Origin of the sequence: Streptomyces sp. ICN903, from assembly GCF_022015835.1 — a bacterium.
Taxonomy (GTDB): domain Bacteria; phylum Actinomycetota; class Actinomycetes; order Streptomycetales; family Streptomycetaceae; genus Streptomyces; species Streptomyces fenghuangensis.
In genome coordinates, this window is record NZ_JAKMAY010000002.1 from 1 (window position 1) to 57,671 (window position 57,671).

The 57,671-nt window shown below is 71.9% G+C and carries 47 protein-coding genes and 2 tRNA genes (1 of these 49 running past the window's edge); 31 read left to right on the top strand and 18 right to left on the bottom strand.

The annotated features are described in order from the left end of the window. Window positions 1-241 precede the first annotated feature (241 nt). Both L7D48_RS00280 and L7D48_RS00285 read right to left on the bottom strand, forming a co-directional pair. Window positions 242-988, bottom strand: coding sequence for a Clp protease N-terminal domain-containing protein (locus tag L7D48_RS00280; RefSeq protein WP_237875851.1), 747 nt, complete (start codon window positions 986-988; stop codon window positions 242-244). A 31-nt stretch (window positions 989-1,019) separates the two neighbouring features. After that, complete coding sequence (locus L7D48_RS00285; protein WP_237875853.1) at window positions 1,020-1,610, bottom strand: DUF1203 domain-containing protein; 591 nt, start codon at window positions 1,608-1,610, stop codon at window positions 1,020-1,022. Window positions 1,611-1,731: 121 nt separating this feature from the next. On the opposite strand from L7D48_RS00285, the gene pepN (L7D48_RS00290) reads away from it, so the two are divergent. Beyond that, window positions 1,732-4,311, top strand: a complete 2,580-nt coding sequence (gene pepN, locus L7D48_RS00290; protein ID WP_237875855.1) for an aminopeptidase N — start codon at window positions 1,732-1,734, stop codon at window positions 4,309-4,311. Between the two features lie 108 nt (window positions 4,312-4,419). Here pepN (L7D48_RS00290) and L7D48_RS00295 read toward each other — a convergent pair whose 3' ends face one another. Then, complete coding sequence (locus L7D48_RS00295; RefSeq protein WP_237875856.1) at window positions 4,420-5,493, bottom strand: TerC family protein; 1,074 nt, start codon at window positions 5,491-5,493, stop codon at window positions 4,420-4,422. A gap of 241 nt (window positions 5,494-5,734) precedes the next feature. Here L7D48_RS00295 and L7D48_RS00300 point away from each other — a divergent pair, with 241 nt between their 5' ends. Beyond that, window positions 5,735-6,103, top strand: a complete 369-nt coding sequence (locus L7D48_RS00300) for a helix-turn-helix domain-containing protein (protein WP_237875858.1) — start codon at window positions 5,735-5,737, stop codon at window positions 6,101-6,103. Between the two features lie 10 nt (window positions 6,104-6,113). Here L7D48_RS00300 and L7D48_RS00305 read toward each other — a convergent pair whose 3' ends face one another. Both L7D48_RS00305 and pepN (L7D48_RS00310) read right to left on the bottom strand, forming a co-directional pair. Continuing rightward, window positions 6,114-7,196 (bottom strand): hypothetical protein, encoded by a 1,083-nt coding sequence (locus L7D48_RS00305; RefSeq protein WP_237875860.1) that lies wholly within the window; start codon window positions 7,194-7,196, stop codon window positions 6,114-6,116. Between the two features lie 102 nt (window positions 7,197-7,298). Continuing rightward, window positions 7,299-9,911 (bottom strand): aminopeptidase N, encoded by a 2,613-nt coding sequence (pepN, locus tag L7D48_RS00310; RefSeq protein WP_237875863.1) that lies wholly within the window; start codon window positions 9,909-9,911, stop codon window positions 7,299-7,301. A gap of 227 nt (window positions 9,912-10,138) precedes the next feature. Between pepN (L7D48_RS00310) and L7D48_RS00315 the strand changes: the two genes are divergently transcribed. Next, window positions 10,139-10,786 (top strand): DsbA family protein, encoded by a 648-nt coding sequence (locus tag L7D48_RS00315; protein WP_237875865.1) that lies wholly within the window; start codon window positions 10,139-10,141, stop codon window positions 10,784-10,786. A gap of 252 nt (window positions 10,787-11,038) precedes the next feature. Here the strand turns inward: L7D48_RS00315 and L7D48_RS00320 are convergent, their stop codons facing one another. After that, window positions 11,039-12,370, bottom strand: coding sequence for an amino acid permease (locus L7D48_RS00320; RefSeq protein ID WP_374490501.1), 1,332 nt, complete (start codon window positions 12,368-12,370; stop codon window positions 11,039-11,041). 407 nt (window positions 12,371-12,777) lie between these two features. On the opposite strand from L7D48_RS00320, the gene L7D48_RS00325 reads away from it, so the two are divergent. The 3 genes from L7D48_RS00325 to L7D48_RS00335 are packed head-to-tail and all read left to right on the top strand — an operon-like array spanning window position 12,778 to window position 14,747. Continuing rightward, window positions 12,778-13,386, top strand: coding sequence for a biotin transporter BioY (locus L7D48_RS00325; protein WP_237875867.1), 609 nt, complete (start codon window positions 12,778-12,780; stop codon window positions 13,384-13,386). Window positions 13,387-13,412: 26 nt separating this feature from the next. Beyond that, window positions 13,413-13,901: a ribose-5-phosphate isomerase gene (locus L7D48_RS00330; RefSeq protein WP_093654430.1), complete on the top strand. Its 489-nt coding sequence runs from the start codon at window positions 13,413-13,415 to the stop codon at window positions 13,899-13,901. Window positions 13,902-13,910: 9 nt separating this feature from the next. Further along, window positions 13,911-14,747 carry an Fpg/Nei family DNA glycosylase gene (locus tag L7D48_RS00335; RefSeq protein WP_237875869.1) on the top strand — a complete coding sequence of 279 codons (837 nt, stop codon included), beginning with the start codon at window positions 13,911-13,913 and terminating at the stop codon, window positions 14,745-14,747. A 75-nt stretch (window positions 14,748-14,822) separates the two neighbouring features. Here the strand turns inward: L7D48_RS00335 and L7D48_RS00340 are convergent, their stop codons facing one another. Then, window positions 14,823-16,052, bottom strand: coding sequence for a GNAT family N-acetyltransferase (locus L7D48_RS00340; RefSeq protein ID WP_237875872.1), 1,230 nt, complete (start codon window positions 16,050-16,052; stop codon window positions 14,823-14,825). 114 nt (window positions 16,053-16,166) lie between these two features. Here L7D48_RS00340 and L7D48_RS00345 point away from each other — a divergent pair, with 114 nt between their 5' ends. Beyond that, entirely contained in the window at window positions 16,167-17,321 is a 1,155-nt protein-coding gene (locus L7D48_RS00345; RefSeq protein WP_237875874.1) for a PP2C family protein-serine/threonine phosphatase, read from the top strand. Continuing rightward, the gene (locus L7D48_RS00350) at window positions 17,314-18,072 is read left to right on the top strand and encodes an endonuclease V (RefSeq protein ID WP_237875875.1); all 759 of its coding nucleotides are present in this window, start codon (window positions 17,314-17,316) and stop codon (window positions 18,070-18,072) included. Before L7D48_RS00345 ends, L7D48_RS00350 begins: the two co-directional genes overlap by 8 nt. 15 nt (window positions 18,073-18,087) lie before the next feature. On the opposite strand, the gene L7D48_RS00355 is transcribed toward L7D48_RS00350, so the two are convergent. Continuing rightward, a complete protein-coding gene (locus L7D48_RS00355; RefSeq protein ID WP_237875877.1) occupies window positions 18,088-19,320 on the bottom strand; it encodes an acyltransferase family protein in 1,233 nt (410 codons plus the stop codon). A gap of 501 nt (window positions 19,321-19,821) precedes the next feature. Here L7D48_RS00355 and L7D48_RS00360 point away from each other — a divergent pair. After that, window positions 19,822-20,016 carry a hypothetical protein gene (locus L7D48_RS00360; RefSeq protein ID WP_237875879.1) on the top strand — a complete coding sequence of 65 codons (195 nt, stop codon included), beginning with the start codon at window positions 19,822-19,824 and terminating at the stop codon, window positions 20,014-20,016. A gap of 81 nt (window positions 20,017-20,097) precedes the next feature. Here L7D48_RS00360 and L7D48_RS00365 read toward each other — a convergent pair. Then, window positions 20,098-20,168 (bottom strand) — tRNA-Gly (locus L7D48_RS00365). 113 nt (window positions 20,169-20,281) lie between these two features. On the opposite strand from L7D48_RS00365, the gene L7D48_RS00370 reads away from it, so the two are divergent. The 5 genes from L7D48_RS00370 (at window position 20,282) to clpX (ending at window position 24,961) form a co-directional block, all read left to right on the top strand. Continuing rightward, window positions 20,282-20,358, top strand: a tRNA-Pro gene (locus tag L7D48_RS00370). Between the two features lie 98 nt (window positions 20,359-20,456). After that, window positions 20,457-21,878, top strand: coding sequence for a trigger factor (tig, locus tag L7D48_RS00375; protein WP_237875881.1), 1,422 nt, complete (start codon window positions 20,457-20,459; stop codon window positions 21,876-21,878). A gap of 253 nt (window positions 21,879-22,131) precedes the next feature. Continuing rightward, window positions 22,132-22,734, top strand: coding sequence for an ATP-dependent Clp protease proteolytic subunit (locus L7D48_RS00380; RefSeq protein WP_177213868.1), 603 nt, complete (start codon window positions 22,132-22,134; stop codon window positions 22,732-22,734). A gap of 64 nt (window positions 22,735-22,798) precedes the next feature. After that, window positions 22,799-23,485 (top strand): ATP-dependent Clp protease proteolytic subunit, encoded by a 687-nt coding sequence (locus tag L7D48_RS00385; protein WP_093654454.1) that lies wholly within the window; start codon window positions 22,799-22,801, stop codon window positions 23,483-23,485. A 180-nt stretch (window positions 23,486-23,665) separates the two neighbouring features. Further along, window positions 23,666-24,961, top strand: a complete 1,296-nt coding sequence (gene clpX / locus L7D48_RS00390; protein ID WP_206348773.1) for an ATP-dependent Clp protease ATP-binding subunit ClpX — start codon at window positions 23,666-23,668, stop codon at window positions 24,959-24,961. Between the two features lie 85 nt (window positions 24,962-25,046). Here the strand turns inward: clpX and L7D48_RS00395 are convergent, their stop codons facing one another. Continuing rightward, complete coding sequence (locus L7D48_RS00395; RefSeq protein ID WP_237875884.1) at window positions 25,047-26,000, bottom strand: hypothetical protein; 954 nt, start codon at window positions 25,998-26,000, stop codon at window positions 25,047-25,049. A gap of 132 nt (window positions 26,001-26,132) precedes the next feature. Between L7D48_RS00395 and L7D48_RS00400 the strand changes: the two genes are divergently transcribed. The 10 genes from L7D48_RS00400 (at window position 26,133) to L7D48_RS00445 (ending at window position 39,942) form a co-directional block, all read left to right on the top strand. Then, entirely contained in the window at window positions 26,133-28,781 is a 2,649-nt protein-coding gene (locus L7D48_RS00400) for a valine--tRNA ligase (RefSeq protein ID WP_237875886.1), read from the top strand. Window positions 28,782-28,882: 101 nt separating this feature from the next. Continuing rightward, the gene (locus L7D48_RS00405) at window positions 28,883-30,442 is read left to right on the top strand and encodes a folylpolyglutamate synthase/dihydrofolate synthase family protein (protein ID WP_374490507.1); all 1,560 of its coding nucleotides are present in this window, start codon (window positions 28,883-28,885) and stop codon (window positions 30,440-30,442) included. Window positions 30,443-30,448: 6 nt separating this feature from the next. Then, a complete protein-coding gene (locus L7D48_RS00410) occupies window positions 30,449-30,790 on the top strand; it encodes a DUF4233 domain-containing protein (RefSeq protein WP_237875888.1) in 342 nt (113 codons plus the stop codon). 107 nt (window positions 30,791-30,897) lie between these two features. Further along, the gene (gene ndk / locus L7D48_RS00415) at window positions 30,898-31,311 is read left to right on the top strand and encodes a nucleoside-diphosphate kinase (protein ID WP_237875890.1); all 414 of its coding nucleotides are present in this window, start codon (window positions 30,898-30,900) and stop codon (window positions 31,309-31,311) included. Window positions 31,312-31,595: 284 nt separating this feature from the next. Beyond that, entirely contained in the window at window positions 31,596-32,615 is a 1,020-nt protein-coding gene (locus L7D48_RS00420) for a rod shape-determining protein (protein ID WP_206348846.1), read from the top strand. 129 nt (window positions 32,616-32,744) lie between these two features. Beyond that, on the top strand, window positions 32,745-33,752 hold the full coding sequence (gene mreC, locus L7D48_RS00425; protein WP_237875891.1) for a rod shape-determining protein MreC: 1,008 nt from the start codon (window positions 32,745-32,747) through the stop codon (window positions 33,750-33,752). A gap of 9 nt (window positions 33,753-33,761) precedes the next feature. After that, window positions 33,762-34,463 (top strand): rod shape-determining protein MreD, encoded by a 702-nt coding sequence (gene mreD, locus L7D48_RS00430; RefSeq protein WP_237875893.1) that lies wholly within the window; start codon window positions 33,762-33,764, stop codon window positions 34,461-34,463. A 70-nt stretch (window positions 34,464-34,533) separates the two neighbouring features. After that, on the top strand, window positions 34,534-36,648 hold the full coding sequence (mrdA, locus tag L7D48_RS00435; RefSeq protein ID WP_237875895.1) for a penicillin-binding protein 2: 2,115 nt from the start codon (window positions 34,534-34,536) through the stop codon (window positions 36,646-36,648). Then, window positions 36,645-37,838, top strand: coding sequence for a rod shape-determining protein RodA (gene rodA / locus L7D48_RS00440; protein ID WP_237875897.1), 1,194 nt, complete (start codon window positions 36,645-36,647; stop codon window positions 37,836-37,838). Before mrdA ends, rodA begins: the two co-directional genes overlap by 4 nt. A gap of 175 nt (window positions 37,839-38,013) precedes the next feature. After that, the gene (locus L7D48_RS00445) at window positions 38,014-39,942 is read left to right on the top strand and encodes a TIGR03960 family B12-binding radical SAM protein (RefSeq protein ID WP_237875899.1); all 1,929 of its coding nucleotides are present in this window, start codon (window positions 38,014-38,016) and stop codon (window positions 39,940-39,942) included. A gap of 325 nt (window positions 39,943-40,267) precedes the next feature. Here L7D48_RS00445 and L7D48_RS29045 read toward each other — a convergent pair whose 3' ends face one another. From L7D48_RS29045 to tgmA, 5 genes are all read right to left on the bottom strand, one after another. Continuing rightward, window positions 40,268-40,393, bottom strand: a complete 126-nt coding sequence (locus L7D48_RS29045; RefSeq protein ID WP_256462259.1) for a hypothetical protein — start codon at window positions 40,391-40,393, stop codon at window positions 40,268-40,270. After that, complete coding sequence (locus L7D48_RS00450; RefSeq protein WP_256462260.1) at window positions 40,390-40,686, bottom strand: DUF6087 family protein; 297 nt, start codon at window positions 40,684-40,686, stop codon at window positions 40,390-40,392. The genes L7D48_RS29045 and L7D48_RS00450 overlap by 4 nt, the downstream gene beginning before the upstream one ends. A gap of 94 nt (window positions 40,687-40,780) precedes the next feature. Then, window positions 40,781-41,905 (bottom strand): ATP-grasp peptide maturase system methyltransferase, encoded by a 1,125-nt coding sequence (gene tgmC, locus L7D48_RS00455; protein WP_237875901.1) that lies wholly within the window; start codon window positions 41,903-41,905, stop codon window positions 40,781-40,783. Then, window positions 41,902-42,852 carry an ATP-grasp ribosomal peptide maturase gene (gene tgmB, locus L7D48_RS00460; RefSeq protein WP_237875903.1) on the bottom strand — a complete coding sequence of 317 codons (951 nt, stop codon included), beginning with the start codon at window positions 42,850-42,852 and terminating at the stop codon, window positions 41,902-41,904. The genes tgmC and tgmB overlap by 4 nt, the downstream gene beginning before the upstream one ends. Beyond that, the gene (gene tgmA / locus L7D48_RS00465) at window positions 42,849-43,160 is read right to left on the bottom strand and encodes a putative ATP-grasp-modified RiPP (RefSeq protein ID WP_206348758.1); all 312 of its coding nucleotides are present in this window, start codon (window positions 43,158-43,160) and stop codon (window positions 42,849-42,851) included. The genes tgmB and tgmA overlap by 4 nt, the downstream gene beginning before the upstream one ends. 757 nt (window positions 43,161-43,917) lie before the next feature. Between tgmA and L7D48_RS00470 the strand changes: the two genes are divergently transcribed. From L7D48_RS00470 to obgE, 7 genes are all read left to right on the top strand, one after another. Then, window positions 43,918-45,090: a helix-turn-helix domain-containing protein gene (locus L7D48_RS00470; protein ID WP_101254282.1), complete on the top strand. Its 1,173-nt coding sequence runs from the start codon at window positions 43,918-43,920 to the stop codon at window positions 45,088-45,090. A gap of 85 nt (window positions 45,091-45,175) precedes the next feature. Further along, window positions 45,176-45,772: a GNAT family N-acetyltransferase gene (locus tag L7D48_RS00475; RefSeq protein ID WP_237875905.1), complete on the top strand. Its 597-nt coding sequence runs from the start codon at window positions 45,176-45,178 to the stop codon at window positions 45,770-45,772. Between the two features lie 152 nt (window positions 45,773-45,924). Beyond that, window positions 45,925-46,671: a TIGR03936 family radical SAM-associated protein gene (locus L7D48_RS00480; RefSeq protein ID WP_237875907.1), complete on the top strand. Its 747-nt coding sequence runs from the start codon at window positions 45,925-45,927 to the stop codon at window positions 46,669-46,671. Window positions 46,672-46,911: 240 nt separating this feature from the next. After that, the gene (locus tag L7D48_RS00485) at window positions 46,912-51,111 is read left to right on the top strand and encodes an Rne/Rng family ribonuclease (RefSeq protein WP_237875909.1); all 4,200 of its coding nucleotides are present in this window, start codon (window positions 46,912-46,914) and stop codon (window positions 51,109-51,111) included. 255 nt (window positions 51,112-51,366) lie between these two features. Beyond that, complete coding sequence (gene rplU, locus L7D48_RS00490) at window positions 51,367-51,690, top strand: 50S ribosomal protein L21 (protein ID WP_093654483.1); 324 nt, start codon at window positions 51,367-51,369, stop codon at window positions 51,688-51,690. A 14-nt stretch (window positions 51,691-51,704) separates the two neighbouring features. Then, window positions 51,705-51,962 carry a 50S ribosomal protein L27 gene (gene rpmA / locus L7D48_RS00495; RefSeq protein ID WP_206348754.1) on the top strand — a complete coding sequence of 86 codons (258 nt, stop codon included), beginning with the start codon at window positions 51,705-51,707 and terminating at the stop codon, window positions 51,960-51,962. Window positions 51,963-52,191: 229 nt separating this feature from the next. Then, window positions 52,192-53,637, top strand: coding sequence for a GTPase ObgE (obgE, locus tag L7D48_RS00500; protein WP_237875911.1), 1,446 nt, complete (start codon window positions 52,192-52,194; stop codon window positions 53,635-53,637). A 101-nt stretch (window positions 53,638-53,738) separates the two neighbouring features. Here obgE and L7D48_RS00505 read toward each other — a convergent pair whose 3' ends face one another. The 3 genes from L7D48_RS00505 to L7D48_RS00515 all read right to left on the bottom strand — a co-directional run. Then, the gene (locus L7D48_RS00505) at window positions 53,739-55,802 is read right to left on the bottom strand and encodes a hypothetical protein (RefSeq protein ID WP_237875913.1); all 2,064 of its coding nucleotides are present in this window, start codon (window positions 55,800-55,802) and stop codon (window positions 53,739-53,741) included. Window positions 55,803-56,166: 364 nt separating this feature from the next. Beyond that, window positions 56,167-57,324, bottom strand: coding sequence for a CDP-alcohol phosphatidyltransferase family protein (locus L7D48_RS00510; protein ID WP_237875915.1), 1,158 nt, complete (start codon window positions 57,322-57,324; stop codon window positions 56,167-56,169). A gap of 242 nt (window positions 57,325-57,566) precedes the next feature. Beyond that, window positions 57,567-57,671, bottom strand: part of the annotated coding region (locus L7D48_RS00515) for an acyltransferase family protein (protein ID WP_237875917.1) (this coding region is incomplete at its 5' end). 1,011 nt of the annotated region lie beyond the right edge of the window; 105 of its 1,116 annotated nt are in view.

A 57,671-nucleotide genomic window follows, 5' to 3' on the forward strand; every position in this document is an offset into this window, starting at 1 on the left:
GCTGCGGGACATGGGCGTCTCTCCCCGGATGCGAACGCGGCGCCTTGGGGCGGGGCGTTCCCCCACCCACCGGGGATCGTCGGCAGCCGCGGTGACCCGCGTTCCAACGGCGTGCGAACGTACGGCGCCGAACAGGGCTCATCGATCACCCGGGGCCGCGTCCGTCATGTCCCGCCGGCCGCGCGTTCACCGGGGAGACCGGGAGTTCACCTCCCGGCCTCCCCGCCCCACGCCCTCCGGCTCACTCCTCGGGCTGCGAGCCGCCCCGCGCGGCCGCGAACGCGGCCAGTGCCTCGGCGACGTACGCCTCGGCGGCCGCCTTGGTGACGCCCAGGCCGCTCAGCGGGCCGTCGCCGTCCTCCAACTCCAGCAGTGCCAGCAGGACGTGCTCGGTGCCGACGTGGTTGTGGCCCAGCCGCAGCGCCTCGCGGAAGGTGAGCTCCAGCGCCTTCTTCGCCCCCGCGTCGAACGGAACGAGTTCGGGCGCGTCGCCGGCCGCGGGCGGGAGCGCCGCGGTGAGGGCCTCCCGGACCGCCTCCGCCGTCACGCCCTGTGCGGTGACGGCCTTCGCGGCGAGCCCGTCCGGCTCGCTCAGCAGGCCCAGGCCCAGGTGCTCGGGCCGGATCTCGGCGTGGCCCGCGGTCCGGGCCTCGTTCTGCGCCGCCACCACGGCGTTCCGGGCGCGGGGGGTGAACCGGCCGAACCCCTGGGAGGGGTCGAGATCCGGCGCGGAGCCCTTGGGGACGAAGCGCTTCTGGGCGGCCTGCTTGGTGATGCCCATGCTCCGGCCGATGTCGGTCCAGGAGGCGCCCGAGCGCCGGGCCTGGTCCACGAAGTGGCCGATCAGGTGGTCGGCCACCTCGCCGAGGTGCTCCGCGGCGAGGACCGCGGTGGAAAGCTGCCGCAGGACGTCGGACTCGGTCTGCTTGATGCCCTCGATCAGGTCGTCGAGGCGGACGGTGCCCGTGACGGGTGTCGGATTCTCCATGCGTCAACCGTAAGTTGACGACATCAGGCCGTCAACCCGAGGTTGACGATTCTCGGCCAAGTCCCTCCACGGGCCCGCGCACCTCGAACTGGAAACAGCCGTACTCCACCGCCCGGACGTGGACCAGCGCCGTCCCCGGATCGGCGAACGCCTCGTCCAGAGCGGCGTCGAGGACGGCGGTGACGCCCGTCCCCGGGTCCCCGGGCAGCTCGGCCAGCAGCCCTCCGGCGATACGCCCGCGGGCGTCGTAGCGGCGCAGCACCCGCCGTACCCCCGGCCGCGCGAACGGGTAGCCGAACGCTTCCCGGGGGCCGGGCCCGCCGCACTCCGCGGCGTGGACGAACACCGGGCCCTGCTCGTCGTACGCGCCCGGGTCCGTTCCCGTGCGGGCCGCCCACCGCCGCAGCGGCGCGTACGTCACCAGGGCGATCCGCTCGCCGGGCCGGGAGAGCCGCAGGCAGCAGCGCAGCGGGGCGCCTCCCTCGCCGTCGGCGAACGGCAGCGCCGGGCGTCCGGCGTCGTCCTCGGCGCGCAGTCGCTCCAGTACGGACGGGGGTATGGGCAGAGGGGTGTGGCGGGGTGGCCGGACAGGGGTGCCGTGGGAAGTGCCGTGGGTCGTCATGCCCCCACTGTCGCTCCGTATCGCCGCAGGTACCGGCGGGAAAAGGTCATCACGTTCCCCGGAGCGGGCGTGCGAGGATGGCCGGAGCCCGAAATCCGGACGCACGAAGGAGATGACGCAGGTGCCTGGTACGAACCTCACGCGCGAAGAGGCGCGGGAGCGGGCCCGTCTGCTCGAGGTGGACTCGTACGAGATCGAGCTCGACCTCTCCGGCGCGCAGGAGGGGGGAACCTTCCGCTCGGCCACCACGGTGAGGTTCGACGCGCGCGAGGCCCGGGAGAGCTTCATCGACCTGGTGGCCCCGGCCGTGCACGAGATCGTCCTCAACGGCGAGTCCCTCGACCCCGCCGAGGCCTTCGCCGACTCGCGCATCGCTCTGCCCGGCCTGGTCGCCGGACGCAACGAGCTGCGCGTCGTCGCCGACTGCGCCTACACCAACACCGGCGAGGGCCTGCACCGCTTCGTCGACCCCGTCGACGACCAGGCGTACCTCTACACGCAGTTCGAGGTGCCCGACGCCCGCCGCGTCTTCGCCTGCTTCGAGCAGCCCGACCTGAAGGCGTCCTTCGCCTTCACCGTCACCGCTCCCGAGGGCTGGACGGTGATCTCCAACTCGCCCACCCCGGAGCCCGGGGGGCAGGGCCGGAACGTCTGGCGCTTCGAGCCGACCCCGCGCATCTCCTCCTACATCACCGCGCTGATCGCCGGCCCGTACCACTCGGTGCACAGCAGCTGGGAGGACGGCAGGGGCCGCAGCGTCCCGCTGGGCGTCTACTGCCGCCCCTCACTGGCCGAGCACCTGGACGCGGACGCGATCTTCGAGGTCACCCGCCAGGGCTTCGACTGGTTCGAGGAGAAGTTCGACCACCCCTACCCCTTCGCCAAGTACGACCAGCTCTTCGTCCCCGAGTTCAACGCGGGCGCGATGGAGAACGCGGGCGCCGTCACCATCCGCGACCAGTACGTCTTCCGCTCCAAGGTGACGGACGCCGCCTACGAGGTGCGTGCCGAGACGATCCTGCACGAGCTGGCCCACATGTGGTTCGGCGACCTGGTCACCATGGAGTGGTGGAACGACCTGTGGCTGAACGAGTCGTTCGCCACCTACACCTCCATCGCCTGCCAGGCCGCCGCCCCCGGCAGCCGCTGGCCGCACGCGTGGACGACCTTCGCCAACTCGATGAAGACCTGGGCCTACCGCCAGGACCAGCTCCCCTCCACGCACCCGATCATGGCCGAGATCCGCGACCTGGACGACGTCCTGGTCAACTTCGACGGCATCACCTACGCCAAGGGCGCCTCCGTCCTCAAGCAGCTGGTGGCCTACGTCGGCCAGGACGCCTTCTTCCGCGGCGTGCAGACGTACTTCAAGCGGCACGCCTGGGGCAACACCCGCCTGACCGACCTGCTCACCGCCCTGGAGGAGACCTCCGGCCGGGATCTGAAGACCTGGTCGAAGGCGTGGCTGGAGACGGCCGGCATCAACGTCCTGCGCCCGGAGATCGAGGTGGACGAAGACGGCGTCATCACCTCCTTCGCCGTGCGCCAGGAGGCCCCGGCCCTGCCGGCGGGCGCCAAGGGCGAGCCGCTGCTGCGCCCGCACCGCATCGCCGTCGGCTCCTACGAGCTGGAGGACGGGAAGCTGGTGCGCACCGGCCGGATCGAGCTGGACGTGGACGGCGAGCGCACCGAGGTGCCCGAACTGGCCGGCACCCGCCGTCCGGCGGTGGTCCTGCTCAACGACGACGACCTGTCCTACGCCAAGGTCCGGCTCGACGAGGCGTCCCTGGCCACCGTCACCGGCCACCTGGGCGACTTCACCGAGTCGCTGCCGCGCGCCCTGTGCTGGGCCTCGGCCTGGGACATGACCCGCGACGGCGAGATGGCCGCCCGCGACTACCTGGAGCTGGTGCTCTCCGGCATCGGCAAGGAGTCCGACATCGGTGTCGTCCAGTCCCTCCAGCGGCAGGTCAAGCTGGCCCTGGACCTGTACGCCGCGCCGAGCTGGCGCGAGACCGGGCTGCTGCGCTGGTCCGAGGCGGCGCTGGAGCGGCTGCGCACGGCCGAGCCCGGCAGCGACCACCAGCTCGCCTGGGCACGGGCGCTGGCCGCCACCGCCCGCACCGACGAGCAGCTCGGTCTGGTCGCCGGACTGCTGGACGGCAGCGAGGAGATCGAGGGCCTGACGGTGGACACCGAGCTGCGCTGGGCCCTGCTCCACCGCCTCGCGGCCACCGGGCGCGCGGACGAGGCCGCCATCGAGGCCGAGCTGGAGCGCGACCGCACCTCGGCCGGCGAGCGGCACGCGGCGGCGGCGCGGGCGGCCCGGCCGACGCGGGAGGCCAAGGCCCAGGCGTGGGCCTCGGTCGTGGAGTCCGACAAGCTGCCCAACGCCATGCAGGAGTCGGTCATCGGCGGCTTCGTCCAGACCGACCAGCGCGAGCTGCTCGCCCCGTACACCGCGAAGTACTTCGACGCGCTCAAGGACGTGTGGGAGTCGCGCAGCCACGAGATGGCCCAGCAGATCGCGGTCGGCCTCTACCCGGCCCTCCAGGTCTCCGAGGAGACGCTGCGGGCCACGGACGCCTGGCTGGAGTCGGCCGAGCCCAGCGCGGCCCTGCGCCGCCTGGTGACGGAGTCGCGCGCGGGGATCGAGCGGGCGCTGAAGGCGCAGGCGGCGGACGCGGCGGCGGCCGTCTGACGCTCCGGAGGCCCCGTCGAAGGGGGCGGTGCCCGCGCCTTGGTGCGCGGGCACCGCCCCCTTCTCGGTGTTCTCGTCTCGGTGTTCCCGAGGGATTTCCCGGGTCTCTCAGCCGGACGGGGTGCCGCGCGGCGCGGCGGTCCCACCGGAGGCGTCCTCGATCCTCTCCCCTGACTCCCCGGTCACCTCGGACCGGTCGGCCTCCCCGGCCCTGCCGGCCCTGTCGTCATCGCCGTCGCCGCCTTCCCCGTCCCCGGAGCGGGTGGCCGCCAGGGACCAGCCGATCGAGACGGCGATGGTGGCCGCGATGACCCCGAGGGTGACGGGGATGGGGAGCTTGCCGACGGGGGTCTCGGACAGGATCAGCTTGACACCGGCGAAGACGAGCAGGAACGCCAGCCCGTAGTGGAGGTAGGTGAAGCGACGCAGCAGCCCGGACAGGCAGAAGTACAGGCTGCGCAGGCCCAGGACGGCGAAGGCGTTGGCCGTCCACACCAGGAAGGTGTCGGTGGTGATGGCCAGGACGGCGGCGACCGAGTCGATGGCGAAGATCAGGTCGGTGGCCTCGATCGCGACGAGCGCGACGAACAGCAGGGTGGCCACCCGGCGCCCGTCGATCCGCACGAAGAAGCGGTCGCCGTGGTACCGGGAGTCGGTCGGGACGACCTTCCTCACCAGCCGCACGAGCGGGTTGCGGTCGGGGTGGACCTCCTCGTCGTGCGAGAAGGCCATCTTCCAGCCGGTCCAGATCAGGAACGCGCCGAAGAGGTAGGCGGTCCAGAAGAAGACCTGGAGCAGCTCGGCCCCGACGAAGATGAACACCAGCCGGGCGGCGAGCGCGCCGATCACGCCCCAGAAGAGGATCTTGTGCTGGTAGGCGTCGGGCACGGCGAAGAACGAGAAGACCAGGGCGAAGACGAAGACGTTGTCGATCGAGAGGGCCTTCTCGATCAGGTAGCCCGCGTAGTAGGTGCCGGCGGTGTCGCCGCCCTGCCAGGCCCACAGCACGAGGCCGAAGCCCAGGCCGGCGGCGATCCACACCGCGCTCCAGACGGCCGCCTCGCGGAAGCCGATCACGTGGTTGTCGCGGTGGGCGAGCAGATCGACGGCGAGCATCGCGGCGATGCCCAGGGTCAAGGCGGCCCACACCCACAGGGGGACGGTCAGTGACGGGTCGTTCAACGGGATCGGGTTCCTTCTGTCCTCGGCGGGTTCGGCGGGTTCGGCGCGGTGCCGGCGGCGATCGGCCGGGGCGGGAGGTGCGGGGCGGTCATGGCGGATCCGCCTTCCCGCGCGGAAACGGTCATATCCCCAAGAGTCACCCCAAAGAGGGAGTGCGTCAACCATTACGCGAAAAGTTTTTCGCTAATCACGGAGCGCCCTTCAGGAGTGACACGCGAAGCGCGGATCGTACGATGGAGGCATGACCGCCTCCCTCTCCCGCGGCGACCGGTGGACCTTCCTCACCAACCACGCCCGCGTGCTCCTGCACATCGCCCGCGACCCCGAGGTCCGGCTGCGGGACGTCGCGGCGTCCATCGGCATCACCGAACGCGCGACCCAGGCGATCGTCGCCGACCTGGAGGCCGCCGGATACCTCAGCCGCACCCGGGTCGGCAGGCGCAACCGCTACACCGTCGACCCCACCGTCTCCCTGCGCCACCCCTCGGAGGCGGACCACCCCGTCGGGGACCTGCTCGACACCTTCCTCCACCGCGAGGCGCCCCCGGCCTCCACCACCTCCCGGGCGGCGGCACCCGGGGAGGAGGACCGGGAGGCCTCCGGCGCCTGAGGGTTGGGGTTCACCGCGGCAGGACCTCCACGTATGGAAGCGGCCCGCGCTCCGGCGCGGTCATCAGGGCGGTGCGGACCACGGCGGCCTGCCGCGCGGGGCGGTCGCGGAGCGCGGCCGCGGTGAGGTGGACGACCGTGACGCCCTGACCCCGCAGCCGCTCGCGTTTGCGGGCGTACGCCGGAGGGCGGGCGCCGCCCCGCGAGCCCGTGCCGCCCCGCGCGTCCGTGGCGTCGCGGACGTCGATCTCGACGGCCACGGCCCGCTCCGGCCAGTAGGCGTCCACCCCGCCGAGGTGGGGGCCGCCGGGCAGCCGGAGGTCGACGTTCCAGCAGGGCTCGGGCAGGCCGTGGGCGCGGACCAGGCCGTACAGCAGGCTCTCGGCCACCGACCGGCTCTCGGCCAGCAGCACGTCCACGGCTTCCGCCAGCTGCGGGCGCCCCAGCAGCCGGGCCCGGGCCAGCTCGCCGAGCACGGCCCGCGCCTCGCAGTGGCCGCCGCGCACCGCCTCGGTCAGCATCCGGCACACCGCCACCGCGTCACCGGTACGGGCGGCGGTGTCGGCCAGCGCCCGGGCCACCGGGGCCACGGGCAGGCCGGTGATCTCCTCGGGCACGGGGAGGCGGCGGGTGCGCACCACGCGGGCGCAGCCGGCCGGACGCAGCCGCCGGGTGTGCGGCACCAGCACGTCGATGTGCTCCAGGGCGGACAGCGGGGGCGTGGAGGAGAAGCCGTGCAGGGCGAGCGCGGCCGGCCCGGTGATCACCGCCCGTGCCTCGCGGAAGGCGGTACGGCCGGCCCCTCGGTCTCCGGCGCGGTCGCCGGGCCCGGCCGGGACCCGCCCCGGCACGCGGTCCGGCCCCGCCGCGTACAGCAGCACCGCGTGCAGCCGCTCCTCGCCGGTCGGCGGCCCGGGGTGCAGCAGGTAGACGCCCGGCAGCGGCATCCGCCAGGGGCCGCCCGGCCGGCAGCGCTCGCCGGCGGCGGCGGCCGACACGCCGTTCTCGCGCAGCGTGCGGGCCGTCACCACCCGGCGGCGTACGTGCGACAGACGGCGGACGGGGCGGGGGGAAACGGGGGTCTCATGGCTCATGTCCCCGCGATTCCCACCCGCGTTCCGCCCGCCAACCTCTGTTACGCACCCGTCGACGAACGCGGACAAGCCCGTCCTAAAGTACGGGCGTTCGAGCGCCGATCAGCTCCCCGCCGCATGGGCGGCCGCGTCGCGGCGCTGCGCCCGCAGGGCCCGCGCCGTGTCGTCGCGGGCCTCCAGCACCAGGCGCCGCAGCGCGGGAGCGGCCCCCTCGTGCGCGGCCAGCCAGGCGTCCGTCCGCTCCAGCACGGCCGGGCCGTCCTGGAGCGCGGGGAACAGGCCGCGCACGACCGACATGCCGATCTCGATGGAGCGTTCGGCCCACACCCGCTCGATCACCTCGAAGTACCGGGGCGCGTACGGCGCCAGCAGCTCCCGCTGCCCCGGCTGGTCGAAGCCCGAGATGGTCGCCTCCACCAGCGCGTTGGACAGGCGGTCGGAGTCCACCACGTCCGTCCACGCCCGCGCCTTGACCTCGGCCGACGGCCGCGCGGCCAGGCAGCGCACCTGGTGCCGCTTGCCGGAGGCGGTGTCGTCGCGGACCAGCTCGGCCGCCAGCCGCGCCTCGTCGGCCAGGCCCTGGGAGGCCAGCGTCTCCAGGAAGGCCCAGCGCAGCTCCTGGTCGACCTCCAGCCCGTCGATCCGGCCCGTGCCCTCCAGCAGCCTGTCCAGCACCTGGAGGTCGTGCTCGTCGTGCGCGACGGCGGCGAAGAACCGTGCCCACGCGAGCTGGTGGTCGCCGCCCGGCTCGGCCTGCCGCAGATGCCGCAGCGCGCCCTGGGCGAGCAGCCGCGCGCCCTCCTCGCGCCACTCGGGCGCGACGTAGTGCACCAGGGCGGTGCGCGCCCAGGCGTGCAGCATCTGCACCACGCCGATGTCGGACTCCCGGCCGCCGAAGCGCAGCACCAGGTCGAGGAAGTCGCGGGCGGGCATCAGCGCGTCGCGCGTGAGGTTCCACAGGGCCGACCAGCACAGCGCGCGGGCCAGGTTGTCGGTGACCGAGCCCAGGTGGGAGCGGAGGGTGTCCAGGGACGCCTCGTCGAAGCGGACCTTGCAGTACGTCAGGTCGTCGTCGTTGACGAGGATCAGTTCGGGGCGCTCGGCGCCCGCCAGCTCCTCCACGACCGTCCGCACGCCGGTGACGTCCACCTCCGCGCGGGCGTAGCGCTCCAGCGCGCCCCCCGCCGTCCGCCGCCGGTACAGGCCGACCGCCACCCGGTGCGGGCGCAGCACCGGGTACTCGTCGGCCGCCTCCTGGACGACCGCCAGCTCGGTGATCCGGCCCGCGGAGTCGTGGACGACCTGCGGGGTGAGGGAGTTGACCCCGGCGGTCTGCAGCCAGGCGCGCGCCCACTCGCCCATGTCGCGTCCGGAGGTCTCCTCCAGCACCGACAGCAGGTGCTCCAGCCGCGTGTTGCCCCATTCGTGGCGCTTGAAGTACCGCCGCGCGCCCTCCAGGAAGGCGTCGCGCCCCACGTACGCCACGAGCTGCTTGAGGACGGAGGCGCCCTTGGCGTAGGTGATGCCGTCGAAGTTGAGCTTGGCGTCCTCCAGATCACGGATGTCGGCGGTGATCGGGTGGGTGGAGGGCAGCTGGTCGGCGCGGTACGCCCAGGACTTGCGGCGGTTGGCGAAGGTGATCCAGCCGTCGGTGAAGCGGGTGGCCTCCACCATCGAGAAGGAGCCCATGAAGTCGGCGAAGGACTCCTTGAGCCACAGGTCGTCCCACCACTCCATGGTGACCAGGTCGCCGAACCACATGTGCGCCATCTCGTGCAGGATGACGTTGGCCCGCCCCTCGTAGGAGGCGTCGGTCACCTTGCCCCGGAAGACGAACTCCTCGCGGAAGGTCACACAGCCCGGGTTCTCCATCGCGCCGAGGTTGTACTCGGGCACGAACGCCTGGTCGTACTTGCCGAACGGGTACGGGTAGTCGAAGTGGTCGTGGAAGAAGTCCAGGCCCTGCTTGGTGACGGTGAAGATCTCGTCGGCGTCGAAGTGGCGGGCCAGCCCCCTGCGGCACAGCGCGCCCAGGGGGATCACCAGCTCCCCGCCGCCGGGCAACTCGCGCCGGTAGATGTCGGTGACGTGGTGGTAGGGGCCGGCCACGACGGTGGTGATGTACGTCGAGATCGGCTTGGTCGTCTCGAAGCGCCAGACGGCCGCGCCGTCCCCGACCGGCTCCGGCTCGCCGTTGCGCGCGCCGTTGCTCAGCACCGTCCACCGCTCGGGGGCGGTGACGGTGAAGGTGAAGGGCGCCTTGAGGTCGGGCTGCTCGAAGTTCGCGAACACCCGGCGGGCGTCGGCCGGTTCGTACTGGGTGTAGAGGTAGGTCTCCCCGTCCTCGGGGTCGAGGAAGTGGTGCATCCCCTCGCCGGTGCGGCTGTACGCGCACCAGGCGTCCACGGTCAGGGTGTTGTCGGCCTCCAGGGAGTCCAGCGCGACGCGCGTGCCGTCGAAGACCTCGTCCGCGTTCAGCTCGCGGCCGTTGAGCGTCACCGAGGCGACCGCCGGGGCCAGCAGGTCGGCGAAGGTCGAGGCGCCGGGCTCGGCGCAGCGGAAGCGGATGGTGGTGGTGGAGCGGAAGGTGCGCGGGCCGTCCCCGGGGTGGGGCCCGACCGCCGAGCGCAGGTCGAGCGCGATGTCGTACCCGTCCACGGTCAGCAGCCGGGCGCGCTCCCGGGCCTCGTCACGGGTCAGATTCTCACCGGGCACGGCGTGACTCCCTCGTCTCGCGTCTCGACAACGAAGGGCCAGGATTTCATGCGGCCCCCGGCCTGTGCGCAGCCGGTCGACCGGCCGGTCGGACGGCCGCGCGGGAATCAGCGCGCGGGCCCCGGGCGTTCCCGTCAAGCACCCCGGCGGCCGTCCGCACGACGGCCGCCGTCCGTGCGCGCCGGCGGGGAGGGAACCCGCACCATTCGTACGACGAGGAGATCCGCATGCCCGAGACGTCCGAGACCGCGAGCAGGACCCCGGCCGACTTCTGGTTCGACCCCATCTGCCCGTGGGCCTGGCTGACCTCCCGCTGGATGCTGGAGGTGGAGAAGGTCCGCCCGGTCGAGGTGCGCTGGCACGTGATGAGCCTGTCGGTGCTCAACGAGAACCGGCTGGACGAGCTGCCGCGGCGGTACGTCGATCTGATGCGGGCCGGCTGGGGCCCGGTGCGCGTGCTCATCGCCGCCGAGCAGAAGCACGGCCCCGAGGTGCTCGGCCCGCTCTACACCGCCCTGGGCACCCGCTTCCACAACCGGGGCCTGCCCAACGAGCGCGCCACGATCGTGGACGCGCTGAAGGAGGCCGGTCTTCCCGGGGAACTGGCGGACGCGGCCGACACGGAGGTCTACGACGAGCGGCTGCGCGCCTCGCACGAGGAGGGCATCAGCCTGGTCGGCCAGGAGGTCGGCACCCCGGTGATCGCCGTACCGGGCGCGGACGGGAAGCAGACCGCCTTCTTCGGCCCGGTCGTCACTCCGGCTCCCAAGGGCGAGGCCGCGGCCCGGCTGTGGGACGGCACGCTGATGGTCGCCTCCACCCCCGGCTTCTTCGAGCTGAAGCGGACCCGCACGGAGGACCCGAAGTTCGACTGAGCCCTCGTTCCGCCTCGTTCCCGCGCCCTGCTCCCGTCCACGGAGGGAAGCCTCCCGCACCGCCCGCCGCCCGTGATGCGCGAAGGCTGAGAAGACGACCGCGTGGGCGGCGGGCGGTGCGGGAGCGGCGGGACCCGGCGCGACGGGGAGGCCGTGCGGTGCGCGGGATCCGCCGCCCATTGTTGTTGCACATTATGTGCAACAACAATGGGCGGGCAACAGCGCGCGCCGGGGCGCGCGGACGCGCGGCGGCTAACGTCCGCGCGCCGGCTGGGCGCTCGCCCTCGCGGCGGCCCGCCGCTGCCGCACCAGCCCGGCCGCGGACAGGGCCAGGGTGAGCCCGGCGGTGAAGGCGAGCTGGGTGCGGGTGTCGCCCTCGCGCAGCATCAGCAGCAGCACCGCGGCCACCCCCGCCAGTGACAGCCAGGTCAGCGCGGGGAACAGCCACATGCGCACCACCAGCCGCTCCGGTGCCTGACGCTCCAGCCTGCGGCGGGTGATGAGCTGGGAGACGGCGATGAAGCCCCACACCACCAGCACGGCGGCGCCCACCATGTTCAGCAGCCAGGCGAAGACGGTGTCGGGCCACCAGAAGCTCAGCAGCACGGCGAAGAACCCGAAGGCGGCCGAGGCCACCACCGTCCGGCGCGGCACCCCGCCGCCGACCCGCCCCAGGAAGGCCGGGCCCTCGCCCCGGGCGACCAGCGAGTACGCCATCCGCGAGGCGCCGTAGATGTTGGCGTTCATGGCCGACAGCAGGGCGACCAGCACCACCACGTTCATGACCTCGGCGGCGGCCGGGACGCCGATGTGGTCCAGCACGGCGGCGTACGGGCCGGAGAGCACCGAATCGTCGTCCCAGGGGATCAGCGTGACGATCACCGCGATCGAGCCGACGTAGAAGACGGCGATGCGCCACATCGCCGTGCGCACGGCCCTGGCCACACCCCGCACCGGGTCCTTCGACTCGGCCGCGGCGATGGTCACCGTCTCCAGCCCGCCGTAGGCGAAGACCGAGGCCAGCAGGCCGACGACCAGGCCCTCCGCGCCGTTGGGCAGGAAGCCGCCCTGCCCGGTGAGGTTGTCCAGACCGGGGGAGGGGGTGGAGGGCAGCAGGCCCAGGACGGCCACGAGGCCCAGGAGGATGAACAGGACGATCGCGGCGACCTTCAGCGCGGCGAACCAGAACTCGTACTCGCCGAAGTTCCGCACGGCCAGCAGGTTGCTGCCGGTGAACGCCGCCATGAAGACGGCGACCCACAGCCACTGCGGGGTGCCCGGCAGCCAGCCCGTCATGATCGTCGCCGCGCCCAGCGCCTCCACGGCGACGGCCACGCACAGCAGCACCCAGAAGATCCAGCCGGCGGTGAAGCCCGCCCACGGGCCGATCGCGCGCTCGGCGTGCACGGAGAAGGAGCCGGAGGCGGGGTGGGCGGCGGACATCTCGCCGAGCATCCGCATCACCAGCATCACCAGCAGTCCGGAGGCGGCGTAGGCCAGGACGATGGACGGGCCCGCGGCGGCGATGCCCGCACCGGAGCCGACGAAGAGGCCGGCGCCGATCACGCCGCCGAGGGCGATCATCGACAGATGGCGCTGCTTGAGGCCGTGGGAGAGGGCGGAGTGCTCGGTGCCGTCCGCCTTCGGGTGGGGGGGAGGCGGTGGTCTTCACATCGGGCGTGCCGGACATGGGGAAGGTGCCGTCCAGGGGGTCGGGGGAAGCGGAACAGTTGGCTCCGCCTCGGTCAGTGTGGGTGTCAGACCCGGTCGGCGGCAACGTCCCCCGCCTCCCTGTCCGTTATCCGGACACCTTGGTCACTCCGTGTGCGGACCGCGGCGCACGCCGGCGGGCGCGCCGCTCCAGGCGCCCTCCAGCCGCCTCCCACAAGCTGGACCTGCCCTTCTTTGTCGCCAATCTCACGGGGGGCGCCGGGGCTAACGTCGGTTAACGTCGGGGCGTCCCCCGAAGTCCTCACGAGACCGGAGCCGTGATGAGCACCTCTGCCACCACCACAGCCACCGTCCGCCCGGGCGCCGTCCTCGCCGACGTCCTGCCCGCCTCCACCGCCGCCCGCGCCCGCCTGCGCGACGCGGCCCTGGTCCTCGGCGGCGCCGCGCTCACCGGGGTGGCCGCGCAGCTCGCGGTCCCCGTGCCGGGCTCACCCGTCCCCGTCACCGGCCAGACCTTCGCCGCCCTGCTGCTCGGCGCCGGCCTGGGACCCCGCCGAGCCCTGGCCTCCATGGGCCTGTACGCCGCCGCGGGCGTGGCCGGAATGCCGTGGTTCGCCGAGGGCGCCTCCGGCGCCGCGATGCCCTCCTTCGGCTACGTCATCGGCATGCTGCTGGCAGCCGTCGCCGTCGGCGCCCTGGCCCGCCGCGGCGGTGACCGCGGCGCACTGCGCACCGCCGGGACCATGGCCGTGGGCACCGCGATCATCTACGCCGTCGGCGTCCCCTACCTGGCGCTGGCCACGGGCATGTCCGCCGGCCAGGCCGTCGCCGCCGGTCTGGTGCCCTTCCTGATCGGCGACGCGCTCAAGGCGGCCCTGGCCATGGGAGCCCTCCCCGCGGCCTGGAAGCTGGTCGGGCGCAAGTCCTGACCCGGCCCCGAATAGACTTCCGTCCCATGCGCGTGTACCTCGGCTCCGACCATGCCGGCTACGAACTGAAGAACCACCTCGTCCAGTGGCTGAAGGAGGCCGGGCACGAGCCCGTCGACTGCGGCCCCCACATCTACGACGCGGCCGACGACTACCCGCCCTTCTGCCTGCGCGCCGCGGAGCAGACGGCCGACGACGAGGACTCCCTGGGCATCGTCATCGGCGGCTCGGGCAACGGCGAGGCCATCGCCGCCAACAAGGTCAAGGGAGTGCGGGCCGCGCTGGCGTGGAGCGTGGAGACCGCCAGGCTGGGCCGTGAGCACAACGACGCCAACGTGATCAGCGTCGGCGCCCGGATGCACACCACCGAGGAGGCCGTCTCCTTCGTGCAGGCCTTCCTCGACACCCCGTTCTCCGGCGACGAGCGGCACATCCGCCGCATCGACATGCTCTCGTCGTACGAGCGGACCGGGAACCTCCCGCCCGTCCCCGCCCACCACCCCCAGCAGGACTGAACCGCACCCGTGCCGGAAGGCCACACCATCCACCGGCTGGCCGCCGACCTCGACGACAGGTTCGGCGGCCGGCCCGTGCGCGCATCCAGCCCCCAGGGCCGCTTCGAGGGCGGAGCCGCCCTCGTCGACGGCCGGACGATGAGCGGCGCCGACGCCCACGGCAAGCACCTCTTCCTCGGCTTCCCCCACACCCCGGGGGAGGCCGACGGCGAATGGATCCACATCCACCTGGGCCTGTACGGCTCCTTCGCCCTCGGCGAGGGAGGGCCCCCCGCCCCCGTCGGACAGATACGCCTGCGCCTGGTCACGGCGGAGGCGCCCCCGGCCTACGCCGACCTGCGCGGCCCCAACACCTGCGAGCTGCTCACCGCGGCGGAGAAGGACGCGGTCACCGGCCGCCTGGGCCCCGACCCGCTGCGCCCCGACGCCGACCCCGAGCGGGCCTGGGCCCGGATCTCCCGCAGCCGCACCACGATCGCCGCTCTGCTGATGGACCAGAAGGTCGTCGCGGGCGTCGGCAACGTCTACCGCGCCGAGGTCCTCTTCCGGCACAACATCGACCCCTACCGGGCGGGCAGGGACCTCGCCCGCGCCGAGTGGGAGGCGGTCTGGGCGGATCTGGCAGGGCTGATGCGCGAGGGCGTACGGAACAACCGCATCGACACCGTACGCCCCGAGCACACCCCCGAGGCCATGGGCCGCCCGCCGCGCGTGGACGACCACGGCGGCGAGGTGTACGTCTACCGCCGGGCCGGGATGCCCTGCCACATCTGCGGCGAGGAGGTCCGCACCGCCCCGCTCGCCGCCCGCAACCTGTTCTGGTGCCCCGGCTGCCAGAAGCCCTGACCCGTCGGGGCCCGTCGGCCTCTCGTACCCCAGGAGCCCGGCCCCCAGAAGCCCGGGTCCCCTGGGCCCGAGCGGTCAGAAGCCGTGCGGCAGCCACGGAGCGACGGGCCAGGAGAACGCGGTCGCGGCCCCGGCCAGCGCCCCGGGGCGCAGCTCCCGCACCCGCCCGGCGCCCGCCAGTGCGACCAGGGACGTACCGCCCAGGTATATCTCGCCCAACTCCCTCGCCCCCAGGGACAGTTCGGCCGCGTCGCCGGTGCGCTCGCAGGAGGCGCCCGAGGCGTCACCGGTCAGCCGCCAACGGCCCGTGTTCCAGGGGCAGAAGGCGTCCTCCACCTCCAGCACCACGTCCACCGGCGCCGCGTAGCGGCGGGCCGCCAGCGCCGCGCCCACCTCCACCGGACGCAGGTGCAGCAGGTCACGCAGACCGAGCCCGCACCGCCGGATGTCGCTGACCAGGTGGAACAGCGGATCGTCCACCGGACGGGACCTCGCCTCCACCGCCGAGGTCAGGTCGATCCCGAACAGGAAGCGCCACAGCGCCGCGTACGCCGCCGGATCCAGCGCCTCCAGATCGTGCACCACCACCGTGCCGTTCGGCCCGGCCGCGTCCCACTGGGGTTTGACGGAGTACCGGGCGTACCCGCGCAGTCCGCCGTCCGCCTCGGCCAGCACACAGCGCAGCGCCGACGCGCCCTCCCGCCAGGCCTCGGGATCCAGCACCCCCTGCCGCTCCCAGCCCGGACGCCGCTCCAGCATGCCGGGCCGGGAAGGCACCCGCCGGGCGTACAGCGCCTCGCACTCCTCCAGCACCGCCACCGGATCGGCGTTCCGCAGCCGGACCCCGTCCGCACCCGGCGGCACCTCCAGGCGCACCCGGGCCGTGTCGATCAGCGCACGCGTATGGCGGGCGGCGACGCCGTACCCGAAGCGACCGTAGATCGCCGGCTCCGAGGCGGTCAGCACCGCCAGCGGCTCCCCGGCCGCCCGTACGTCGTCCAGCTGCCGCCGCATCATGGCGGTCAGGATGCCGCGCCGCCGGTGCGTGGCGGCCACGCTGACCATCGTCAGCCCGCCGGTGGGCACGATCGCCCCACCGGGCACCGACATGCGGAAGGAGAGCGTGCCGGCCGTACCGACGATCTCCTCCCCGTCCCGGACGGCGACCGACCGTTCGAACTCCGTCAGCTCCCGCCACAGCGCCCGGGCCTCGGGCGGCTCGGACTCCCCGAAGGCGAGTTCGAGCTTCCCGTACCAGTCGTCCCACTCCTCGGGCCGCAGCGTCCGCAGATCCGTACTCGTCATGCGCCCATCCCTATCAGGGAGGTGGAGACGGGGCGACTGGTTATCGAACACCGTTTCAGGTCATCCCATGTCGGGAATCGACGGACCCCCGAACGGGTGGATAAGGTCCCTGACATGGCAGGTCGCACGGGCAAGACCCCTCCCGCGCCCCGGTTGTACCAGGCCCGCAAGGCCGTCCACCGGGCCCGCACCGTCCTGCGCCGTTCCGCGGTCGACTACTTCCGCGGCGAGGGGTCCGACTGGATCGCCTTCGTCGCCCTGCTCGCCACCGTCCCCGCCCTCGCCTACGCCACCGCCGCCGAGCCGCTGTGGTTCGCGCCCGAGGGCCTGGTGCTGCCGGTCATCGCGGGCGGCCTGCTGCTGCGCCCGGCCAGCCTGCTGGTCCTGTACGCCGCCGCGGCCGGCGCCCTGCTCGTGGAGGCCACCGTGCTCGGCCCGTACACGGCCGGGCCCGGCCGCGTCACACCGGGGACGGTCCTGGTGGTGGGCGCGGTCGGGCTCTCCGGGCTGCTGATCGCCCAGTTCCGAAGCCGGGTCGGCGTCCCCTGGCGGCGCGGCAACACCATGCTGTTCGACCTGCGCGAACGCATCCGCGTCCAGAGCAAGCTGCCGAAGCTGCCCGCGGGCTGGCACCGGGAGATGGCGCTGCGCCCGGCGGGCGGGCAGTCCTTCTCCGGCGACTTCGTCGTCGCCACCCTCACCGGGCCCGACCGCCGCACCCTGGAGGCCGTCCTCACCGACGTCTCCGGCAAGGGCATGGACGCGGGCTCCCGCGCGCTGCTGCTGTCCGGCGCCTTCGGCGGGCTGCTGGGCTCCCTGCCCCCGCACGCCTTCCTCCCGGCCGCCAACGACTACCTGCTGCGCCAGGACTGGCAGGAGGGCTTCGCGACCTCCGTCCACCTCGTCCTCGACCTCGACAGCGGAGACTACGAGCTGTTCTCCGCGGGCCACGTGCCGGCCCTCCAGCTCAACGCGGGCAGCGGCCGCTGGGAGGAGAAGAACGCCGAGGGACCGCTCCTGGGCGTCTACGACGGCGCCCGGTTCGACCCGGTCAAGGGCAGCCTGCGCCCCGGCGACGTTCTGATGCTCTTCACCGACGGTCTGGTGGAGACCGCCGAGAGAGAGCTGAGCGAGGGCATCGACCGGCTGACGGGGGAGGCCGACCGCTATGTCGTCGCCGGTTTCGAGGGGGCGGCCTGGCATCTGATCGAGGCCGTCGCCCGCGACGTCAACGACGACCGGGCCCTGCTGCTGATCCGCCGTGACTGACGACGAGGCCGGCACGGCCGGCACGGCCGGCGGGCCCCGGTGGCCCGCCACCGAGGCGGAGGCGGTGGCCGAGCAGGAGCGGATCCGGGCCGCGGCCGATCCGGTGGGCCCGGGACCGGCGCCCGGGCAGGCGCGCCGGATCGCCGGGGTCGACGTCACCTACGACGAGGGCAGCGACCTGCTGGTCGCGGCGGCCGTGGTGCTGGACGCGGAGAGCCTGGAGGTCCTGGAGGAGGCCGTCCACACCGGCCGCAGCCGCTTCCCGTACATCCCGGGCCTGCTCGCCTTCCGCGAGCTGCCGCCGGTACTGGCCGCGCTGGAGAAGCTCGGCACACCACCCGATCTGGTGGTCTGCGACGGCTACGGCTACGCGCACCCCCGGCGGGCCGGGCTGGCGGTGCATCTGGGTGTGCTGACCGGGCTGCCGTGCTTCGGGGTCGCCAAGTCGCCCTTCGTCTTCGACCACACCGAGCCGGGACCGCGGCGGGGCGACACCTCGCCGCTGCTGGACCGGAGCTCCACCCCGGCCGAGACCGTGGGCCGCGCGCTGCGCACCCGGCCCGGTGTCCGGCCGGTCTTCGTCTCCGCCGGGCACGGGATCGGACTGGACCACGCCTGCGCCCACACCCTGCGCCTGACCCCGCGCCACCGGCTGCCGGAGACGACGCGCGGCGCCGACGGACTCAGCCGCAGGGTCCTGAGGGAGATCGGACAGGGCCTGCGGGAGCCGTACGGCGCCGCGGAGCGGTGAGACCCCGGGGGGCGGTCAGCGCGAGCCGGACGTCCCGGCTGCCCGGGGGGCCGTCCCGGAGGACACCGCCGTCCCGGACGTCTCGGCGGAACCGGCCGGTGCGGCGGAGCGCCGCCGGGCCGTCTCGGCGGCGTCGCGCTTGAAGAGCCAGTCCATCCTGGGCTCCATCGCGAACCGGAACGTCCGCCGCACCGGCGAGCTGCACAGCAGCGCCGCCAGGGCCGCGGCGCCGATCGTCAGCGCGACGATGCCGGCCGGAGTGGTGATCCACGGGAACTCGTCGTACCACCCGAAGATCCGCGAGGCCTGCACCAGGAAGCCGTGCAGCAGGTAGGCGTACAGCGTCCCCGCACCCAGCGCGGTGAACCACATGCGGCGCCGGGGGACCCAGGCGAAGAAGCAGACGGCCAGCACCAGCGAGCAGGCGAACATCGCCAGTTTCATGGCGACGCCGATCCACCAGGGCACGCCGAGTTCCTGGCCGCTGCTGTTGTGGTAGAACCACTCGAAGTTCATCCGGGGCCCCGACCAGTAGGCGAAGACCAGTGCCGCGGCGGCCACGAGGACGCTCAGCAGCCGCACCTCGCGCCGCCGTACGCGCTCGAAGTGCTCGGGGCGCAGGCAGAGGCCGAGGACGAAGAACGGCAGGAGCTGCAGCACCCGCTGGAGGTCCAGGTCGTTGCCGATGTCGGGCGACACGGAGGCCAGCAGGGCGATGCCCAGGGCCACCGGCAGAGGCCGGCGCAGCGCCTTCCAGACGGGCGTCGTCAGCCGCCACACGAACAGCGCGATCAGGAACCAGGTCAGGTACCAGGGATCGAGCAGGCTTATGGGGTGCTCCGGGGAGTCCGCCACCTTCCTGAACAGGCTGTAGGCGGTCTCGAAGATCAGGTACGGCACCAGTACACCGGTCACCAGCCGCCGCACCCGGCTCGGGCGCATGTCGAAGCTGCGGGAGAAGTAGCCGGAGACGATGATGAAGGCCGGCATGTGGAAGGCGTACACGAAGTTGTAGGCCGCCAGCACCGCCCGCGAGTCGTCGATCACCGGCCGCCAGGCGTGTCCCACCACGACCAGCGCGATCGCCAGGAACTTGGCGTTGTCGAAGAAGGCGTCCCGCTGCTTGGCTCCTCCCGCTCCGCCTCCCGGCCCGGGCCGCACGGTCTCCGGTGCGGACGGGGCGGACGGGGCGGCCGCGTCGGGCCTGGCGGGAGGGAGCGGGGAGCGCTCATGGCCGACTTGGAACATCTGCCGCACCTTAGTGGGAACCCATCCGGAGGTAAATCCGAGGAGGTCTCCCCGCCCCCGGAACGGGGAATTGCGACCGGCGCCCCCCGGACGGACAGCGGCCGGAGGCCTCCTCCGGATTATGTCCGTTAAGTTCCATTCGCCCGCCCTTTCTTTCCGTGTATTCCGGACTTGTCCCCCGGATGTGTGCTGCTCTTTCCCCGGAGGCGTTTCCCCGTCCGGCGCGGCCCGCGGCACCGCCCAATTCCAGTGGTGAAGTCATTGGGAATGTTCTCGGAAGATCCGATCCGAAACACCGGTGCCCGGCGGTGCCGGCCCGGCCGGCGCCGCCGGGGCGCTCCGGTGTACCGGTGCGCTGACACGCCCGGGGCCCGCCGATCCTCCACCTGCCTCCACTGACACGGCAGTTGGTGGCACGATGGTCACGCCGGGGGCGCGGTGGAGGGTCCCCGGGCCGGCGTTGCCGGCGCAGAGGCGTTGCGACCGAGGGTGTGATCAGTTGTGGCCATTTCACTGTCTGTGGTGCTGCTCTTGGCGATCATCATGGTCGTTCTCATGCGCAGCGGCTCGCTGAAGGCGGGGCCCGCGATCGTCGCGATCCTCTTCGGCTTCTTCCTGGCCTCCACGGGCATCGCCCCGTCGATCAACCGCTTCCTCGACTCGCTCGCCGAGTCGATCAACCAGATCACTTTCTGAGCCGCGCCCGGAAAACGGGCACGGAAGCCGGAAACGGAGAACGGCCCGGTCCTCGCCGAGGACCGGGCCGTTCTCCGTCGGAGCGGGCGACGGGAATCGAACCCGCGTAGCCAGTTTGGAAGACTGGGGCTCTACCATTGAGCTACGCCCGCGACGCCGCCGTCGTTCACGGGGCAGGCAGATCATACAGACTGCGACCGGCCGGCCGTGAACCGTGTGCGGCACGCTCCGCATCGTACGGCATGTACTCTACGTGTCGCACGGACGGGGTGTGGCGCAGCTTGGTAGCGCGTCCGCTTTGGGAGCGGAAGGCCGTCGGTTCGAATCCGGCCACCCCGACCACGTACTATGAAAGACGCGCCTGTCTGTGTCGTGTCTGCGTGCGGGGCGCCCCACAAGAAGTACGAAGTCCCAGCAGTCAGCCCCCAAGGAGACCGACCGTGAAGAGCGCCGTGGAGAACCTGAACCCCACCCGGGTTCGGCTCACTGTCGAGGTGCCCTTCGAGGAGCTCAAGCCCAGCCTCGACGCGGCGTACAAGAAGATCAACCAGCAGGTCACCGTGCCCGGCTTCCGCAAGGGCAAGGTTCCCGCCCGGGTGATCGACCAGCGGTTCGGCCGGGGCGCGGTCCTGGAGGAGGCCGTCAACGACGCGCTTCCCAAGCTCTACCAGGACGCCGTCGAGGAGGGTGAGCTGAGCCCGCTCGGCCAGCCCGAGGTCGACATCACCGAGCTCAAGGACAACGAGCTCCTCGCGTTCACCGCCGAGGTGGACGTCCGCCCCTCCATCGAGATCCCGGACTACTCCGGCATCGAGGTCACCGTCGACGCCGTCGAGGTCACCGACGAGGACGTGGACAAGTCGGTCGAGCAGCTCCGTGAGCGCTTCGCCTCCACCACCGTCGTCGAGCGCGCCGCCGCCGAGGGCGACGTCGTCAAGATCGACCTGGAGGCCAGCGTCGACGGCGAGGTCCTGGAGGACGGCGTCGCCAAGGGCATCGACTACACCATCGGCTCCGGCGAGCTGCTGGACGGCATCGACGAGGCCGTCACCGGCCTGGAGGCCGGCGGTTCCGCCACCTTCACCTCCGAGCTCAAGGGCGGCTCCGCCGCGGGCCGCGAGGCCGAGGTCAAGGTGGACGTCACCTCCGTCTCCGCCCGCGAACTGCCCGAACTGGACGACGACTTCGCCCAGATGGCCAGCGAGTTCGACACCCTCGAGGAGCTGCGGGCCGACAGCCGCAAGCGCCTGGAGCGGATGAAGAAGTACGACCAGGCCACCCAGGCCCAGGAGAAGGTGCTCGACGCGCTCATCTCCCTGGTCGAGGTCCCGGTCCCGGAGAAGCTCCTCCAGGACGAGATCAACACCCGCAAGCACAACCTGGTCAACCACCAGCTCTCGCAGCTCGGCATGGACCTCGCGACCTACCTGAAGATGCAGGAGAAGTCCGAGGAGGAGTTCGAGAACGAGCTCAAGGAGCAGGCCGAGAAGGGCATCCGGACCCAGTTCATCCTCGACGAGCTGGTCAACAAGGAGAAGCTGAACGTCAACCAGGAGGAGCTCACCGAGCACCTCATGCGGCGTGCCCAGTCCTCCGGCATGAGCCCCGACCAGTTCGCCCAGGCCGTCGTCGAGGGCGGCCAGGTGCCGATGCTCGTCGGCGAGGTCGCCCGCGGCAAGGCCCTCGCGGTCGTCGTCGAGGCCGCCAAGGTCACCGACACCAACGGTGAGACCGTCTCCATGGAGGACGAGGAGGACGAGGAGGAGTCCGGCGAGGCCGCAGGCGCCTCCGCCGACGACGCCTCCGCCGACGACGCCTCCGCCGAGTCCGCCGGGCAGAGCGGCGAGAAGTCCGAGGGCTGACCGGAGGGGCCACGCCCCACGACCGGCCGAACGGGCCCGCGCGCGACACCGCGTGCGGGCCCGTTCGCGTACGGCGGAACACGCCGGTTCCACCTGCGGGAACGCTCCCTGCGCTAACAGCGAACAGTTCTCGGACCGGGATGGCGCAGTCGGACCCGCGCGTTAGGGTCCAAGTACAGACGAAGACCCCAGAGACGGCCCTGCGGCAGACGCGGCCGTCCGTATACGAGCAGGTGGACACGTGACGCTTCCGATGCCTTCCGCCGCCACCGAGCCGACCATCGGTGGCCTCGGCGACCAGGTCTACAACCGGCTGCTCAACGAGCGGATCATCTTCCTCGGCCAGCCGGTCGACGACGACATCGCCAACAAGATCACCGCTCAGCTGCTCCTCCTGGCCGCTGACCCGGACAAGGACATCTACCTCTACATCAACAGCCCGGGCGGCTCGATCACGGCCGGCATGGCGATCTACGACACCATGCAGTACATCAAGAACGACGTGGTGACCATCGCCATGGGTCTGGCCGCCTCCATGGGCCAGTTCCTGCTGAGCGCCGGCACCCCCGGCAAGCGCTTCGCCCTGCCGAACGCGGAGATCCTCATCCACCAGCCCTCCGCGGGCCTGGCGGGCTCGGCCTCGGACATCAAGATCCACGCCGAGCAGCTCCTGCGCACCAAGAAGAAGATGACGAGGCTGTCCGCGCTGCACACCGGCCAGAGCGAGGAGCAGTGGACCCGCGACGCCGACCGCGACCGCTGGTTCACCGCCCAGGAGGCCAAGGAGTACGGCCTGATCGACGAGGTCTACGGCTCCGCCACGCAGCTTCCGGGCGGCGGCGGTACGGGCGCGTGAGCGCCTGACGTCCCGCAGCTCGACACCGCAGCCAGTCCATCTCTCCAGAACGGTGTACAGCCACATGAACAGTCAGCACAGCTTCCCCGGGGCCGGGATCCACGACCGCCTCGAGGCCCGCTACACCGGGCCGTCGGCCGAGTCCCGCTACGTCGTTCCGCGTTTCGTGGAGCGCACCTCGCAGGGCGTGCGGGAGTACGACCCGTACGCCAAGCTCTTCGAGGAGCGCGTGATCTTCCTCGGCGTGCAGATCGACGACGCCTCCGCCAACGACGTCATGGCGCAGCTGCTGTGCCTGGAGTCGATGGACCCCGACCGCGACATCTCGGTCTACATCAACAGCCCCGGCGGCTCCTTCACGGCGCTGACGGCCATCTACGACACGATGCAGTTCGTCAAGCCGGACATCCAGACCGTCTGCATGGGACAGGCGGCCTCCGCCGCGGCCGTGCTGCTCGCCGCCGGCACCCCCGGCAAGCGGATGGCGCTGCCCAACGCGCGGATCCTGATCCACCAGCCCTACAGCGAGACCGGCCGCGGCCAGGTCTCCGACCTGGAGATCGCCGCCAACGAGGTGCAGCGGATGCGCACCCAGCTGGAGGAGATGCTCGCCAAGCACTCCAACAAGCCGATCGAGCAGATCAGCCAGGACATCGAGCGCGACAAGATCCTCACCGCCGAGGAGTCACTGGAGTACGGCCTGATCGACCAGATCATCTCCACCCGCAAGACCTCGGTGGGGCTGGGCTGAGCCCGCGGTTTCTCCCGAACATTTCCGCCCCCCTCGGGTCGAGTCGGTCCGAGGGGGGCCCATTCAGGGGGCCGGGCAAGGTACCGTCATAGGGGGTCCGGGGGCCGCCCCCGCCAAGGCCCAGAGCAAGCACCCGGGTTCGCGGAACTCGACGGATCCCAGGCGAAGGAGAAGCACCTCGTGGCACGCATCGGTGACGGCGGCGATCTGCTCAAGTGCTCGTTCTGCGGCAAGAGCCAGAAGCAGGTGAAGAAGCTCATCGCGGGGCCGGGCGTCTACATCTGCGACGAGTGCATCGACCTCTGCAACGAGATCATCGAGGAAGAGCTCGCCGACACCTCCGAGATGCGCTGGGACGAACTGCCCAAGCCGCGTGAGATCTACGAGTTCCTCGAGGGGTACGTCGTCGGCCAGGAGGCCGCCAAGAAGGCCCTCTCCGTCGCCGTCTACAACCACTACAAGCGGGTGCAGGCCGGGGAGAACGGCGGCCCGCAGGGCCGTGACGACGGCATCGAGCTGGCCAAGTCCAACATCCTCCTGCTGGGCCCCACCGGCTCCGGCAAGACGCTGCTGGCGCAGACCCTCGCCCGGATGCTGAACGTCCCCTTCGCCATCGCCGACGCCACCGCCCTGACCGAGGCCGGCTACGTGGGCGAGGACGTCGAGAACATCCTGCTGAAGCTGATCCAGGCCGCCGACTACGACGTGAAGAAGGCCGAGACCGGGATCATCTACATCGACGAGATCGACAAGGTCGCCCGCAAGAGCGAGAATCCGTCGATCACCCGCGACGTCTCCGGTGAGGGCGTGCAGCAGGCGCTGCTGAAGATCCTGGAGGGCACCACCGCCTCCGTGCCGCCGCAGGGCGGGCGCAAACACCCCCACCAGGAGTTCATCCAGATCGACACCACGAACGTGCTGTTCATCGTGGGCGGCGCCTTCGCCGGGCTGGAGAAGATCATCGAGTCCCGGGCGGGAGCCAAGGGCATCGGCTTCGGCGCCACGATCCGCTCCAAGCGCGAGATCGAGGCCAGCAACCAGTTCGAGGACGTCATGCCCGAGGACCTGGTCAAGTTCGGCATGATCCCGGAGTTCATCGGCCGCCTGCCGGTCATCACCTCCGTCCACAACCTCGACCGCGAGGCCCTGCTGAAGATCCTGGTCGAGCCGCGCAACGCGCTGGTCAAGCAGTACCAGCGGCTCTTCGAGCTCGACGGCGTGGAGCTGGACTTCGACCGCCCGGCGCTGGAGGCCATCGCCGACCAGGCGATCCTGCGCGGGACCGGGGCGCGCGGTCTGCGCGCGATCATGGAGGAGGTCCTGATGTCGGTGATGTACGAGGTGCCCTCGCGCAAGGACGTGGCGCGTGTGGTGATCACCGAGGACGTCGTCCACTCCAACGTCAACCCCACCCTGGTGCCCCGCTCCCGCGGGGAGCGCGACCAGGGGCAGGGGCCGCGCGAGAAGAGCGCGTAGCGCGCGGCAGGCGACATGCGGCGGGGGCCGCCCGGAGGGAATCCGGGCGGCCCCCGCCCTCGTTCGCGAGCGGGCCCCGTGCGGGCTACCCGACCTCGACGAGCACGTCGTTGCGGAGCTTCGCCACCTGGTCGGCGGCCTCCTCCAGGGGCAGGCTCCGGCCGGTGATCACCGCGGCCACGTCGGTGCTCACGGAGTAGGCGACGGTGCTGTGGTCGGCCCAGATGCAGTAGGGCATGGTGAAGTTCTGGCCGACCTCGGAGGAGCCGTCGCCGGTGAACCTGACCTCCTGGCACTTCAGGATCGCGTTCTCCAGTCCCTCGGGGGTGAACCGCCGGGGCTCGCCGACGAGCTCGGCCGTCCCCTCTTCGCCGCCCTCGCCCACGCCGGGGTCCTCCTTGGCCTTCTCCTCGATCACCTCGAACATGGCGTCGACGACCGCCTCGGGGTCCTTGACCTCGCCCCACACACCGCTGAAGGTCAGCAGCTTCCGGGCCGCGGGGTTGTCGCCCGCCTCGTAGTTGGCGGCCACGGACTCCGGATTCTCGACGCCCAGGGCCCTGATCTCCTCCAGGTCCTCCGCGTCCATCTCGTCCCCGTCGTCGGCGGCCTTGGTGTACTCGCCGCCCAGAACCGTCGCGGGCGTGGCCAGCTTGTACCGCCTGCCGTCGTCGGTGATGCCGCCGCCGTCTCCGGAGAAGACGAAGTAGCCGCCCACCGCCAGGCCGGCGACCGCGAGGACGGCCACCAGGGCGCCGATCACCTTGCCCCTGCCGCCCCCGCCCGGCGGGGGCGGGGGCACGTAGCCGCCGGGCGGCGGCGGGTAACCGGGCTGTCCCCAGCCCTGCTGCTGGGGGAAGCCCGGCTGAGGCTGACCGGCCTGACCGGGCTGCTGCGGGTAGCCGTATCCCGGCTGCCCCTGCGGAGGCATGCCCGGCTGCTGCGGGTAGCCGTACCCCGGCTGAGGGCCGCCGTACGGCGGCTGCGGGGGCTGCTGGCCGTACGGACCGGGCTGCGGCGGCGGCTGGTTGTGACACACGCTGGGGCTCCCCCTTGATCGGACACGTTCATCAATGAGCGGTCCCATCCTGGCGGACCCCGGCGCTCCCCCGTCACCCGGACCCCCAAACCGGTTCGAGACCGCCGCCCGGCCGCCCGTACACTGGCCGTCGTGACCGAGAACACTCAGCAGAGCCCGACCCCCGCGGGGGCGGAGCCGTCGAACAGCGCCCATGCCGACCTGCCGACCCAGTACGTCCCGGCCGAGGTGGAGGAGAAGCTGTACGAGCGCTGGGTAGAGCGCGGTTACTTCGAGGCGGACGCCAAGAGCGACAAGCCGCCGTACACGATCGTCATCCCGCCGCCCAACGTCACCGGCAGCCTGCACCTGGGCCACGCCTTCGAGCACACGCTGATCGACGCCCTCACCCGCCGCAAGCGGATGCAGGGCCACGAGACGCTGTGGCAGCCCGGCATGGACCACGCCGGCATCGCCACCCAGAACGTCGTCGAGCGCGAGCTGGCCAAGGAGGACAAGTCCCGCCACGACCTGGGCCGCGAGGCGTTCGTGGAGCGGGTGTGGCAGTGGAAGTCGGAGTCCGGCGGCCAGATCTCCGGCCAGATGCGGCGGCTGGGCGACGGCGTCGCCTGGTCGCGTGAGCGCTTCACCATGGACGAGGGGCTCTCCCGCGCCGTCCAGACGATCTTCAAGCGGCTCTACGACGACGAGCTGATCTACCGCGCCGAGCGGATCATCAACTGGTGCCCGCGCTGTCTGACGGCCATCTCCGACATCGAGGTGGAGTACGCCGACCAGGACGGCGAGCTGGTCTCCATCCGATACGGCGAGGGCGAGAACTCCATCGTCGTGGCCACCACCCGCGCCGAGACGATGCTCGGCGACACCGCCGTGGCCGTCCACCCCGACGACGAGCGCTACGCCCACCTCGCCGGCACCGAGATCGAGCTGCCGCTCACCGGCCGGCGCATCCCGGTCGTCGCCGACGAGCACGTGGACCCCGAGTTCGGCACCGGCGCCGTCAAGGTCACCCCGGCGCACGACCCGAACGACTTCGAGATCGGCCGCCGCCACGACCTGCCGAGCATCACGGTCATGGACGAGCACGCCGTCATCACCGCCCACGGCCCGTTCCAGGGCCTGGACCGGCTGGAGGCGCGTTCGGCGGTCGTCGGCGCGCTGCGCGCCGAGGGGCGCATCGTCGCCGAGAAGCGCCCCTACGTCCACTCCGTCGGCCACTGCTCGCGCTGCAAGACGACCATCGAGCCGCGGCTGTCGATGCAGTGGTGGGTGAAGGTCGGACCGCTGGCGAAGGCCGCCGGCGACGCGGTGCGCGACGGCCGGGTCGCCATCCACCCCAAGGAGATGGAGTCCCGCTACTTCGGCTGGGTCGACAACCTCCACGACTGGTGCATCTCCCGCCAGCTGTGGTGGGGCCACCGCATCCCGGTCTGGTACGGCCCGAACGGCGAGACCGTCTGCGTCGGCCCGGACGAGGAGCCGCCGAGCGGCGAGGGCTGGTACCAGGACAGCGATGTGCTGGACACCTGGTTCTCCTCCGGCCTGTGGCCCTTCTCCACCCTCGGATGGCCCGAGCGGACCGAGAGCCTGGAGAAGTTCTATCCGAACTCCGTCCTGGTCACCGGCTACGACATCCTCTTCTTCTGGGTCGCCCGGATGATGATGTTCGGCCTGTACGCGATGGACGGCACCCCGCCGTTCCACCAGATCGTGCTGCACGGCATGGTCCGCGACCAGTTCGGCAAGAAGATGTCGAAGTCCTTCGGCAACGCGGTCAACCCGCTGGACTGGATGGACACCTACGGCTCCGACGCGCTGCGCTTCACCCTCGCGCGCGGCGCCAACCCCGGTGTCGACGTCCCCATCGGCGAGGACTGGGTCCAGGCGTCCCGCAACTTCGCCAACAAGGTGTGGAACGCCACCCGCTTCGCGCTGATGAACGGCGCCACGGTCGAGGGCGATCTGCCCGCGCCCGGGGAGTTGTCGGCGACCGACCGCTGGATCCTCTCCCGGCTGAACACGGTCGTGGCCGAGGTGGACGCGTACTACGACGACTACCAGTTCGCCAAGCTCTCCGACCTCCTCTACCACTTCGCCTGGGACGAGGTCTTCGACTGGTACGTCGAGCTGTCCAAGACCACCTTCGCCGCGGGCGGCGACGCGGCCCGCGCCTCCGCCCGCGTCCTGGGCGAGGTCCTGGACACCACGCTGCGGCTGCTCCACCCGGTGATGCCGTTCGTCACCGAGACGCTGTGGACGACGCTGACGGGCGGGGAGTCCGTGGTGATCGCCGACTGGCCCTCCGACTCCGGCTTCCGCGACACCGCGGCCGAGCAGGAGATCGCCACGCTCCAGCAGGTGATCACCGAGGTCCGCCGCTTCCGCGCCGACCAGGGGCTCCAGCCCGGCCAGCGCGTCCCGGCCCGTCTCACCCTGGAAGGCACCGATCTCGCCGTCCACGAGGCGGCCATCCGCTCCCTGCTGCGCCTGCAGCCGGCCGGCGAGGACTTCCGGGCCACCGCGTCCCTGCCGGTGGCGGGCGCGAAGGTGGAGCTGGACCTGTCCGGAGCGATCGACTTCGCCGCCGAGCGCAAGCGTCTGGCCAAGGACCTGGCGGCGGCCGAGAAGGAGCTGGCGCAGACCACGGCCAAGCTCGGCAACGAGGGCTTCCTGGCCAAGGCCCCCGACCACGTGGTCGACAAGATCCGCACCCGCAGGGAGCAGGCCGAGGCGGACATCGCCCGGATCTCCGCCCAGCTGGAGGCGCTGCCGCAGGCCTAGAAAGCCCGCAGGCGGGTAGGACGACGAGTACGACGAGAGAGCGGTGGCCGCCGCGCCCGGCCCGGGCGCGGCGGCCACCGCCGTCTCCGTACACTGAAACGGTGAGTGAGCAGCCCCCGCACGACCCGCACGAAGGCCCCGGCGACGCCTCCGGTCAGGAGGGGGAGCACGGCGATCCCCTGGAGCGGTTCGACGAGATCATCGACGCCGAGACCGACCGCGACCCCGATCTCGCCGTGATCGAGGCCGGCAGCCGCACCCTGCGCACCCAGGCCGGTCCGGCCGGCGGCGGCGAGCTGCCGACCCGGCCCGAGGACCCGGAGCTGGACCGGGCGCTGCGGGCGGTGGAGACCGAGCTGGTGGGGCGGTGGCCGGAGACGAGGCTGGAGCCGTCCCTGACGCGGATCGCCGCGCTGATGGACGTGCTCGGCGAGCCGCAGCGCTCCTACCCCTGCATCCACATCACCGGCACCAACGGCAAGACCACCACCGCCCGGATGATCGAGGCCCTGCTGGGCGCCTTCGACCTGCGCACCGGCCGCTACAGCAGCCCGCACGTGCAGGCCATGACCGAGCGGATCAGCCTGGACGGCGCGCCGATCTCCGCCGAGCGGTTCATCGAGACGTACGAGGACCTGCGGCCGTACGTGGAGATGGTGGACGCCGCCCAGGAGCACCGGCTGTCGTTCTTCGAGGTCATGACGGGCATGGCGTACGCGGCCTTCGCCGACGCGCCCGTGGACGTGGCGGTCGTCGAGGTCGGCATGGGCGGGAACTGGGACGCCACCAACGTGATCGACGCGTCCGTCGCCGTCGTCACCCCGATCGCCCTGGACCACACCGACCGGCTGGGCGAGACGCCCGAGGAGATCGCGGCGGAGAAGTCCGGCATCGTCAAGCGGGACGCCACCGTCGTGCTCGCCCAGCAGCCGGTCGAGGCCGCCTCGGTCGTACTGCGCAAGGCCGTGGAGATGGACGCCACCGTCGCCCGCGAGGGCCTGGAGTTCGGTGTCGTCTCCCGTGAGGTCGCCGTCGGCGGGCAGCTGCTGACGCTGCGCGGTCTGGGCGGGGAGTACCCGGAGGTCTTCCTGCCGCTGCACGGCGCCCACATGGCGCACAACGCCGCCGTGGCGCTGGCGGCGGTCGAGGCGTTCTTCGGCATCGGCTCCCGGCACGCCCGTGCCCTGGACATCGACGCGGTGCGCACCGCCTTCGCCGCCGTGGCCTCCCCCGGGCGGCTGGAGGTGGTGCGCCGCAGTCCCACGGTGGTGCTGGACGCCGCGCACAACCCCGCGGGCGCCCAGGCGACGGCCGCCGCGATCACCGAGGCGTTCGGCTTCAGCCGTCTGGTCGGCGTGGTCGCCCCCAGCGCCGAGAAGGACGTCAAGGGGCTGCTGGAGGCGTTCGAGCCGGTCTTCGCCGAGGTCGTGCTCACCCGCAACTCCACCCCCCGCGCCATGGACGTGGACGAACTCGCCGCACTGGCCGTGGAGGTCTTCGGCGAGGAGCGGATCCAGGTCGAGCCCCGGCTGGACGACGCGCTGGAGGCGGCCATCACCCTGGCCGAGGAGGAGGGCGAGTACGCCGGCGCGGGCGTACTGGTCACCGGCTCGGTCTTCACCGTCGGCGAGGCCCGGCTGCTGCTCGGAAAGGACAGGTGACACACGGTGCGTACGCTCTGCGCGTCCACGCTCGTCGGTGAGTTCCTCGTCATCGGCTTCGCCTCCCTGGTGGCGGTGCGGCTGGGGGAGTTGCCCGCGGGGACGGTGTGGGCCGTCGGCGGCACGGCGATGGCGCTGTGCCTGCTGCTGTGCGGGATGCTCGGCCGGCCCGGCGCGCTCCAGCTCGGCTGGGTGCTGCAGATCGGCCTGATCGCCTCCGGTTTCGCCGTCCCCGCGATGTTCTTCCTCGGCGCGGTCTTCGCCGGGCTGTGGTGGGCGTCGATCCACTTCGGCCGGGTGATCGACGAGGCGAAGGCCCGCAGGGCCGCGGGGGCCGGCGCCGCCTGATCCGCACCGCGTGACGGGTGCCGACGGGGCGCGGGCGGGCTCCCTGTAGCCTCTGAGCACTTGTGAAAGCCCGTACCTCACGCGAAAGTCCCAAGGAGCAGCCGACCATGAGCCAGCGCACCCTCGTCCTCCTCAAGCCCGACGCGGTCAGGCGGGGCCTGATCGGCGAGATCGTCGGGCGCATCGAACGCAAGGCCGGCTGGACGATCAGCGCGATGGAGCTGCGCACGCTGGACCGCGCCACCCTGGAGCGGCACTACGCCGAGCACGTCGGCCGCCCGTTCTACGAGCCGCTGCTGGAGTTCATGGCCTCCGGCCCGTCCGTCGCGATGGTCGTGGAGGGCGAGAGGGTGATCGAGGGAGTGCGCGCCCTGGCCGGCCCGACCGACCCGATCGCCGCAGCGCCCGGCTCCATCCGGGGGGATTTCGGAACGATCGTGCGTGAGAACCTTGTCCACGCCTCGGACTCCGAGGAGTCCGCCGAACGGGAGCTGAAGATCTTCTTCCCCTCCCGCTCCTGACGGCGTGTCATAAGTGCGAACCTCTTGACCTGGGGCGATCGATGGAATTCGATCGCCCCAAGTGAATTCGCCCTCCACCCGGGGGAACGAATCACCCGGACGCGACGTCACCACATACGGGGATGAACCGCGTTCCGCCGACAATGACGGAGGAGGAACCCTCTCACCGCGTTCGAAGGAGCGCGACTACGATGGAAACTTCTCCGGGCCCCGCAGCGCACGCTGTCGTCCTCCCCTCACATCGCTCCAGTCGGAAGGCCTGACGTATCCTCATGGCGAACAACATGTCGTTCATCGGCCGTGACATGGCTGTCGACCTCGGGACCGCCAACACGCTGGTGTACGTCAGGGGTCGCGGGATCGTCCTCAACGAGCCATCGGTCGTCGCCATCAACACCAACACCGGCGGAATCCTCGCGGTCGGCGCCGAGGCGAAGAAGATGATCGGCCGCACCCCGGGCAACATCGTGGCGGTCCGCCCCCTCAAGGACGGGGTGATCGCGGACTTCGAGATCACCGAGCGGATGCTCCGCTACTTCATCCTCAAGATCCACAAGCGGCGCTACCTCGCGCGCCCCCGGGTGGTCGTGTGCGTCCCCTCCGGTATCACCGGTGTCGAGCGACGCGCGGTCATCGAGGCCTCCACGCAGGCCGGCGCCCGTCAGGTGCACATCATCGAGGAGCCCATGGCGGCCGCCATCGGCTCGGGGCTGCCGGTCCACGAGGCGACGGGCAACATGGTCGTCGACATCGGCGGCGGCACCACCGAGGTGGCCGTGATCTCCCTGGGCGGGATCGTCACCGCGCAGTCCATCCGGGTGGCAGGCGACGAGCTGGACAACGCGATCATCCAGCACATCAAGAAGGAGTACAGCCTCCTGCTGGGCGAACGCACGGCCGAGAGCATCAAGATCACGATCGGTTCGGCGTACGACCTGGAGGACGACGAGCACACCGAGATCCGCGGCCGCGACCTGGTCAGCGGACTGCCCAAGACCGTGGTCATCTCGGCCTCCGAGGTCCGCAAGGCCATCGAGGAGCCCGTCAACTCCATCGTGGACGCGGTCAAGACCACCCTCGACAAGTGCCCGCCCGAGCTCTCCGGCGACATCATGGACCGCGGCATCGTCCTCACCGGCGGCGGCGCCCTGCTGCGCGGCCTGGACGAGCGGCTGCGGCGCGAGACTGGCATGCCCATCCACATCGCCGAGGACCCGCTGGACTCGGTGGCGCTGGGTTCGGGCAAGTGCGTCGAGGAGTTCGAGGCGCTCCAGCAGGTGCTCGACGCCCAGCCGCGGCGGTGACGCCGGGCCGGGCGGCCCCCGCCACGCCGCCGGCGCCCGGCCGGCGGCCGCAAGGCGGCGGGCGCCCCGGGAAACCGGAGCGGCACCACGGTCAGACAAGTCCAACAAGGGAAGGCACGGCCGTCGCACGTGAGGGATACACGAGAGAGCCGGCTGCTGCTCGTTCTGCTGGTCGCCATCGCGTTCGCACTGATCACGGTGGACATCCGCGGCGGTGAGCGGTCGCCGCTGGACGGGGCGCGGCAGGTGACCGCGTCCGTCCTGGGCCCGGTGGAGAGCGGCGTCGCCACCGCCGTCGACCCCGTCGGCAACGCCATCGCGGCCGTACGGGACTCCGGCGAGCGCCACGACCGGATCAGCGTACTGGAGCAGGAGAACGCCGAACTGAAGCAGAGGCTCGCCGCCTCCGACCGGGACAACGCCCGGGTCAGGCAGCTCGACGAACTGCTGAGGACCGCGGGCGCCGGGCAGTACGGCATCAAGGCCGCCCAGGTCGTCGGGATCGGCGCCGCCCAGGGCTTCTCCTGGACCGTCACCATCGACGTCGGCCGCGACGACGGCATCAGGCGCGACATGACCGTGATAAACGGCGACGGACTCGTCGGCCGGGTCACCACCGTCGGACCGAGCACCTCCACCGTGCTCCTGGCCAACGACCCCGACTTCACCGTCGGCACCCGGATGGAGGGCACCGGCGAACTCGGCTTCGCGGGCGGCCGCGGCGACAGCGCGCTGACCGTCCAGCTCCTCAACAGCAAGGCCAGGGTGAAGAAGGGCGACCGCCTGGTCACCTTCGGCTCCAGCAACGACCGGCCGTTCGTGCCCGGCGTGCCGGTGGGCGAGGTCATCCGGGTCGACCCGCACAGCGGCGGCCTCACCCGGACGGTGCGGGTGCGGCCGTACGTCGGCTTCACCAAGCTCGACATCGTCGGAGTCGTCGTCAAGCCGCCGCGCACCGACCCGCGCGACGCGGTCCTCCCGCCCAAGCCGAAGGACCGGCCCGCCCCGACGGTCACGGTGACCGCCGACCCCTCGGCCGCCGCCGAGTCGTCCGCCGCCGGCCCCTCGGCGAGCACCGGCCCCTCCGCGGACGCCGCTCCCTCCGGGAGCGCCGCACCCAGCCCTTCCAGGAGCTGACCGATAACGATGCACCCCAACCGGATCCTGCTCTCGATCGCGCTCGTCGTCGTCGCCCTGGTGGTCCAGGTCAGCGTGCTGGCCCGGCTCCAGCTGCCCGGCGCCGTCCCCGACCTGCTGCTGCTGACCGTCCTCGGCCTGGCGCTGGTCTACGGCCACACCGGCGGAGCCCTGGTCGGCTTCGCGGCCGGCCTGCTGGCCGACCTCGCGCCGCCCGCCGACCACGCCGTGGGCCGCTACGCCCTGGTGCTGTGCGTCGTCGGCTACGCCGCCGGCCTGACCAAGCCGGAGAACGGCCAGCACCGCTCGGCCACCGTCCCGATGCTCGTCGTGGCCGGCGCCGCGCTCTCCTCCACCCTGCTCTACGCCGGCGTCGGCGCGCTGGTCGGCGACACCGCGGCCCGCCACGTGGGCCTGGGCCTGCTGCTGACCACGGCCACCATCTACGACCTGCTGCTCGCGCCCTTCACCGTCCCGGTGGTCATGGCGCTGGCCCGCCGCACCGCGCACGACCCGCTCGCCGACACGGCCGGCAGCGCCGGCGACGGTGCCCGCACCTACGGCGGACTGCTCGGCCCCGGAGGGCTCGGCGGGCTGCGCGGCCGCACCGGCCGCCTCGGCGGCCGGGCTGGAGCCGTCCGGCGCGGCGGCCTGACGGCCCGCGTCCCCAGGAGCGGGACGGGGCGGATCAAGGGCGTCAAGCGGCTGTGACGGCGACGGCGACTGTGACGGCGGCAGCGGCTGTGACGACGGCGGCGACTGTGATTGCGACGGAGACGCAGTGAGCAACATTCCCGAGACCGGGCGCACCCCCCGGGTCACCATCCGGCTGGTCGCCATCCAGATCCTGGTCTTCTCCCTGATGCTCACCCTCGGCGGGCGGCTGTGGTACCTCCAGATCCGCAACGGCGAGGAGTACGCCGAGAAGGCCGCGGGCAACCACGTGCAGCAGGTCGTCCAGCCCGCCGTGCGCGGCGCCATCCTCGACGCGCGCGGTGTGCCGCTGGCCGACAACGAGACCCGGCTGGTGGTCTCCGCCAGCCGCACCGAGCTGATGAAGATGGACGACGGCGGCAAGGCCGTCCTCACCCGGCTCGCCGGCGTCCTGGACATGACCTACAAGGAGGTCTCCGAGAAGATCCGCCTGTGCGACGCCGAGACCCCGCAGCCCTGCTGGAACGGCTCGCCCTACCAGCCGATCCCGGTGACCGACGAGGCCACCACGCAGCAGGCCCTCCAGATCCGCGAACGCCAGGAGGACTTCCCCGGCATCACCGCCGAACCCGTCGCCGTCCGCCGCTACCCGGCCCCGTACGGCGCGCAGACCTCACAGGTCCTCGGCTACCTCTCGCCCGTCACCGACGAGGAGATCGCGCAGACCAAGGACACCGACTCCCCGCTGCTCAGCTCCGACCAGATCGGCCGCTCCGGCCTGGAGCGCCAGTACGACGCGGCGCTGCGCGGCGACGCGGGCGTGACGCGCTACAAGGTGGACAACCTCGGCCGTGTCATCGGCGAGGCCGAGAACGACAAGGGCGAGCCCGGTTCCTCCCTCGTCACCAGCATCGACGCACGCGTCCAGGCCGTCGCCGAGAAGGAACTGGTCAAGGCGATGAAGGAGGCGCGCAAGCAGCACGACCGCAACACCAACCGCAACTACGAGGCGGACGCGGGCGCGGTCGTGGTGATGGAGTCCAGGACGGGCCGGATCGTGGCGATGGCCTCCGCGCCGGACTACGACCCCAACGCCTGGGTCGGCGGCATCTCCGCCAAGGACTACGCCAGGCTCACCGGCAAGAAGTCCAACTACCCGCTGCTCAACCGGGCCACCCAGGGACAGGCCGCGCCCGGCTCGATCTTCAAGGTGATCCCGACCGCCGCGGCCGTCAAGGCCGGCTACGAGTTCGACGGACGCTACAACTGCCCCTCCTCGTACAGCATCGGCGGCCAGGTCTTCAAGAACTTCGAGTCCCAGAACCACGGCATGATCGACCTCGGCCGCGCGCTGGAGGTCTCCTGCGACACCGTCTACTACGCCCTGGCCCACCAGGAGTGGAAGAAGGACGGCGGGGCCGATCCCAAGAAGAACCCCGACGACTGGTTCTACAAGATGGCCCACGAGTTCGGCCTCGGCAAGCGCACCGGGATCGACCTGCCCAACGAGGTCACCGGGCGGGTGCCCGACCGGAAGTGGAAGCAGGAGTACTGGGAGGCCAACAAGGACGCCTGGTGCAAGTACGGCAAGAAGGACGGGGACTACGTCGAGAAGATCGCGTACGAGAACTGCCTGGAGGGCAACAAACTGCGCGCCGGCGACAGCGTCAACTACTCCATCGGGCAGGGTGACACACTGGTGACGCCCATTCAGATGGCGGTCATCTACGCGGCCCTGAGCAACGGCGGCACCATGTACGAGCCCACCGTCGGCAAGGCCGTCATCAGCCCCGACGGCAAGACCGTCGAGGAGATCGAGCCGAAGAAGCGCGGCAGGCTGCCGATGGACGCCAAGACCCTGCGCCAGACCGACAAGGCGCTCGAGGGCGTGGCCACCCGCGGCACCGCCGCCTGGCGCTTCGCCGACACCGGCTGGCCGCAGAAGGAGATCCCCATGCACGCCAAGACCGGTACGGCCGAGGTCCACGGCAAGCAGACCACCTCGTGGTTCGCGACCTACACCGACGAGTACACGATCGTCATGACGATCTCCCAGGGCGGCACCGGCTCCGGCGCCTCCGGCCCCGCGGTGCGCGCGATCTACGACGCGCTGTACGGCGTCGGCGAGGGCGGGAAGATCGACAGGAAGAAGGCCCTGCTGCCCGAGCCGCAGAAGAAGCTTCCCGAGATCAACCCGGACGGCACCATCGAGGCCCTGCGCCAGAAGGGCTTCAAGCCGTGAGCACCCACTCCTACAACGGGCGGCCCTGGCAGGAGCGCTCCGCATGGAGCAGGCTGACGGCCCGCGACTCCGTCCTGCGCCGCCTGGACTGGACCCTGCTGCTGGCCTGCGTGGCGCTGTCCGTCATCGGCTCCCTGCTGGTGTGGTCCGCCACCCGCAACCGCACCGAGCTGAACGAGGGCGACCCCCAGCACTTCCTGTGGCGCCATCTGATCAGCCTCGCCATCGGCGTCGCGCTGTCCGTGGGCACCGTCTGGCTCGGCCACCGCAGGCTGCGCGGCGCGGTCCCGGTGCTGTACGCGCTGTCGGTGCTGCTCACACTGCTCGTGCTCACCCCGCTCGGCGCGACGATCAACGGCCAGCGCGCCTGGCTGGACCTGGGCGCCGGCCTGTCGCTCCAGCCCGCCGAGTTCGCCAAGATCACCATCATCCTGGGCATGGCGATGCTGCTCGCCGCCCAGGTGGACGCCGGCGACCGGCTCCACCCCGACCACCGCACGGTGGTGCAGGCCCTTCTGCTGGCCGCCGTGCCGATCGGGATCGTCATGCTGATGCCCGACATGGGCTCGGTGATGGTGCTGGTCGTGATCGTGCTGGGAGTGCTGCTGGCCTCCGGCGCCTCCAACCGCTGGATCATCGGCCTGCTGGCCACGGGCGGCATCGGCGCCGTCCTGGTCTGGCAGCTCGGCGTGCTCGACGAGTACCAGATCAACCGCTTCGCGGCCTTCGCCAACCCCGCGCTCGACCCGTCCGGCGCCGGCTACAACACCAACCAGGCCAGGATCGCCATCGGCTCGGGCGGCCTCTACGGCAAGGGACTGTTCGAGGGCAGCCAGACCACCGGGCGGTTCGTCCCCGAGCAGCAGACCGACTTCGTCTTCACCGTCGCGGGCGAGGAACTGGGCTTCCTCGGCGCGGGCCTGATCATCCTCCTGGTGGGCGTGGTGCTGTGGCGCGCCTGCCGCATCGCGCTGGAGACGACCGAGCTGTACGGCACGATCGTCGCCGCCGGGATCATCGCCTGGTTCGCCTTCCAGTCCTTCGAGAACATCGGGATGACCATGGGCATCATGCCCGTCGCCGGTCTGCCGCTGCCCTTCGTCAGCTACGGCGGCACCTCGATGTTCGCGGTCTGGATCGCCATCGGGCTGCTCCAGTCGATCCGGGTGCAGCGCCCGGTCTCCGCCTGAGCCCTGCCCCTGCCCCCGCCCGCGTGCCCGTGTGCCGGCCTGTGCCGGTACGCGGGCACGGGGCCCGCCCCGGCAGGCGTTACGCTGGATGGTCACTCCCGTCCGCCGAACGCGCGGACCGTCACCCGAGAATCCAGCGAATCCAGCGAACCCCCAGCATCCGAGGACACCACCCATGCCTGTCGAGTCGGTCTTCCCGCGCCTGGAGGCCCTCCTCCCGCACGTCCAGAAGCCGATCCAGTACGTCGGCGGAGAGCTGAACTCCACCGTCAAGGACTGGGACGCCTGCGATGTCCGCTGGGCCCTGATGTACCCCGACGCCTACGAGGTCGGCCTGCCCAACCAGGGCGTCATGATCCTCTACGAGGTCCTCAACGAGCGCGAGGGCGTGCTCGCCGAGCGCACCTACAGCGTCTGGCCGGACCTGGAGAAGCTCATGCGCGAGCACCGGGTCCCGCAGTTCACCGTGGACGCCCACCGCCCGGTCGGCGCCTTCGACCTGTTCGGCGTCTCCTTCTCCACCGAGCTGGGCTACACCAACCTGCTCACCGCCCTGGACCTGGCCGGCATCCCGCTTCGGGCGAAGGACCGCACCGCGGACCACCCGGTGGTCGTCGCCGGCGGCCACGCGGCCTTCAACCCCGAGCCGATCGCCGACTACATCGACTGCGCGGTCATCGGCGACGGCGAGCAGGCCGTGCTGGAGATCACCGAGATCACCCGGGCCTGGAAGGCCGAGGGACGCCCCGGCGGACGCGAGGAGCTGCTGCTGCGCCTGGCGAAGACCGGCGGCGTGTACGTCCCCGGCTTCTACGACGTGGAGTACCTGCCCGACGGCCGCATCGCCCGCGTCGTGCCCAATCGCTCCGGCGTGCCGTGGCGGGTGTCCAAGCACACCGTGATGGACCTCGACGAGTGGCCCTACCCCAAGCAGCCCCTGGTGCCGCTGGCCGAGACCGTCCACGAGCGGATGAGCGTGGAGATCTTCCGCGGCTGCACCCGCGGCTGCCGCTTCTGCCAGGCCGGCATGATCACCCGCCCGGTGCGCGAGCGCTCCATCACCGGCATCGGCGAGATGGTGGAGAAGGGCCTGAAGAACACCGGCTTCGAGGAGGTCGGCCTGCTGTCGCTGTCCTCGGCCGACCACAGCGAGATCGGCGACGTCGCCAAGGGCCTGGCCGACCGCTACGAGGACGACAAGATCGGCCTGTCGCTGCCCTCCACCCGGGTGGACGCCTTCAACATCGACCTGGCCAACGAGCTGACCCGCAACGGCCGCCGCTCGGGCCTGACCTTCGCCCCCGAGGGCGGCAGCGAGCGCATCCGCAAGGTCATCAACAAGATGGTCTCCGAGGACGACCTGATCCGCACCGTCGCCACCGCCTACGGCAACGGCTGGCGCCAGGTGAAGCTGTACTTCATGTGCGGCCTGCCCACCGAGACCGACGACGACGTTCTCCAGATCGCCGACATGGCCGCCAAGGTCATCTCCAAGGGCCGCGAGGTCTCCGGCTCCAACGACATCCGCTGCACCGTCTCCATCGGCGGCTTCGTGCCCAAGCCCCACACCCCCTTCCAGTGGGCGCCGCAGCTGTCGGCCGAGGAGACCGACGCCCGCCTGGAGAAGCTGCGCGAGAGGATCCGCGCCGACAAGCGCTACGGCCGCTCCATCGGCTTCCGCTACCACGACGGCAAGCCCGGCATCGTCGAGGGCCTGCTCTCGCGCGGCGACCGGCGCGTGGGCGACGTCATCCGCGCCGTCTACGAGGCCGGCGGCCGCTTCGACGGCTGGCGCGAGCACTTCTCCTACGACCTGTGGATGGAGTGCGCCGAGCGCGCGCTGGCCCCCCACGGCGTGGACGTCGACTGGTACACCACCCGCGAGCGCACCTACGAGGAGGTCCTGCCCTGGGACCACCTCGACTCCGGCCTCGACAAGGACTGGCTGTGGGAGGACTGGCAGGACGCCCTCGACGAGACCGAGGTCGAGGACTGCCGCTGGACCCCCTGCTTCGACTGCGGCGTGTGCCCGGCGATGGACACCTCCATCCAGATCGGCCCGACGGGCAAGAAGCTGCTCCCGCTGACGGTCGTCAACAAGTAGCCGCCGCCCGCCGCCCGCCGCGCGGGCACCGCGCCCCGCCCCCGGCCAGGGGTATCCGCTGGCCGGGGGCGGGGCGCGCTGACACACTGGCCGCATGCCACTCGTCGTGGGGTGCGGTTCCAGCACGGACGAGAGGCTTTCCCGTTCTGGAAAGCCAGGGATCTTGACCCCACTGCCCGAAGGTCGGAAGCATCACTCGGGACACCGGCTGTCGATGTGAGGGGGAGGCTGTGGGCGCTGCGGGACGCATCTGCTCAGACGCTCCTCCACCACATGCTCACGCCCCTACATCCGTCAGCGCTCGACAGGCGGTCGTCCGCACCACTCACAGCGCCTGGGTGATGGCGATGGCGCCGTAGCTTCTGTCCTCGGTTACGAGTTCCCGCGACTGCCGGATCTCTTCGGTGTGCATGCCCTTGGAGCGACCACCGACGTGCCGGTCCTCGCTCATCGTGGCTTACGGTGTCGGCCGCGTCCGGGAGCCAGGGGGTTGGCAGGAGGCTCAGGGGTCTCTCCCCGGGATACCTGCTCGGTGGGAGGCCGGACGATCCTGCGGGCATGAGTCAGGTTGTCGGCCATCGTGAAGAACTCCCACGATGACCCGTTCCACCGCTCGACCAACCTCGGCTGGCCGGGATCCACATGTTCGCCGCGTCGGGGGCCGTAGGCGTGCACGATGCGCATTCGGCCGATTCGGGCTTCGCGGCGAGCCATGTAGTCGGACAGTGGTTCTTCGTCGGGCATCTGTTTGTTCCTGTCGCTTCAGCACCGGAGCGGCCGGCGCGGGGGAGCGCCGACCGCTCCGACCGTACGCGGGACGGGAGCTTGATCGCTGCCGTCAGGTGGTCCAGGTGATCTCCTGGCCTTCGGGTGATGCGGTGATCAGGAACCGGTCCAGAGTCGGTGCTCCGTCCCTGTGCCATCGGCTCAGATGGTCTTCGATCCGGTCCCACAGCCGGTCGGGACCGCCCTGCCGGACGAGCCGCCGTTCGCTCTCCCTCCGCAGTGCGGCCCAGGCCCCGGCGTCCACGTCCAGAAGGATGTCCAGGTCGCCCCCGTCCTGTGCCAGACGGAATCGCTGGGCACGAGGGGCGGCGAGCTGCGCGACGAACCGTGCTGTCCAGTCCTCCAGGGGGTCGTCCGCCAGGTGGGTTTCCCGCTCCTCTCCCTCGCTCATGTCGGGCAGGACTCCCAGCGGTGGCGGGACCTGTGGGCGGGCGAGCATGAAGGAGACGGCATCGCCCAGCAGGCGTCCCGTCGCTGTGCCGTCCTGCCGCACGGTGAGGCGTGCCAGCTCCGAGGAGTAGAGCCAGCCGCCCACCGTGGCGAGGATCTGCCCGCCCGGCCTCACCTGTGCGATCCATTCGGCAGGAATGTGCAGAACGCCACAGGTGGCGATCAGCCGGTCATAGGGAGCGCCCTCGGGGTGTCCCTTGAGACCGTCACCCACGACAAGACCGGGGAAGTGGCCGACCCGCCCCAGGGCGGCTCGGGCGCGGCCTGAAATCTCCGCGTCCACTTCGACAGAGGTCACCAGCTCGTCGCCCAGGCGGTGACAGAGCAACGCCGTGGAGTATCCCGTCCCTGTGCCGACCTCCAGGACACTCATGCCGTCGCCGACGTCCAGTTCCTCCAGCATCCGGACCACGAGACCGGGCAAGGTGCTCGAACTGGTCGGCTGTCGGTAGATCCGGCCTTCGATGTCGGCCGGCATGACGGTTCCGGCGACCTGGGTCACCAGAGAGTCGTCGGAGTAGCAGGCCGGCAGCCAGGCCGGATCTTTCGGCCCAACCGGCTCCCAGCCTGTACGGCCCCCTTCGTCCGTGCGCCGGAAGAAGCCTCCGCGCAGAAACTCGTGCCGTGGAATGCCGAGGACGGCTTGACGCCACTCCGGTGAACGAAGATCGCCGCTGGCCGTGATGTGGTCGGCCAGTGCTTCGCGAAGGATCTTGTCGGTGGTCATCGCGGATGACGCTCCAGTAGGTCGGCCATGGCAGAGACCATGGGCAGCCCGGTAGGCGGCTCCAGCCAGGCCCATTGGCCGGACGGATTGCACTCCAGAAACCACCATGCACCGTGGCGGTCAAGGGCGAAGTCGAATGCGCCGAATACCAGCCCGAAGTAAGCGAGGTAGCGCCTGAGCGCGGCTTCGATGCCGTCCGGGGGCTTGACGACGCGGTAGGAGAGTTTGCCGTAGTCCGTTCGCCAGTCCAGAAGGCCGGAGTCGATACGGACGGGAAAGATCCGGTCCCCGATCACCGTCACCCGAACATCGGCGACCTTGTCCACGCGACTCTGGAAGAGATGGGCGGTGCCGGCCACCTGTCCGTCCAACTGGTCGGCGGTGACTTCCCCGACCTCCACGGTGCAGGACGCCCCGTCCACGCGGTACAGCGGAGTGGACAGGGGCTTGTAGATGGCAGGGCCGTGGTCCTTGACGAACCTCTTCGCCGCTTCGGGGTCAGAGGTGACCATCGTGTTGGGGACCTTGAAGCCGCACTGCGCCGCAGCGACGAGCCCCGAGGGCTTGAACTCGGCGTCTCCGATGCGGTGGGGGTGGTTGACATACAGACAGCCGGGCAGGGACGCGAGGACGCCGCCGAGTCCGTAACGGGCCTGTGTGACGGCGAATCGAGCGTCCTGCTCATTGAGGTGCGGGAAGGCGAAGCCCGAAGGACGCCGGTAGTAGAGGGAGCGGACGCGGGAGAGGTCTGCGGCGCGGGTCGAGGTGACCAGGGTTCCACTGATGCCCTCTTCGGTGATGGTTGCTGCGACCGACAAGGCGGCGGGGAAGTCCCCGGAGTCGAGCCGCACGACCGGGGTGCCCCGGTCGTGCAGCTCGTTGATCACCAGGTCGGCCGTAGGGTCGTCGATCATGGTGACGACCAGCACCGGGCCGTCATTGATCACTGGTCGCTGTCGTTCCCGGTGTCCTGGTCACCGCCACCGGAGCCACCGGGCCCGGAGCCGTCCGACGGGTTGCCGGTGTTCGTGGCCGGGTTCGTGCCGGTGCTGGTGCCATGTCCGGGCATCTCCATGACCTGCCCGCTGTGGTCGAAGTAGCGGGCGGTCTGCGTCGTGGGGTCGATCTCGGCTCGCGCGTAGCCGGGCGCCAAGGCCGGGTACGGGGCCATCCTCCGAACGCCCCACGGAACGGCGGTTGCATGCCCCTGGGGTACCGGCGAACCGGTCGGGAGCCGATCCGAGTGATTGAACACGTTGTCCTCCATAGTGGGTTTCGCGGTGATGTTCGGGCGAACCCGCCCGGGTCGCGCTCGACCTGTACATCAACCGGGCGCGCCCGGAGCGGGGTGGAACCCCGCCTCTGTGGCAACCAGCCTTTGCCGTGGGGTTGGTGGCGGCCTACGTGCCAGGGAGGCGGGAGATCAGAGGCGGTCCTTCGCTTCCACATAGGCCCAGACCATGTGGTCCAGTTCGGCGATGCACTCACGGCATCCGTAGAACGGCGCCTGTATCCCAGAAGAGGTCACAGGCCCGAGCCAGATCACGGGAATGTGCGAGCGCCGGCAGTACAACCAGCACATGCCTGTAGTCCATACGCGCCTTTCGTCCGCCTGCGCTGGGCACGGACGGCCGCTCGGAGGGTGCGGCGCCGCTCCCGGCAGAGGGCTGAAGGCACTCACTACGCGGTGGGCGGGACGGGGCACAGGCTTCCCCTTCGGCACCGGAGGCACTGGCACGGGGGCCAGCGGTCCGTCTTCGGAGGTTGGTCGACCGGCTTTACCGTGTGCGTACGCTTGACCGTCCGTCGCCTGCCGTCAGCGGACACCCGGTATACCGAGATCGTCATCATGTAGGCCCCCAGCTTGCCGTTCGTCGCCTGTTGTCGCTTTCCGTAATCAGTCAACGACAGATGCGTGTTGTGAAGGTGCACAAGAAGTGCACAACCCAAGGCACGGGTAGAAGCCCCTGAGAGCATGGAGACCGGAACAACCGACCAGGAAGACATGGCGCATGAGTGCGGAGATCACCACGCCCGGGCCCGGCGCGAACGTCAAGGTTCTGCGTCTGCGGCGGGGTTGGCTGCAAGACCAGCTCGCCGCCAGGGCCGGTATGTCGAAGTCGATGCTCGGGAAGATCGAGCGAGGCGACCGGCCGCTCACCCAGAGCATGGGAGCGGCGCTCGCGAACGCCTTCGGGATCACGCTGGACGAGCTGCTGGGGCAGGCTCCGGTACGGGCCGGCGACGAGGACCGGCTGAAAGAGCTGCGGAGCGTCATGCGGCGCTTCGACCTCCCGACCGGTGAGCCGGTCCAGGGTGACCGGATCGAGCGGGATCTCGCCGAGCTGTTCCGTCTGCGCGGTGACGCCGACCTCTCCGCCGTGACCCGGGCCCTGCCCGGCCTGCTGCGGCGAGTGCAGGACCACGCCCACGGCACAGGACTGCCCGAGGACTGGGCGAAGGTCGCCGACGTGTACAGCGCGGTCTACTGGCTGGCGGCCCGGCACCGCTGGATGACACTCGCGGAGCTGGCGGTCACCAGGCAGGGGCAGGCCGCGGAGCGGGCGAACGCCCTGACCCGCGCCGTGGCGGCCCGTGACGAGGCCGGAACCTTCCTCAACGGCGGCGACTTCGCCGGAGGGCTGGCCCTGGTGGACCAGGCTGTCGTGCTCGCCGAATCCACCATGCGGGGCAGGCCGCGCCACCTGGCTCTGGGGTTGCTGCACCTCAGGGGGATGACGCTGGCGGGCCGGCTGCGGGACGACCGGACCGCCGAGCGGCACATCAAGGCCGCACTAAAGGCCGCGGAGGCCGTCGGCACCGATGTCGACGTGCAGGGCGTGCACTTCGGTCCGGAGAACACGGTCACCCATGTGGTGGCGACCCGGGTGGACCTGAAGAGGAACGCCGAGGCGCTGGAGGACGCAGAGAGGTACCTCCGCAACGGGTACTCGCTGCCCGCGACCCGCATCGGCCCGCTCCACATGAACATCGCCAGGGCGAAACTGGCCCTGAAGGACCGGGACGGGGCGGTGGACTCCCTCATGGCGGCCTGGAGCGTCGTGCCGCAGATGGCGAAGGTCCACCCCACCAGTCAGGAACTGAGCAGGGTGCTCGTATCCCTGCACCGGCGGAGCAACCCGAGGATCAACACTCTGGCGAAGAGGGCCGGCATCCGCCTCTGACAGCGGATGACGGGCCGCAACGGCGGGAAGGCCCGGCCAGGGGTACCCGCTGGCCGGGGGCGGGGCGCGCTGACACACTGGCCGCATGCCCGAGCTGATCCTCCCCGACCCGCGCGTCCACGCCTCCTTCGTGGAGGCCATGAAGGAGTTCGAGGCCGAGGGCCGCGGCGGGCCGCAGGACAACTCGATGGTCGGCCGCGACATCCGCCGCTACGGCGGGCGCTGGCACGACCCGGAGGTCTTCGCCGCGTACGCCGCCGCCGTCCGCGCCGACGCGCGGGAGGACAGCCCGCGCCCCGAGGGCCACGTCCCGTGCACCACCCTGTGGTGGGTGGAAGGCGACACCTACCTCGGCCGTATCGCCATCCGGCACGAGCTCAACGGCTTCCTGCTCGACTACGGCGGCCACATCGGCTACGACGTCCGCGCATCCGCCCGCCGCCGCGGCCACGCCACCGCGATGCTGCGGGCCGCCCTGCCCGTCGTCCGCTCCCTCGGCATCGACCCGGTGCTGGTCACCTGCGACGACACCAACACCGCCTCCCGCCGTGTCATCGAGAAGTGCGGGGGTGTCTTCGAGGACCGGCGGGGGAAGAAACTGCGGTACTGGATCGCCACGGGACCGGCCGCACCGCAGGTGCGCGGGGCCGGTCCGGGAGAGGGCGGAGCCGTCGGCGAGTAGGCTGGTGGGTAGGTACGGGCCTACCGGCCCCGCACCGGCGGGGACGGCCCGGCCGCCAGTGTTCGACCGAGGGGCGCTCGTCGCGCCACCCCGCAGCAAGGAGAAGGATCCTGGGCAAGCGACAGCCCGAAGGCCCGCCGCCCGCACCCGCGGTGCAGCGCATCCGCCTGCGTTACACCAAACGCGGCCGCCTCCGGTTCACCAGCCACCGCGACTTCCAGCGCGCTTTCGAGCGGGCGCTCCGCCGGGCCGAGGTGCCCATGGCGTACTCCGCGGGCTTCACCCCGCACCCGAAGGTCTCGTACGCCAACGCGGCGCCGACCGGCACGGGCAGCGAGGCCGAGTACCTGGAGATCGCCCTCACCGAGCGGCGCGACCCGGAGGTGCTGCGGCGGCTGCTCGACGAGTCGCTGCCCGACGGACTCGACGTCGTCGACGCGGTGGAGGCGCACACCAGCGGCTTCGCCGACCGCCTGACGGCATCCCGCTGGGAGCTGCGGCTCGACGGGGTGGAGCCGGAGGAGGCCCGCAAGGCGGTGGAGGTCTTCCTCGCGGCGGACTCGGTCGAGGTCCGCAGGCAGACCAAGAAGGGCATGCGCACCTTCGACACACGTGCCGCCGTGGCATCGCTGGAGGCGGCCCCGGCCGGGTCCGATAGGCCCGGCGAGGGTCCCTGTGCGATACTGCGCCTGGTGGTACGGCACCTGACACCTGCCGTACGACCCGACGACGTCCTGTCCGGCCTCCGAGCTACGGCCGACCTGGCGCCGCCGGTCCCCGCAGCGGTGACCAGGCTGGCGCAGGGGCCGCTCGATGAGGAGACCGGCACGGTGACCGATCCGCTTGCGCCCGACCGCGACGCAACCCCCGCCGCGACGGTGCCGGACGGCACCGCGTAAGGCCGACGCCGCCGCGCCGCCGATGTGCGAGGCACCAGGGAGCCACCCGGGTCCGGCCGTCAGGCAGGCGCATCCACCAGCAGACTTTCGCCGTGTCCGGGCCCGACGGCACGGAACCGGCGAGCGAGACGACAGCTCCCGTGCGGCGCCCGCGCCCCGGACAGCGGCCCGCGCACATCACGCGGAGCCCGGCCGGATCGAGGCACGGCGCCCGGGAGCGTGAACGGGAGAACCGCCCGCATGCGCGAGCCCATGGAATCCGCGGAGTCCACACCCGCGGAGAACACCGACATCACACCCGCAGCGCCCGCCGTGACCGGAACGGAGGCGGAGTCCGGGCAGGGCAGCCCCAGCGACACGCTGCCGCCGCGCCGGCGCCGCCGCGCAGTGTCCCGCCCGGCGGGGCCGCCCGCGGCGGCCTCGGCCGAGCCGGAGGTCGTCACCACGGCGACCGCCGCCGCACCGGCCGGGGACACGTCTGCGCAGGCCGGCGAGCCCGAGCCCGCCGAACCCGCCGCCGGGGCGCAGGCCGCGCCCGCGCGGCCCCGGCGCCGCGCCGTCCGCCGTGCCTCCGCTCCGGCGGGCCCGCCGCAGGCGGCCGAGACGGTCGTGCCCGCCGATCCGGCCGGCGCGGAGTCCGAGCCCGCCGCCGAGACGCCCGAGCCGGCCGGTGCCCCCGAGCCCGCGGCGGCCGAGGAGCAGCCGGCCCCGGCGCGTACGCGCCGCCGTGCCACCCGCCGTGCCTCCGCCCCCGCGGGCCCGCCGCAGGCGGCCGCGCAGGACGCGGAGCAGGAGGAGCCCGCCGCGCGGGACGCGGAGCCGGAGAAGCCCGCCGCGCCGGCCGCCGAGGAGCAGCAGGCGCCCGCCCGCGCCCGGCGGCGCACCCGCAGGACCGCCGAGAAGGCCGACCGGCAGGAGACCGTCCAGCAGGAGACCGCGCAGGAGAAGCCCGCCGCCGAGGAGCCGGCCCAGGCGCCGGCCCAGGTCTCGGCCGGGGCCCCCGCCGAGGCCGAGAAGCCCGCGCGGACCCGGAAGTCCGCGAAGGTGCGGGCGGCCGAGGCCGCCGAGGCCGCCGAGGCGGAGAAGCCCGCGCGGTCCGGGACGCCGGAGCGGTCCGGGGAGTCCGCCGCCGAGGCCGAGCCCGCCGCTTCCCGGCGCTCCCGCAGGAAGCCGCCGACGGCGCCGGTGGCGGTGTTCCAGGCGCCCGTGTTCGCCGAGCCGGTCTTCCAGACCCCCGAGACCGCGGCGGTCGCCGCCGCCGAGTCCGACGAGGAGGAGGAGCCGGAGACCTCCGAGGAGTACGGGACCGAGGCCGGCGGCACCGCGGAGGCCGAGCGCGAGGAGCGCGCCGCGGCCCGCCGCCGCCGTCGTCGCCGCCGCCGCAGCGGCGAGCCCGCCGAGCAGGAGGAGCGGGACGAGCAGCCCGCCGCCGAGGCCGGGGAGACCGAGGAGACCGGGGCGAGGTCCGCCGCCGAGGAGGACGGCGAGGAGGACGAGGAGACCTACGGCCGGGACGAGGCCGGCGAGGGCGAGGAGCGTCCCTCGCGCCGCCGCCGCCGCGGCGGACGCCGCCGCCGTCGCGGCTCCGACGCCGAGACCTCCGAGTACGCCGGTGAGGGCGAGGAGGGCGACGAGACCCGCGAGAGCGCCGGGGAGACCGGGGGAGCGGCCGCCGAGGGCGGCCGGGAGGACGAGGAGCGGGGCGAGGGCGCCGAGGAGCCCCAGGGCTCCAGCAGCACCTCGCGCCGCCGTCGCCGGCGCCGCCGCCGCAGCGGCGAGGCCGAGCCCCAGGCCGCCGAGGCGGCCCCGGACGACCCGGAGCGCACGGTCGTCAAGGTGCGCGAGCCGCGGAAGAAGAAGGACGAGCCCTCCGAGAGCGCCGACGGCGTGCAGTCCATCAAGGGCTCCACCCGTCTGGAGGCCAAGAAGCAGCGCCGCCGCGAGGGCCGCGAGCAGGGCCGCCGCCGCGTCCCGATCATCACCGAGGCCGAGTTCCTGGCCCGCCGCGAGGCCGTCGAGCGCGTCATGGTCGTCCGCCAGAGCGGCGAGCGCACCCAGATCGGGGTGCTGGAGGACGGCGTCCTCGTCGAGCACTTCGTCAACAAGGAGCAGGCCACCAGCTACGTCGGCAACGTCTACCTGGGCAAGGTCCAGAACGTCCTGCCGTCGATGGAGGCCGCCTTCGTCGACATCGGCAAGGGGCGCAACGCCGTCCTGTACGCCGGTGAGGTGAACTTCGAGGCGCTGGGCCTGTCCGGTGGTCCGCGCCGGATCGAGACCGCGCTCAAGTCCGGCCAGTCCGTCCTGGTCCAGGTGACCAAGGACCCGATCGGCCACAAGGGCGCCCGGCTGACCAGCCAGGTCTCCCTCCCCGGCCGCTACCTGGTCTACGTGCCCGAGGGCTCGATGACCGGCATCAGCCGCAAGCTGCCGGACACCGAGCGGGCCCGCCTCAAGCAGATCCTCAAGCGGATCGTCCCCGAGGACGCGGGCGTCATCGTCCGCACCGCCGCCGAGGGCGCCAGCGAGGACGAGCTGCGCCGCGATGTCGAGCGGCTCCAGGCGCAGTGGGAGGACATCCAGAAGAAGGCCCGCAAGGGCGGCGCGCCGACGCTGCTCTACGGCGAGCCGGACATGACCGTCCGGGTCGTCCGCGACATCTTCAACGAGGACTTCTCCAAGGTCGTCATCAGCGGCGACCAGGCGTGGGAGACGATCCACGGATACGTCTCGCACGTCGCGCCGGACCTCGCCGACCGGCTCCAGCGCTGGACCTCCGAGGTGGACGTCTTCGCCACCTACCGGATCGACGAGCAGCTGATGAAGGCGCTGGACCGCAAGGTCTGGCTGCCCAGCGGCGGATCGCTGGTCATCGACCGCACCGAGGCGATGGTCGTGATCGACGTCAACACCGGCAAGTTCACCGGCCAGGGCGGCAACCTGGAGGAGACGGTCACCAGGAACAACCTGGAGGCGGCCGAGGAGATCGTGCGCCAGCTCAGGCTGCGCGACCTCGGCGGCATCATCGTGATCGACTTCATCGACATGGTGCTGGAGTCCAACCGCGACCTGGTGATGCGGCGCCTGCTGGAGTGCCTGGGCCGCGACCGCACCAAGCACCAGGTGGCCGAGGTCACCTCGCTGGGGCTGGTCCAGATGACGCGCAAGCGGGTCGGCCAGGGGCTGCTGGAGTCCTTCTCCGAGACCTGTGTGCACTGCAACGGCCGGGGCCTGATCGTCCACATGGACCAGGTGCAGACCCAGGGCGGCGGCGGTGGCGGCAAGCGCGGCAGGAAGAAGGGCAAGGCCGCGGCCCAGCAGCCCGAGGCCCCCGTCGAGGTCCCCGCCGCCGAGGAGCCGGCCGAGGCGCCCGCGCCCTCCGTGGAGGAGCCGGCGGCCGAGACGCCCGCCGAGGTGGCGGCGGAGGCCGCCGCGCCGGCCGCGCTGCCGGAGCCGGAGTTCGTCCCGGACGAGGAGCTGTACAGCAGCGCCGCCGAGGCCGAGGAGGCCGCCCGGCGCGGCCGCAGGCGGCGGCGCACCGGAGGACGCAAGGTGTCGGCTCCGGCGGGTCCGCCGAAGGCGGCTGCCGCGGTGGAGGCCGCGGTGACGGTGGTTCCGGCTGCGGAGGAGGCGCCGCGGGCGCCCGTGGAGGAGCCGGCCGAGGCGGCGGCGGAGCCCGCCCCCGAGCCCGCCGTGTCCGAGACCCCCGCGCCCGAGGCCGCAGAGTCCGAGACCGCCGCGCCCGAGCCGGCCGCCGAGGCGGAGGCCGGGCCGCGTACCCGGCGCCGTGGTGCGCGCAAGGTGTCGGCTCCGGCGGGTCCGCCGAAGGCGGCTGCCGAGGTGGAGGCCGCGGTGACGGTGGTTCCGGCTGCGGAGGAGGCGCCGCGGGCGCCTGTGGAGGAGCCGGCCGAGGCGGCGGCGGAGTCCGCCCCCGAGCCCGCTGCGCCGGCCCGTCCCCGCCGTCGTGTGGTGCGCCGTGCGGCGGCCCCGGCCGGATCCCCCGAGACGGCCGAGATCACCGAGCCCGCCGTCCCGTCCGCCGAGCCCGCGGCCGAACCGGAGCCGGTCGCCGAGGAGCCGGCCGAGGTCCCCGGGGAGGCCCCCTCCCAGCCGGACGGGGAGGCTTCCGCCGAGGAGGCCGCTCCGGCGAAGAAGACGGCCCGCAAGACGGCCAAGAAGGCCGCCGCCAAGAAGACCGCGTCCACGGCGAAGAAGGCCACCGCCAAGACGGCGGCCTCCAAGACCGCCGCCAAGAAGACGACGGCGAAGAAGACGGCCGCCAAGAAGACCTCGGCGTCGGCGGCCAAGAAGACGACGGCGAAGAAGGCCGCGACCAAGACGGCGGCCTCCAAGACCGCCGCCAAGAAGACGGCCGCCCGCAGGACGGCGGCGGCCGAGCAGCAGAACCCGCCGTCCGTCTCGGCCCCGGCCGAGGACTGACGGAGGAGGAACCGGCCCCGGACGCCCACCGGCGTCCGGGGCCGGTTTGACCCCCCGCGACAAAGCCCCGTAACCTTGACCGTCGCGGCGTGTCGATGGACACGCCAGGCTCCTGAGCAAATCCCTCCACGCACTCCGCGAGGCGTCGCGTGAGCGCGAGGAGAGGCCGCTCAATCCACTTGGATCCGCACGGGCCCGGCCCGTGGCGAGCGGCTGGCATCAGGGGCCCCACCCACGAGCGAGAGAGAGTTCCGCGTGTACGCGATCGTGCGCACCGGCGGCCGCCAGCAGAAGGTGTCCGTCGGCGACGTCATTGAGGTTGACCGTATCTCCACCAGCAAGGTCGGCGACAGCGTCGAGCTCTCGACCCTGCTCATCGTCGATGGCGACGCGGTCACCAGCGACCCGTGGGTCCTGGCCGGCGTGAAGGTCCACGCCGAGGTCGTGGACCACCACAAGGGTGCCAAGATCGACATCATGAAGTACAAGAACAAGACCGGCTACCGCAAGCGGATCGGTCACCGTCAGCTGCACACCGCGCTGAAGATCACCGGCATCGACGCCCCGGCGACGAAGTAAGGGACTGAGGAGAGATGGCACACAAGAAGGGCGCATCGTCCACTCGGAACGGTCGTGACTCCAACGCCCAGCGGCTCGGCGTGAAGCGCTTCGGCGGTCAGGTCGTCAACGCGGGCGAGATCCTGGTCCGCCAGCGCGGCACCCACTTCCACCCGGGCTCCGGCGTGGGCCGCGGCGGCGACGACACCCTGTTCGCGCTGGCCGCCGGCGCGGTGCAGTTCGGCACCGCTCGTGGCCGCAAGGTCGTGAACATCGTCCCGGTCGCCGAGTAACCACCGGCACCGGTACGACCCGCAGCACCCTCCGAGGGCGGACCGCCTCCCGTCCGTACGTGCCCCGCGCGTACGGACGGGGAAGCGGTTCCGCCCTCGGCGCGTTGTACGAAGGCGGCCCGCGCGAGCGCCGTGCCGCCGCACCGGCGCGCGGCGCCGCCCCCGACCGGCGGATCCGCACCCCCGCACCCCGCACATCCCCTAGAACACCAGCCTGGAGGCACCCGTCATGACCACCTTCGTGGACCGCGTCGAGTTGCACGTCGCCGCGGGTAACGGAGGCCACGGCTGTGCCTCCGTCCACCGTGAGAAGTTCAAGCCGCTGGGCGGCCCGGACGGCGGCAACGGCGGCCGGGGCGGGGACGTGATCCTCGTCGTCGACCAGTCCGTGACCACGCTGCTGGAGTACCACCACACCCCGCACCGCCGGGCGACCAACGGCAAGCCCGGCGAGGGTGGCAACCGCTCGGGCGCGGACGGCAGCGACCTGGTGCTGCCCGTCCCGGACGGCACCGTCGTCCTGGACCGGCAGGGCAACGTGCTGGCCGACCTCGTCGGCCAGGGCACCACCTTCGTCGCCGGACGCGGCGGACGCGGCGGCCTGGGCAACGCCGCGCTGGCCTCGGCCCGCCGCAAGGCACCGGGCTTCGCGCTGCTGGGCGAGCCGGGGGAGACCCGCGACATCGTCCTGGAGCTGAAGACGGTGGCGGACGTGGCCCTGGTCGGCTACCCGTCGGCGGGCAAGTCGTCCCTGATCTCCGTCCTCTCCGCGGCCAAGCCGAAGATCGCCGACTACCCCTTCACCACCCTGGTGCCCAACCTGGGCGTGGTGACGGCCGGCGCCACCGTCTACACCATCGCCGACGTGCCCGGCCTGATCCCCGGCGCCAGCCAGGGCAAGGGGCTGGGACTGGAGTTCCTGCGCCACGTGGAGCGCTGCGAGGTCCTGGTCCACGTGCTGGACTGCGCGACGCTGGAGTCCGAGCGCGACCCGGTGACCGACCTCGACGCCATCGAGGCCGAGCTGGCCCAGTACGGCGGTCTGGACGGCAGGCCGCGCGTGGTGGTGCTCAACAAGGTGGACATCCCCGACGGCCAGGACCTGGCCGACATCATCCGCCCCGACCTGGAGGCGCGCGGCTACCCGGTCTTCGAGGTCTCGGCCGTCAGCCGCAAGGGGCTCAAGGAGCTGTCCTTCGCCCTGGCGGGGATCGTGGAGGAGGCGCGCGCGGCCAGGCCGAAGGAGGAGGCGACCCGTATCGTCATCCGCCCCCAGGCCGTGGACGACGCCGGCTTCACCGTCACCCAGGAGGGCGACGGCTTCTTCCGGGTGCGCGGCGAGAAGCCGGAGCGCTGGGTGCGCCAGACCGACTTCAGCAACGACGAGGCCGTCGGCTACCTCGCCGACCGGCTCAACCGCCTCGGTGTCGAGGACGAGCTGATGAAGGCGGGAGCCCGCGAGGGCGACGGCGTGGCCATCGGCCCGGAGGAGAACGCGGTCGTCTTCGACTGGGAGCCCTCGGTGGCCGCGGGCGCGGAGATGCTCGGCCGCCGCGGCGAGGACCACCGCATGGACACCATCCGCCCGGCCGCCCAGCGCCGCCGCGACCGCGACGCGGAGCGCGACGAGGCCCTGCGCGCGTACGAGGGCTTCGACCCCTTCGAGGAGCAGTAGCCGCGGCGCGGCACGGACGCCGGAAGCGGCGGCGGCCCCGCACCCTTCCTTCCCGGGAGGGTGCGGGGCCACCGCCGCTTCCGGCCCGCGGGCCGGGTGTCTCAGGTGGTGAGGGAGTTCTCCGAGTCGCTGGGATCGCTCTCCTGACCGGCCTCGGCCGCTTCCGTCGCCTCGGCGGCCACCCGTGGCGCCGGGGCGTCGTCGGTGCGCAGGGCCATCAGCTCACGGCGCCTGTCCGCCTTGGCGCACAGCGCCGCGACCGCCTGGTCGAAGCGGACGATCGAGGGCGGGTCGGCCGGACCCAGCAGGTGCGTCTTCAGCTCGGCACGGGCCCGCGCCATGGTGTCCCGGGACGGATCCCGGACGGAGTCCAGCAGGGCGGGCACGCCGGCGGCGTCGGGCGTGAGGATCGTGGCCGCCCGCACGGTCGGCAGGCCGGCCCTGAACTCCTCCTCCGCCAGACCGCTGGTGTTGGCGACCGCGTACGGCTTCTCACTGGCCAGCCAGTCCGAGACCACGCTGGAGACGTCGCTGATCAGCAGGTCGGACCGGTTGAAGCAGGCGTACAGGGCGGGGCGCGGCCCGGTGACGACCAGATGCTCCCAGTCGGGGAAGGACGCCCAGTAGGCCTCCTCCCAGGCGGCCGTCGCGGCCGCCACCGCCGCCTCCCGGTCCCCCTTCGGGGTGGACTGGAGCAGCATCCGCTCCATCTCGTCCGCGCTCGGCCGGAACGCCGTGCTGGTCAGCTCGTCCAGCTCGGCGGTGCGGCGGGCCAGCTCGGCGGCGGCCTCCGGGCCGGGGCGCGGGCCGGAGCGCCGGGCGTTGGCCTCGGCGATCATCTGCTGGATGCGCTCGTTGGCGCGGGCCGCGCGCGGGTCCACCGAACCGGTCATCGGGTGGGGCTTGTACAGCAGCCGCACCTTCGGGTCCGCCAGCAGGGCGCGGACGATGTTCTCGCCGGCCAGGATGACGGAGGTGTTGCCCGGGTCGTCGGTCCAGCCCTCCCAGGTGGGCGCGTACAGCACCGTGACGGGGCCGTCCGAGGCCGGAGGCCCGGCGTACGGGCGGATCGGCGCGAGCTGCGGACGGCCGACCTCCACCACGTCGCGGTCGTCGACGCCGATGTCGGCGAGCCGGTAGCGGTCCCGTGCGGCCCGGCCCGCGACCCACACCTCGTCGTAGGCCTTGGCGTAGGGGTTGCAGCTGGAGAGCTTGTCGCTCTCGCCGTGGTTGATGAAGGCGTGCTTGATCGAGGGGATGCGCAGCACCTGCGAGGTCTTACCGGAGTTCGCCGGGTGCAGCATCATCTTGAGCGAGGAGTGCTCCAGCCGCATGAGGTGGGCGACCTTGGGGATGCACACGATGGGCACGTCGGTCGCGTCGATCTTCTGCACCATGAACCGCTCGCGCAGCACGATCAGCGGCCTGGCCTCCAGCTCGGAGAGCGTGCCCAGCCACATGTTGGCCTGGTAGGCGGAGGCGGCGCCGCCGGAGAAGTACATCGCCACCGTCGGCCGGTACTCGGCCAGCCAGCGGTCCAGCCACTCCAGCGCCTGCTGCTCGTTCACGGGCTGCGCGCCCGGCCGCAGCCAGGCGGCCAGTCGCAGTATGCCGCCCAGGTGGAGCAGCAGGGTGAGGCCCACGCCCAGCAGGCCCCACAGGCCGTCGGTGGTCAGGGCCGAGGCCATCAGGCCGGCCGTGGCGGGCAGGGCGAAGTACAGCAGCCGGCGGCTGGGCTGGCGGGCCAGCAGCCGCGGCGGCGCGGCGGACAGCCGCAGGGCGGAGGCGTCGATGTTGCGGGTGACGAAGGGCAGGGTGCGCCGACGCCTGATCAGCAGCGAGATCGCCTGGCAGCAGAAGTGCAGGAAGTAGCCGGCCAGCAGGGCCAGGGCCAGGGGCTGCTCCTCGAGCGGGTCGATGCCCGGCAGCCGGACCAGGCCGACGACGATCAGCGCGTCACGCAGCAGCTGGCGGGTGGTGACGTCGAAGCGCAGCCTGCCCAGCGCGGCGACCAGCCAGGGCTGCCGGTGCACCAGGTACAGGTCGAGCACGAGGCCGACGGACGAGCCCGCGACGAACAGGGCGGTGTCCGCCAGCAGCGCGCCCAGCGACTGCGCGAGGAAGGCCGCGCCCAGCAGCACGGGGAGGGCCAGAGCGCGTTTCACCGAGAAACCCGGGGGGGCGGGCCGGGCGGCACCTCTCTCGGACCGCTTCTTGCTGCGGAAAAGCCTCAGGACTGGGAACGAGGCGGACATCAGGCAGGTCACGCTCCAGGAAGGGACGTCATACGTGTCGTCTCGCCTACCGCCCACCCCCTGCCTTCCGGGCCTCCCGGCACCGCTCCCCAACGGCGATCGGCATGCGACGGAGTGTTCGACGACCACTCGGTGATGCGTTTGCGGCGCTCATCCTACGGTCACCGCGGCGGTGTCCTCGCGCGGTGCCCTCGCGCAACGCCGGGCGGGGCGGTGAACGGAAGAGCTCGCCTCCGTCCGCCGCCCCGCCCGGTGGCGTGCGTGCCCCGCCTGCCTAGCGTCCCGCGGCGGCTCCGTCGCGGGAGGGCAGGCTCTCCCCGGCCGGGCCGCCCGGCTGGGCCGGGATCCCGGAGGCGGCCTCGGGAGAGGCCTGCGCAGTGGCCCCGGGGGCTTCCGGAACCTCGGGGACCGGGTAGGAGGCCAGGGTGCGCTCGAAGTCCCTGGTGGACAGCAGCAGCTTGTAGATGATCGCGAGCTCGAACACCATCAGCAGGGCGCCCGCCGCGATGGTCACCGGCATGATCGCGCCGAGGACCGGTCCCACGATGAAGACGGCCATCTGGAACTCGATGCCGCTCACCAGGTGGGTGCGGACGCGGTGCCGGAGCAGGAAGGTGCGGAAGCGGCCGTACCAGGGGAAACGGCTCTTGAACTCCACGTGCAGGTCGATGACCTTCTTCTCCTGCGGCCGGGCCTGCGCACCGTCCTCGGCCCCGGCGTCCGGGCCGTCCTGCCGGGAACCCTCGTCGAGGTCGGCCGTGGGGTTCTCACGGAGGAGGTCCTCCATGAAGGCGATCCCCTGCTCCTCGTCGCCGTCGTTCTCCCGCTCCTGCTCCCGATCCCGTTCGCGCTGCTCGCGCTCGCGGTCACGCTCCAGCTCCTCGGCGGTCATCAGCGCCCTCGCCGCCCGGCGGCTGGCCTTGGCACGGGCCCTGATCTTCTTGCGCATGCTGTGGCGCACCTTGAAGATCTGGAGCGCGTCCAGGTAGCGCAGGGCGTCCAGGAAGACCACGACGAGGGCCAGCCAGACGTACGCCACCTCCCCCGTGCGGGAGTACTGGCCACCCATCAGCGCGACGGCGCAGACCAGCACCCGCACCCGGTCGAACACGTAGTCCAGCCAGCCGCCGAACTCCGAGCCCTTCCCCGTGAGGCGGGCGAGCTTGCCGTCCATGCAGTCCAGGATGAAGCTCAGGTGGTAGAGCCCGGCCCCGATCAGCAGCCACTTCCAGTCGCCGCGCGCGAAGCAGGCGGCGGCGGCGAGGCCGAGGAAGAGCGCCCCCCAGGTGATCTGGTTCGGCGTCACCCTGGTCCACTTCGCCGTCCACCGGACCAGGGGGGTGGCCACGGGATCGACGAGCAGCACCGTCCACCAGGCATCGCGCTTCTTCTCGGTGATGCGGCGCACTTCGGAAAGGGGGGGTATGTCCATGTCAGGTAGGTAATCCTCGTAGCCGGTCGGGGGGGGTGGGCCGGATCCGGGTGACGCCTGAGGAGTCCGCACACCCGGATGTTCCGCGCAACCCTCGCAGGGCGCGCAGAGTGTACGCAGCCCGCAGATTGGGTTACCTGCGGGTGCAATCAATCTGAACCCGAAGTTAAGACACATGGGATGACCGGATGGTTGCCCTCGATTTCGGCCACACGTTCGCCGGAGGGCAGAACAGGCCCGGCTCAGGTGCCGGAGGCCGCGGCGCGCCGCTCCCGCCCCGTCCGCGACGGCCGCTCGGGCGCGAAGAACCACTCCAGACGCGGCTCCATGACCCAGCGGAAGGCACT

Coding starts and splice junctions, on each gene's coding strand:
- L7D48_RS00280 (WP_237875851.1), bottom strand. CDS start 988: ATGGAGAATCCGACACCCGTCACGGGCACCGTCCGCCTCGACGACCTG.
- L7D48_RS00285 (WP_237875853.1), bottom strand. CDS start 1,610: ATGACGACCCACGGCACTTCCCACGGCACCCCTGTCCGGCCACCCCGC.
- L7D48_RS00300 (WP_237875858.1), top strand. CDS start 5,735: ATGACCGCCTCCCTCTCCCGCGGCGACCGGTGGACCTTCCTCACCAAC.
- L7D48_RS00305 (WP_237875860.1), bottom strand. CDS start 7,196: ATGAGCCATGAGACCCCCGTTTCCCCCCGCCCCGTCCGCCGTCTGTCG.
- L7D48_RS00315 (WP_237875865.1), top strand. CDS start 10,139: ATGCCCGAGACGTCCGAGACCGCGAGCAGGACCCCGGCCGACTTCTGG.
- L7D48_RS00320 (WP_374490501.1), bottom strand. CDS start 12,370: ATGATCGCCCTCGGCGGCGTGATCGGCGCCGGCCTCTTCGTCGGCTCC.
- L7D48_RS00325 (WP_237875867.1), top strand. CDS start 12,778: ATGAGCACCTCTGCCACCACCACAGCCACCGTCCGCCCGGGCGCCGTC.
- L7D48_RS00330 (WP_093654430.1), top strand. CDS start 13,413: ATGCGCGTGTACCTCGGCTCCGACCATGCCGGCTACGAACTGAAGAAC.
- L7D48_RS00340 (WP_237875872.1), bottom strand. CDS start 16,052: ATGACGAGTACGGATCTGCGGACGCTGCGGCCCGAGGAGTGGGACGAC.
- L7D48_RS00345 (WP_237875874.1), top strand. CDS start 16,167: ATGGCAGGTCGCACGGGCAAGACCCCTCCCGCGCCCCGGTTGTACCAG.
- L7D48_RS00355 (WP_237875877.1), bottom strand. CDS start 19,320: ATGTTCCAAGTCGGCCATGAGCGCTCCCCGCTCCCTCCCGCCAGGCCC.
- L7D48_RS00380 (WP_177213868.1), top strand. CDS start 22,132: ATGCCTTCCGCCGCCACCGAGCCGACCATCGGTGGCCTCGGCGACCAG.
- L7D48_RS00385 (WP_093654454.1), top strand. CDS start 22,799: ATGAACAGTCAGCACAGCTTCCCCGGGGCCGGGATCCACGACCGCCTC.
- ndk (WP_237875890.1), top strand. CDS start 30,898: ATGAGCCAGCGCACCCTCGTCCTCCTCAAGCCCGACGCGGTCAGGCGG.
- L7D48_RS00420 (WP_206348846.1), top strand. CDS start 31,596: ATGTCGTTCATCGGCCGTGACATGGCTGTCGACCTCGGGACCGCCAAC.
- mreD (WP_237875893.1), top strand. CDS start 33,762: ATGCACCCCAACCGGATCCTGCTCTCGATCGCGCTCGTCGTCGTCGCC.
- L7D48_RS00445 (WP_237875899.1), top strand. CDS start 38,014: ATGCCTGTCGAGTCGGTCTTCCCGCGCCTGGAGGCCCTCCTCCCGCAC.
- L7D48_RS29045 (WP_256462259.1), bottom strand. CDS start 40,393: ATGAGCGAGGACCGGCACGTCGGTGGTCGCTCCAAGGGCATGCACACC.
- L7D48_RS00450 (WP_256462260.1), bottom strand. CDS start 40,686: ATGCCCGACGAAGAACCACTGTCCGACTACATGGCTCGCCGCGAAGCC.
- tgmC (WP_237875901.1), bottom strand. CDS start 41,905: ATGACCACCGACAAGATCCTTCGCGAAGCACTGGCCGACCACATCACG.
- L7D48_RS00470 (WP_101254282.1), top strand. CDS start 43,918: ATGAGTGCGGAGATCACCACGCCCGGGCCCGGCGCGAACGTCAAGGTT.
- L7D48_RS00475 (WP_237875905.1), top strand. CDS start 45,176: ATGCCCGAGCTGATCCTCCCCGACCCGCGCGTCCACGCCTCCTTCGTG.
- L7D48_RS00485 (WP_237875909.1), top strand. CDS start 46,912: ATGCGCGAGCCCATGGAATCCGCGGAGTCCACACCCGCGGAGAACACC.
- rpmA (WP_206348754.1), top strand. CDS start 51,705: ATGGCACACAAGAAGGGCGCATCGTCCACTCGGAACGGTCGTGACTCC.
- obgE (WP_237875911.1), top strand. CDS start 52,192: ATGACCACCTTCGTGGACCGCGTCGAGTTGCACGTCGCCGCGGGTAAC.
- L7D48_RS00510 (WP_237875915.1), bottom strand. CDS start 57,324: ATGGACATACCCCCCCTTTCCGAAGTGCGCCGCATCACCGAGAAGAAG.